Raw genomic sequence first — 56,588 nt, 5'->3', positions numbered from 1 at the left:
AGGCCAATGATGGTCATCGCCTCACCAACCTCCTGAGTGATATAGGGCGTGATCCCCGCCTTGGCCAGCAGCGACAAAATTTCGTCATGCAGCGCGGTTCCCACCTCACGCGAGAAAAACACAAAGGGTTCTTCCGCCAGATGCTGGAAACGCAAGGTACCGGAAGCCACCTGGGTTAGCGGATGCCCTTCCGGCACCACCGCCACCAGGGGCTCACATAGCAGAAGCTGATGTTTCAACACGTCCGGCAAGCGGGTGTTACGCATCACGCCCAGATCGAGCTCGCCATTGAGCAAGGGTTCGATCTGCTGCTTGGTGTTCACTTCTCGCATCTTGATGTGCACCTGCGGGTGTTGCTGACGGAAAGCCCGCAGACTGCGCGACACTACGCTGATAAAGGGTGCCGAAGAGGTGAAACCAATGGTCAGTTCGCCAAGTTCGCCGCGTTCCAATCGCGCTGCCTTTTCCGCCGCACGACTGACCTGATCGAGCACCTGATAGGCTTCTTTCAGGAATATCTCCCCCGCCTGAGTCAGGCTGACATTGCGGTTATTCCGCGCCAAAAGGCGAGCGCCAACCATTTCCTCCAGCGCCTGGATTTGTTGGCTGAGCGGCGGTTGTGAAATACGCAGCCGCTCCGCTGCACGGCCAAAATGCAACTCTTCCGCCACGGCGATAAAATAACGCAGATGCCTCAACTCAATATTCATACTTTAAACGTCTTAATATTAATTATTAATATATTAGACAAAAAACTGCCCTCTCCCTATCATTTTGTTAACTCATCAAGTGCTGTGTAAGGAAAGACTGTGACAACCCCTGTGCGTTCTGCGGCCGGTATGCCGTCGACGCTGGCCGCTAACGACGACGCGGCTGCTGCGCCAAAAACCCAACGTTCCACTCTTAACAAACTTCCCTACATCGAGCGCGGTACGCCGCAGTTTATGCGCGTGACCCTGGCGCTGTTTTCCGCCGGACTGGCTACCTTCGCCTTGCTGTATTGCGTGCAACCGATTCTGCCGGTTTTGTCGCAAGACTTTGGCATATCCCCGGCGGAAAGCAGCCTGTCGCTGTCGGTGTCTACCGGATTGCTGGCCCTGGGCCTGATGTTTACCGGCCCGCTGTCTGACGCCATCGGCCGTAAACCGGTGATGGTTGTGGCGCTGCTGTTGGCGGCAATTTGTACCCTGATTTGCGCCTTTATGACCAGTTGGCAAGGCATTTTGCTAATGCGTGCGCTGATCGGGCTTTCCCTGAGCGGAGTCGCCGCCGTTGGCATGACCTATTTGAGCGAAGAGATCCACCCCAGTTTTGTCGCTTTTTCCATGGGGCTGTATATCAGCGGGAATTCCATCGGCGGCATGAGCGGCCGATTGGTGACCGGGGTTCTGACCGACTTCTTCTCCTGGCGCGTGTCACTGGCGGTGATCGGGCTATTCGCTCTGGCCGCCGCCTGCATGTTCTGGCGTATTTTGCCCGCTTCAAAACATTTTCGCGCCAGTTCGTTGCGCCCACGTACCCTGCTGATCAACTTCCGTCTGCACTGGCACGATAAAGGCCTGCCGCTGCTGTTTGCCGAAGGTTTTCTGCTGATGGGCAGCTTTGTCACCATGTTCAACTATATTGGTTACCGCCTGCTGGCTGATCCTTACCACCTGAGCCAGGCGATTGTCGGCCTGTTGTCGGTGGTCTATCTGACCGGTTCATACAGTTCGCCGAAGGCCGGTGCCATGACGTCCCGCTTCGGCCGCGGGTCAGTGTTATTGGCTTCGACCCTGATTATGCTGATCGGGATACTGATTACTGCCCTGGCCCCGGTCGCGGTGATTTTTATCGGCATGATGCTGTTCACCGCCGGTTTCTTTGCCGCCCATTCGGTTGCCAGCAGTTGGATCGGACGTCGCGCCCGCCGCGCCAAAGGACAAGCATCCTCGCTGTATTTATTCTGCTATTACGTTGGTTCCAGCGTCGCCGGGACCCTCGGCGGTGTTTTCTGGCACAGCTTCGGTTGGAATGGCGTCGTGGCATTTATCAGCGTGATGTTGCTACTCGCCCTGCTGGTCGTGCATTACCTGAAAAAACTGCCGGAAGCAGCTCGCGTTTAACCCTCCCCCCTGTACCCACGGGTGCGGGGGGCCTTAACCCCTCTGGTTAGCCTGGACCACTCGGTGTCTCATTCCTCACCTTAGCCGAAGCTGCCCTTCCGTTTGTCGTCCCCTTAATGTATGTTGTAACTAAAATGAGAGGTGCCAGATGGATAAATACGATTTAATTGGCAGGATGAATGGTTGTTTTAACCAACTGGAACAGGCGCTGACAGCCTTCCACCAGCAGGTATTACCGTTACGTTTGTTAGCCGGCAGGGTGTTCAGCCTACCGGAAATCGAGAAAGGCAAAGAGCATGCGACGATAGAACAGATTGCCGTCGAGCAGCATGTCGGCCAGGCCGCTCGCGACCTGGCGCTGGAGCATTATCAGCGGTTATTTATCCATCACAATAAACACAACGTCAGCAGCAAGGCTGCGGTACGCCTGCCCGGCGTTATTTGCCTGGCGGTAGAGCAGCCGGAATACCTGCAGATCCAGACGCAAATTGGCCTGATAAACCGGCTGAAAGCCGAGCTGGAACAGATTATTACCGTCGATTCCGGCCTGGCGCCGGAGCAACGCTTTGACTTCGTTCATACTCATCTGCACGGCCTGATTACTCTTAGCGCCTACCGTAGTTTGACCGTTGTGACGGATCCGGACTCGGTGCGGTTCGGTTGGGCCAACAAGCATATTATCAAGAACGTAAAGCGCGACGATATTCTGGCGCAACTGGAAAAGAGCCTGAAAGCCGGCCGAGCGGTACCGCCACATAACCGTGAACAGTGGGCAGAACTGGTCAGCCGTGAAATCGATGATGTCAGTCGCCTGCCCCAGCAGGCGGCGCTAAAAATCAAGCGGCCAGTGAAAGTTCAACCCATTGCCCGGGTATGGTATCAGCCGCAGCAAAAACAGGTACAGCACCCCTGCCCGCTGCCGCTGATTGCGCTATGCCAGGTGGAAAATGGCGCCCAGGTGCCGAAGATTGGCGAGTTGCTCAATTACGACGCGGCGACGGTCAAACATAAATATAAGCCGGACGCCAAGCCGTTGAGGTTGCTGATCAAACGGCTCCACCTGTATACCGACGCCCCTACTCGCTGAGGCTGTAAACCCGCAGACGGTGGCCGTCAGGATCGGTGGCGACGAAGCTATGACCGAAGTCCAGCGTCACCGGCGGCTGAATGATATTCAGCCCCCGATCGCGCCACTGCTGATAAAGCGCGTCCACCTGCTGCGGCAATTCGCACAGAAAACCGAGTTCACCACCGCCACCGGTCACCGTCGCGCCAGGCTGCACGGTATGCTTCGACCACATCGCCAATTTGAGGCCGTTACTCAACACAAACAGCGCAAAAGTGGGCGAAAGCTCCACCGGCTCCTGCCCCAGTAACTGACGGTAGAAGATGGCGCTTTTTTCTGGGTTATCGACATAGAGAAGGGTCATATTTGGGGTTGTCATCGCATTAACCTTTGGGTGAGGGAACCGGCTGGCTCCCGAGACCTTAAGACTAAGCGCCCCTACTGACAGTTTTTGGCAGCAGTGTGGGATTACTGCGTAGGGATGCCCTGCGATTGATGCCACTCTTTCATCAGCAGGCGGCGTCCTCGTGGATAGCGTTGCGCCAGCGGCGTAGCCAGCCGGATACGATCGAGACGAAAATGGCGGAATGACTGACGCAGTTCGCACCAGGCCACCAGCATCCTCGCCTGCTCAAAGTAACCGAGGGCAAAAGGCCAGAGGATACGCTCGCTTTCATTGCCGTTGTTATCGCAGTAATGCACCTCGAGCTTGCGTTCCTTGCGAATGACTTCGCGGATCAACACCAGGGTTTCGTCCGCCACCTTGATCAAATCCAAGGGACCAATCAATAACGTGCTGGCCTCTAGCTCGTCGCGTAATGCTGCAGGCAGCACGTCGGCAATTTTTACCAGGGCATTATTGGCCGCTTCGGCTAACTGACTGTCACCCCGGCGGCCTACCCAGCGCATGCCCAACACCAGTGCTTCAATTTCCTGCTGTGAGAACATCATCGGCGGCAGCATAAACCCCGGCCGCAGCACATATCCCACGCCCGCTTCCCCAACAATCTCGGCTCCCTGCTGCTGCAAGGTGGCAATATCGCGATACAGCGTGCGCATGCTGATATTCATTTCCTGCGCCAACGCGTGGCCGGCGACCGGGTAGCGATGCCGTCGCAAGATTTGCATCAGCTCGAGTAGACGCTCGGTGCGTGACATGCATTTTCTCCATAAAAAAGGCTTACCTCAGTAAGCCTTTTACAAGCCGAGCAATCAATTACTTCTTCATACTGCCAACCATGTCTTCCGGACGTACCCACAGGTCGAACTGCTCTTCGGTCAGGTAGCCCAGCTTCAGCGCGGAAGCTTTCAGCGTCAGGCCTTCCTTATGCGCTTTCTTGGCAATTTCGGCCGCCTTGTCATAGCCGATATGCGTGTTCAGCGCGGTAACCAGCATCAGCGACTCATTCAGCAACTGGCTGATGCGATCGCGATTAGGTTCAATGCCCACAGCACAATGCTCATTAAAGCCCTGCATGCCGTCAGCCAGCAGGCGGATCGACTGCAGATAGTTGTGGATCACCATAGGCCGGAACACGTTTAGCTCAAAGTTACCGGAGGCGCCGCCAATATTGACCGCCACATCATTACCCAGCACCTGAGCACACAGCATGGTCATCGCTTCACACTGGGTCGGGTTGACCTTGCCCGGCATAATGGAGCTGCCCGGCTCGTTTTCGGGGATCGCGATCTCGCCAATGCCGCAACGTGGGCCGGAAGATAGCCAGCGCACGTCATTGGCAATTTTCATCAGCGAAGCCGCCAGCCCTTTCAACGCGCCGTGGCCGTGCACCAGTGCATCGCAGGTAGCCAGCGCTTCAAATTTGTTAGGGGCGGTGACAAACGGCTGCCGGGTCAGATCAGCCAGGGCCTTGGCTACGCGAACCGCGTATTCCGGATGAGTATTCAAGCCGGTGCCCACAGCGGTGCCGCCCAGCGCCAGTTCGCAAATATGTGGAATGCTGGCTTCAATATGCTGCAGGTTGTGCGCCAACATCGCCGCCCAGCCGGAAATCTCCTGCCCCAGGGTCAGCGGCGTGGCATCCTGTAAATGGGTGCGGCCAATTTTGACGATATCGCGATAGGCTTCCGCTTTGTCGCAAAGCGTTTTATGCAGCACTTTCAGTTCGGGAATCAGGTGTTCACGCACGGCGATCACCGCCGCCACGTGCATCGCCGTCGGAAACACGTCGTTGGAGCTTTGGCTCTTGTTAACGTCGTCGTTCGGATGGACTCGGCGCTCTTCCCCACGCACGCCACCCAACAGTTCACTGGCGCGGTTGGCCAGCACTTCATTCATATTCATGTTGGTCTGGGTGCCGGAGCCGGTTTGCCAGATAGACAGCGGGAACTCGTTCGTATGCTGGTCCGCCAGCACTTCATCGGCGGCGCTGATAATGGCGTTGGCCCGCTCCGCAGGCAGCAGCCCCAGGTCCATGTTCACGCTGGCAGCGGCGCGTTTGGTCAATGCCAGCGCATGAATCAACGCGGTCGGCATCTTTTCGGAAGAAATGCGGAAGTGCTCCAGGGAACGCTGCGTTTGTGCGCCCCATAGCCGGTCGGCCGGCACTTCGATGGGTCCCATAGAGTCTTTTTCAATACGAACGGCTGCCATCACTATCTCCTTAGTACAATTCCTAAAAATGTACGATTACGCCAGCGCGCGCGAGGCCGCGGGCACACCCATCCAGTATAGTGACATAATAACTATTCGCATTAAGAGAGTTGCCTCACAGCATTTTTCCTCCATTGTCATGGTTATTGTGCGGGTTTTATTTTCTGGCAACACGTCCTTGCCGTTTTCATCGGCCAATTGAATATCGACAATAGAAAAAGCGCCGTCTGGCGCTCTCTTTATTAATTTCTGACGAAGGAATTAATGGTGATGTTGATTATAAGCATTAATTCTTTGGTCCTGCAGATGGTTGATTTCATCGTAGGCATCCTGGCGTTCATTATGGCGGTAAACGCCCATCCCCACCGCACCGGCCGCGGCGGCAACCGGGTGGGCGACCGGTGCGGCAGTCACCACTGGCGCCGTTGTCACCACCACCGGAGCCGGCGCAACAACCACCGGGCGCGGTACGACTACCACCGGGCGAGGTGCGACGACAACCGGGCGGACACCGTAGCCGTAAGCATGGGTCACCACCACGGCCGCATTGGCACCGGAAGTACACATCAGCAGAACCAGCAAAATTTTTTTCATTAGCGCCTCGGCGTTAGGAATAATCGGAGAATCATTTTATTGGCCTGCACTGTATAGCGGTGCTACAGGTTAATTTAAGCCATTTGTGTGGTTGGCAATTTAAACGGAGTCATTATGGTGATAGAGATATTCAGCAGGTAATAATTTGCGTCAAAAAACACAGCTTGAAATATAACGAACAAATAAAGCCAAAAATAACATTTATTTTTGCGCTCACGCCGTCTGAAATTTTGTTATTGCCACCGTCAACTTGCCCACAAACGAAAATGGCGTTTTTTAAGCCGTTCAGGCCAATGTTCAGTGATATCTGGAGGGTGACAGAGGTCGTTATCTCGTTATACTTTACCCACCCTGAGCTGCGGCCCGGCGCGAATACCTTATACCGCCGACCACTGCGCCACTTGTTTGATCGCGCACCATTTTGTCACCCTCTTTCGGGTGTAGGATAAGACGCACAAAATTTGTTTGTTTTACAGTCAGCCAATTACCGTCACCTGGCGGCGAATGCAAAGGACGTTTATCAAAATGCAAAAAATGACCAACGCAGTGCAAAACTATGCATGGGGCAGCCACGACGCGTTAACCCAGCTGTATGGCATTGCCAACCCACAAGGACTGCCGATGGCGGAACTGTGGATGGGGGCTCACCCGAAGAGCAGCTCTCGCGTAGCCGGTACCGACGGTAATTTGCGTTCGCTGCGCGATGTTATTGATGAAGATCAGCCTAAGCAGCTGGGTGCCGAAGTCGCACGTCGTTTCGGCGAGCTGCCGTTCTTGTTCAAAGTGCTGTGCGCCGATCAGCCGTTGTCGATTCAGGTGCATCCAAGCAAATCCGCCGCCGTAGCGGGCTTCGCCAAAGAGAACGCGGCCGGCATTCCGTTGGATGCTGCCGAGCGTAATTACAAGGATCCCAATCATAAGCCGGAACTTGTATTTGCCCTGACGCCTTTCCTGGCGATGAATGGCTTCCGCGAACTGTCCGACATTGTTTCCCTGCTGCAGCCGATCGCCGGTGCACACCACGATATCGCCGCCTTCCTGCAGCAACCGGATGTCAGCCATCTGTCCGCTCTGTTTGCCAGCCTGCTGGCGATGAGCGGCGAGCAGAAATCGCTGGCGCTGGGGGTGTTGAAAGCCGCGCTGAATAACCAACAGGGGGAAACCTGGGACACGGTGCGCTTCATTGCCGGTTTCTATCCGGATGACAGCGGTCTGTTCTCGCCGCTGCTGCTGAACGTGGTGCAGTTGCAACCTGGCGAAGCGATGTTCCTGTATGCCGAAACGCCACACGCTTACCTGAAAGGGGTGGCGCTGGAAGTGATGGCCAACTCGGACAACGTGCTGCGCGCCGGTCTGACGCCAAAATTCATCGATATCCCAGAACTGCTGGCCAACCTGCAGTTCCGCCCGCAACCAGCCTCAGGGCTGCTGACCCAGCCGCAAAAGCGCGGTGACGAACTGTTCTTCCCGATCCCGGTAGAGGACTTCGCCTTCTCGCTGCACGATCTTTCCGCTGCTCCACAGGCATTGGCGCAAGATAGCGCGGCCATTGTTTTCTGCGTTGAGGGTGAAGCGGTACTGAGTAAACAGGATCAGCAACTGGTGCTTAAGCCCGGTGAATCCTGCTTTATCGGCGCTTTCGAATCGCCGGTCAGCGTTAGCGGCACCGGTCGAATCGCGCGTGTTTATAATCTGTTGACGTAAACACTCGGTAAATTTCCGCAAATTAGTTGCTGAAAGAGTAGCTTACCTTCACAATTAAACGCCTGCGGGCGTTTTTTTGTTGGCCCAAATTTGCCCATCCATCTGCGAGAGACAGATGGCTCAATAAGGATGAACAGAACTATGAAAAAATCGTTAGTCGCTGTTAGCGTCATTGTGGTTCTTGGCGCGGCATGGACCGGGGCTTCCTGGTACACCGGCAAACTGATCGAACAACGGATGGGTGAAGTGGTTGAGAACGCCAACAGCCAGCTGAAAGCCTACCTGCCGAAAGCCGGCGTTAAACTGGGTTATGAGAATTACCAACGCGGTATTTTCAGCAGTAAAATTCGCTATGTGCTGCGTGCCGACGGCAGCGTCACTACCGACGACGCTCCGCTGAAGCCGGGTGACGAAGTGGCGTTCCAGGAAACCATCGACCATGGTCCGTTCCCGTTTGCCCAGTTGAAGAAATTCAACCTGCTGCCAAGCATGGCATCGGTGCACACCGAGCTCGAAAACACCGCAGCGACCAAAGGCCTGTTTGATATCACCAAGGGCAAGTCTCTGTTTACCGCGGAGTCGCGTATTTCCTACAGTGGCGACACCTCCTCCGCCATTGACGTGATCCCGCTGGATTACCAAAAGGGCAAGTCGGCGCTGAAGTTTAGCGGTGCGACCATCAATGCCGATGTGTCACGCGACATGAAAGCCATCACCCTGGACGCCAACAGCGACAGCGCGGTGATCAGCGGCCCGAACCAGTTTGGTCAGACCGAGCAGGTTCAGTTGCTGGGTGTATCACTGAAGAGCCAGACCCATGCCGGGCAGTTCGATCTCAGCCTGGGTAATCAGAACCTGGTGTTGAAACAGATTAAGGTTGCCGTTGACGGTAAAGACACCCTGTTGTTGGACGGCTTTAAGCTGGCGAGCCAATTTGGCGAAAAAGACAGCAACCTGAACGGTCAAATTGATTACACCATCGATTCGCTGAAGGTGCAGAACAGCGACTTCGGCTCCGGCAAGCTGTTGCTGAAAATCGACAAACTGGATGCCAAATCACTGAAAGAGTTCGCCGACCGGTACAACCAGCAGGCGATGGCCATGCTGCAACAGGCGCAAACTATGGATCCGGTGGCTTACCAACAGCAGACCACCGACATCCTGCTGCAGAACCTGCCGCTGTTGTTGAAGGGCAATCCGTCCATCAGCATCGCGCCACTGAGCTGGAAAAACAGCAAGGGTGAAAGCACCTTTACGCTGAATCTGGATCTGACCGATCCAGCGCAGGCCGGCTCCCCGGCAGAATCTCCGGACCAGTTGATTGCTCGCTCGGTGAAAAAGATCGACGCCAACCTGAGTATTCCGGTGGCGATGGCGACGGAAACCACTTCGCAAACGGCCTTACTGCAAGGCTACAGTGCCGAAGAGTCGCAAAAACTGGCGGAACAACAGGTGCAAGGGTTAGCAGCCATGGGCCAGATGTTCAAACTGACCACCCTGAAAGAGGGTGTGATCGGCAGTAGCTTCCACTACGCTGATAACCAGGTTGATCTGAACGGCAACAAAATGTCGCTGCAGGAATTCATCGGCATGTTTGGCCTGTTGGGCGCCCCGGCCGAAGACAGCGCACCGGCACAGGACGCGGTACCCGCCCCTGCACAGTAAAAGCTAATTCACGCTCAAGAGGCCCGACGTTCGGGCCTCTTTTTTATCCCCCGCCCGCTCTTTCCTGCTTTGCCTTTTTTCCTGCCAGGCGTTAATCGTCATCATGGTCAGGCCATATCGTTTTATACACGCTCAGCGCTGGTCGATCGCGCCAAAGCCGCAACCTTCCTTCATAGGCTTAAGCAGGAGATGCTTAGCGAGTGGGTGCGTTTGTCCCGTAGACGGCATCGCGGATTTGTTGCGGATAAAGTCCGCTCATGCCTTCAAAGGCCGTATTGGTCAAGGCTACCACGCTGATCGCCGCTTGCGGATCGTAAAACCAGCTGTGGCCATAGACACCGCCCCACTGCAAAGTGCCGTTATGCTGAGGCGTTGCCGCCAACTGCGCGTCCTCCAGTACCGCCCCGCCGAAACCAAACCCCCAGCCGGGCCCCTGAGTCTCGGCGTGCGACCCGACATGCGCTTGACGCATCAGCGCTGCGGTGGCCGGCTGTAAAATGCCTTCCTTGCCAGTGCGCAAGGTTTCCACCAACTGCAACACATCGTCTGCATCGCCGACCATGCCAGCGCCGCCAGAAGGATAGGCCTGAGCGTCCAGCGCACGCGAGGGTGCCATTTCAATCTCGAAGCCGAACCCTTCCGGCAGGGTCAGCAACATGCCATCTCGTATAGGTTCCGGCTGCGCGGCAGTGTCGTGATACGCCGTTGCCAGATTATCGGCATCGGCGGTGTAAAAACCGGTATTACGCAACCCCAAAGGTTGGGCAACCCAATGGTTGAACACCTGCGGCAAGGGCTCGCCCGCCACCTGTTCCAGCACAGCCCCCAGCACATCGATTGCCAGTGAATAGCGAAACTCGCTGCCCGGCTCGGCCAACAGATCGGCCTGCGCCAACAGGCGCAGATTCTGCTCCAGCGTTAACGACGACAGTTCCATACCGTCTTTAATGCCGAGTCGATGATACGGTCCTTCCGCAGGCTGACTCAGACCATAATCCAGCCCGGCAGTATGGCTCAGCAAATGACGGATTTTAATTGGCGGGCGAACCCCATCGGCCAGCGCCGGAGTAAACCACGGCAACCAACGGCTGACGGTATCATCCAGCCCCAGCTTTTGCTGTTCGACCATGCGCATGGCCGCCAGCGTAATGTAAGGCTTGGACACCGACGACAGCCGAAATTGGGTCCCACGCCTCATAGGCTTCTTCTGTTCACGATCGGCATAGCCGCTGGCATTGGCGTAAACTACACGACCGTGCCGAGCGACCAGCACCACGCTGCCAACGATACGCCCTTCATCAATCGCCCGTTGGCTAACGCCCTGCACTCTTTTTGCTAATGACTGATCCGCTATCGACATGTTTTGTTGCTCTCTGAGGATGATGAAATCAGTCTAAAGCGATTATTATAAAATTAAATGCCGCATTTCTTAACGGATCATTAAGCAGGAATTACTGATAGATGAGCTCACTGTTGCAGCTGCTGCCGTTTTTCGAAGCCGTCGCCCGATTGGGCAGTTTTACTCAGGCAGCCAATCAATTGGGCGTCACGCCTCCGGCTGTCTCGCAAAACATTCAGGCGTTGGAAACCCGCCTGGGCGTACGGCTGTTCAACCGCACCAGCCGCTCCGTGCGGCTAAGCGATGAAGGCCGCTTGTTTTATCAACGGGTGGCTCCGGCTATGGGTCAGATTGACGTGGCGGCCGAAGATCTGCGAACTTTACGCGGCCGCCCTTCCGGGCTGTTACGCATCACTCTGCCACAGCTGGCGGCTTCGCTGCTGGTTATCCCGCATTTGGCCGAGTTTCAGGCGCGTTACCCCGAGATCCAACTTGAACTGTTTACCGACGACCATTTCTCCGATCTGGTGCTGGACAGTTTTGATGCCGGTATCCGCATGCACGCCATGCTGCAAAAAGACATGATTGCGATCCCCATCGACAACGGTCAGAAACGGGTGGTGATCGCCGCCCCCGGCTATTTGGCGCAGCACGGCACGCCGCAAACACCGCAAGCGCTGAACGATCACGACTGTCTGCGCTACCGTTTTCCCGGCAGCGGTAAATTCGAACCCTGGTACTTCAAGCAGGATGGCGCGCAGCTGACGCTGGAGGTCGGCGGCAGCCTGATATTTAATGAAGACAGACTGATTAAAGATGCCGCGCTGGCGGGATTGGGCATCACCCAGCGGTTTAGCGGCACGGTACACCGAGAACTGAGCAGTGGGCAACTGGTGGAAGTTCTGGCCGATTACGGCAGCGATGCTCCCGGATTTTTCCTCTATTTTCCCGCCAGTCGGCATATGCCGCTCAAGCTGCGCGTGTTTATTGATTTTATGCGCGAAAAACGAGCGCAACAGTCTCCTTTCGAAAACAGCCTTAGCGCGCCCTGAGTCTTTTTTGGCTGCACCGTGACCGGAAACATCGTAATTAACTGATAAATATAAATATATTTTATTAGACCATTCGATAAATAACCGAGGGGAAATTATTTGACTGATCGTTCCACAATCAATACTATACGGCCTCAACTCATTTAAAGCCCCCCAATCCGCCATGAGTGCTGAAAAACCTATCTATCCAGGTCGTCCGAGACAGTTCGAAGATGAGGATGTCATTGATGCCGCCGTGGCCGTTTTTAGCGTCAATGGCTATGCAGGCACCTCTGCGCAAGATTTATGCAACGGTACCGGGTTGGGGAGAGGAAGCCTATATAATGCCTTTGGTAGCAAGCAAGCTCTGTACGAGCAAGCGTTGTTGCGCAGCCATGAACACACCATGTCGGCGCAATTAGCCATTCTCACCCAGCCTGGCCTGGTGAAGGAACGACTACGTACCCTGCTGCTGTGGGGAATTGCCGAAGATCTCTCGCAACCCGAGCAACATGACGCCATGGTCTTGTTCTCGGCACTGGAGCGAGGCAGCAAAGACCAGGCGGTCGCCAGTCTGAATCAGGAATATCGGCAACGTTTAGAACAAACCCTGGTCGCGGTGTTTACCGAAGGCCAACAAACAGGAGAACTCGGTAGCAAAGCATCCGCGATGGAAATGGCCAGAGGCTTTTTAGCCGGTTATTACGGTTTGCGCGTGCTGAATAAAAACATTTCAGATAGAAACACCCTCGAAGACGTCGTCGCAGGTCTGTTAATCAACTTATAAAACAAAGAAAAAATCTCACGCAGAGTATTAAATATTTTTGTAACGATCATTCAAAATCCAGGAGAGCAGTAAAGCTATGCCGTTAGCAGTGTATATATTGGGGTTGGCCATTTTTTCAATTGGCACAGCTGAATTAATGGTGGCGGGCATGATGTCTACTTTGTCCGAAGCCTTTAGCATCACCGTCGGGGAAGTTGGCCATTTAATTTCTTATTATGCCTTTGGCGTAATGTTGGGTGGCCCGGTATTAACCTATTTTTTCTTAAAATTTAAAGCCCCCTACCGAACCACCTTATTGTGGCTATTAGCTCTGTATGTGGTGGTACAAGGTTTGAGTGCCTTTATTTCCGACTATTCTATTCTGGTTGCTATCCGAATTGTGACGGGCATTTTATGCGCTGGGTGTTTGAGCCTCTCGCTGGCGACCAGCATGGCGCTGGTTCCGATACAACACCGCCCGCGCGCCGCTTCAATAGTCATCGGCGGTTTCATGGTCTCTAACGTATTCGGCGTCCCTCTTGCGACTATCATCGATCAACACTGGGGCTGGCGCATCACCTTCGGTCTGGTCGCCGTGTTGGTCTTTATCTGTTTGCTTGCGCTGGTTCGCCTGTTACCCGCTATCGCCGCAGGCAGGACGCTCAAAATGGCAGAGGAAATCAAGGCGTTTAAAAACAAGGCCTATTGGAAAGCCTGCACCACCAGCTGCTTAATTCTGGGTGCCAGCTTCGCAGCCTTCAGCTATTTCGTTCCCGTTTTGGTCGACGTCAGCGGCTTTAGCATGCAGGCCGTGCCGTTTATTTTGATGCTTTACGGCCTGGCCAATATTGTCGGTAACATGATCACCGGGCGCTTGGCCTATCGCCACAGTCTAGCGATTATGGTGGTGGGGCTGTCTATTCTCAGCCTGTCGTTGTTCGGCATGGCGTTATTTGCCGAATACCCGTTAATCGCCATTTGCGCGGTAATACTGATTGGCCTATCCGGTGTGCCAATGAACCCTGCCATGATGGCGAGAATTGTTAGCGTGGCGCATCCAGGGCCTATGGTTAATGCGGTTCATACCTCAGTGATTAATATTGGTTTAGGTGGCGGTTCTTATTTGGGGGGAATGGCGATCGCCTCCGGTTATGGCTTGCGTTCGGCGTTGTGGATCGGGATGGCATTGGCAGTATTGGCGCTGTTGTCAATTTTACCCTATTTGCGTCGCGGTCAGCAGGGCTGGCGTTAATTTATAACGAGTGAAGTCAGGGGCGCCGCAGCGCCCCTATTGGTATCAGCGTTTGTCCAGCGCCTGAACAATACGGTAAGTGGCTGCAACCCGGTCATCGTTCGGGAACCATTTATTGGCCAGCATCACCACCGCAATTTTTTGCGATGGAATAAATACCGCATAGGTGGAGAAGCCGCCGGTCGAACCGGTTTTGTTGTACCAGGCCGCGCCCTGATCCTGCTTCGGCGGCGTTATCGCCGTGGCCGGCGCCCCGTTCATGATCATCCCGGCATTGTTGCCTTCCGTCAGCGTCGCCAACTTCTCTGGATACGCATAGCTTTCCCACATCAGATCCTGAGTAAACACCCCGGTGCGGTAATAACCAGTATGGGTGGCCGCCAGCGCCTTGCGCCACGGATCCCCGACCTTGACCACCTGCATGTTGGCGTCGAGGTAGCGGATCAGATCCTGGGCGTTGGATTTGATGCCGTAGGCTTCGGCATCCAATGGCCCCGGCGTGACGCGCACCGGTTGGTCTTTTTTATTGTAACCCTGGGCGTAATTCGCCATTTCTTCGGCCGGCACCTTAATATAAGTGTGATTCATCCCCAGAGCCGGCAGCAGCTGTTTTTCCATCGCCTGGGTAAAGGGCTGGTTCAGGCTCTTGGCGGTAATCATCCCCAGCATACCGATGCCCAGGTTGGAATAAACGCGGTAGCTGCCCACCGCATGCGGCGGCTGCCATTGTTGGTAATAGGCCATCAACTGCGCATCGTTGGTCACGTCGTCCGGGACAAACAGCGGCAAACCGGAGGTGTGGGTCGCCAGATTCAACAAGGTGACATGGTCAAAGGCACTGCCGCGCAACGCCGGCAAATATCGACTGGCCGGATCGGCAAACGACATTTTGCCTTCACTGACCGCGTAGGTCGCCAAGGTCGCAGTGAAGGTTTTGCTCAATGAACCAATTTCAAACAGCGTCTGGTTGGTGATTGGTTTGCCGGTCTGCCTGGACGCCACGCCATAGTGATAAAACTGCTGTTTCCCCTCTACCGATACCGCAATTGCCATGCCTGGAACGGCATATTTCTGCATCAGCGGCTGAATAATGGCGTCAATGTCGGCTTTGTCGGCGGCATGGCCTGCCGGCAGGATCAGTGCGGCGAACAACGCGGCCGCCAAGCGATTTATTTTCGTCATAATGAAGCTCTTGAGTTTTAGGGTATCGGCCGAGGCTAAAAGATTTTGTTGTCATTCGACACAAAGACATCCCTGGTTGATGAAGGTATTCCTTTTCTGACTGCGTGATATCCGCACCAGCTGCGCAAAATATCGGGGTTTAGACATAGATTGACAAGCGATAATAATTTCAGCCAGCATAAAGAAAAACTTATGGCTTAGCTTATGCGCAATCGACTTCCTCTGAATGCTCTGCGGGCGTTTGAATCCTCCGCCCGCCACCTGAATTTTACCCGCGCCGGATTGGAACTGAGCGTTACCCAGGCCGCCGTCAGCCAACAGGTGCGAACGCTCGAACAACAGTTGGGTATTCAACTGTTCCGGCGGCTGCCGCGTGGTCTGGATCTTACCGAAGAAGGACAGGCGTTGCTGCCGATATTGACCGACGCCTTCGACCGCATTGAATCGGTGCTACAGCAGTTCGAAGGCGGGCATTTCCATGAGGTGCTGACGGTGGCGGTGGTTGGTACCTTTGCCGTTGGGTGGCTAATGCCGCGTCTGGCGGCCTTCAGAGCATCGCATCCGTTTATCGATCTGCGTGTCTTGACCAACAATAACCTGGTTAACCTGTCCGCCGACGGAATGGATTTTGCTATCCGCTTCGGCGAAGGACGCTGGCCCGCTACCCACAACCTTAAATTGTTTGACGCCCCGCTGACGGTGCTGTGCCCGCCGGAAATCGCCCAACGCCTGCGCACGCCGCAGGATCTACAATACGAACTTCTGATGCGCAGCTATCGCAAAGACGAATGGGAGCGTTGGTTCACCGCTGCACAGGTCACGCCATGGCGGATAAACGGCCCGGTATTCGACTCTTCGCGGCTGATGGTGGAAGGTGCCATTCACAGCGGCGGCGTCGCCCTGGCACCGGCCCGCATGTTTGCTCGCGAATTACGCGAGGGGGTATTGCAGCGCCCCTTTGCCGCCGAAGCCAATCTTGGTGCTTACTGGCTCACCCACCTGAAATCACGCGATATGACACCCGCGATGAAGGTGTTTGTCGGGTGGATACAGCAACAGGCCAATGAAGAGTCGGCGTAAATTCAGGCAGAACCGCGTTTAATCAACATTGGTGGCAGGATAACGTTTTGCGGCGGCAACCCGGTATCAGCAATCCGCTGTAGCAAGCGTGAGGCCGCGCTGCGGCCCACTTCACGCGCAGAACTGGAAACCAGCGTCAAGGGCGGCTCGAACAGTTCGGCTTCCGGAACGTCGCCAAAACCGATCAGGGCCACCTGCTGACCGTAATAGGTATCCACGCCTTCCGAGCCAATACTGCGCCCACTACGTACGATGCCAAAATAAGCCCCCAGCGCCACCGACGCCTTGTGGCACACCAGTGCGCTGATGTTCGGATACTGGCGCAGCAGATTTTCTGCCGCTTCCGCCGCCGCCCGTTGCTGACAGTCGCACTCGACAATCCATTCGGTGCGAAAAGGCAGGCCGTACTGTACCAACGTGGCGCAAAAGCCCCCCAGGCGCTCGGCGCGGGTCAACGAGCTGCTTTGCCCGCCGAGATAGGCGATTTGGCTGTGACCGCGTTTGATCAGAAATTCAGTGGCCAGTTTGGCGGCCTGCATATTGTCCGGCCGCACCACGTCTACCCCGTCCAAACCGTTGGAACGTGCCGCACAGACTAACGGAACCCCCTGCTCTGCGGCTTTTTCCTTCAGCCCCTCGGCCATACGCACGCCGCCCGCCAGCACCATGCCGTCAACGCCGTGCTCCAGCAGGGTATCAAAACAACGCATCAGCCCTTTGCCATCGCGACCGCTTTGGGTCAGGAACAGCACTTTGCCGTGTTCCTCCAGCACTTCACTCAGCCCGGCGGTCATTTCCGCATAAAACGGTTCGCAAATATCACGCAGGATCAGCCCAATCACGCCCGACTCTCCGCCACGCAGCGTCGCCGCCTGACGGTTACGCACGTAGCCCAGGCTTTCAATCGCCTGATTCACCCGCGTTACGGTGGTCGATGAAATGCGCCCTTTGCCACTCAGCACCAGCGAAACCGTGGTGACGGAGACGCCGGCCTGCTGCGCAACATCAGTGATGGTGATCTTTTTGATGGTCATGACCTCGGCGAGCCCGATCCTGGGCATTCTGTCCCCTGGCCAGTCAAGGGTAGCAAGCCAGGGGGATGTCTCTTGAAGCAAATGGTATACCGAATCTGTTTGATCAGTAAAACGTTTTACTGGCTGATTCATTCTCACCGCAAAGCAGGCTTTGAAATTGTGATTAGCGGCGCATTTTTGCTAGGTAAAACGTTTTATCTTATTTTTACCTAACAGGGGTACACACCACTTTTGCACGCTTTTTCGCCAGGAGCCGCCGGTTATGCCAGCACCTAAAAAACAAAAAATTACGCTCTGGGAGTTTTTCCAAAGCCTGGGCAAAACATTCATGCTGCCCGTCGCCCTGCTGTCGTTCTGCGGCATCATGCTGGGGATCGGCAGTTCGCTAAGCAGCCGCGACGTCATCACCCTGATGCCGTTTATCGGCCACCCTGCCTTCCAGTTGTTGTTCACCTGGATGAGCAAGATTGGCTCATTCGCCTTCAGCTTCCTGCCGGTGATGTTTGCCATCGCCATTCCGCTGGGCATGGCGCGTGAAAACAAGGGTGTCGCCGCGTTCTCGGGCTTTGTCGGCTTTGCGGTGCTGAACCTTGCCACCAACTTCTATCTGACCACCGCCGGCATTTTGCCCACCACCGATCCGCTGGTGTTGAAAGCCAATAACATCCAGAACATCCTCGGCATTCAGTCGATCGATACCGGCATTCTGGGGGCGGTGATCGTCGGCATTATCGTTTACCTGCTGCATGAGCGTTTTAATACCATTCGACTGCCGGATGCGCTGGCGTTCTTTGGCGGCACCCGCTTCGTACCGATCGTCACTACCCTGGTACTGGGCCTGTGTGGGCTGGTGATTCCTCTGATCTGGCCGTGGTTTGCCGCCGGCATCAACGGGCTGGGCTGGGTGATTAATGGTGCCGGTGCCTTTGGGCCGATGATTTTCGGTACCGGCGAACGCCTGCTGTTGCCGTTCGGCCTGCACCATATTCTGGTGGCGCTAATTCGCTTTACCGAGGCGGGCGGCACGCTGGACGTATGCGGCCATAGCGTCAGCGGCGCACTGACCATCTTCCAGGCTCAACTCTCCTGCCCGACCACCACCGGCTTTGCCGAAAGCGCCACCCGCTTCCTGTCACAGGGTAAAATGCCGGCATTCCTCGGCGGTCTGCCGGGAGCGGCGTTGGCAATGTATCACTGCGCCAAACCGGAAAACCGCCATAAGATTAAGGGCCTGCTGATCTCCGGCGTAGTGGCCTGCGTGGTCGGCGGGACTACCGAACCGATCGAGTTCCTGTTCCTGTTCGTCGCGCCTTTCCTGTACTTCATTCATGCCATCCTGACCGGGCTGGGCTTCACCGTGATGGCGCTGCTGGGTGTAACCATCGGCAACACCGACGGCAACATCATCGACTTCGTGGTGTTCGGCATCCTGCACGGCACCGCCACCAAGTGGTATCTGGTGCCGATCGTTGCCGCCATCTGGTTCGCGGCCTACTACGCTATTTTCCGTTTCTCCATTCAGCGCTTTAATATCAAAACGCCGGGCCGTGAAAGCGAGACTGCCGGCAGCCAAAGCGCCCCTGTCGGTGCGGTAGGCAAATCCGGTTATAACGTGCCGGCAATCCTGGCGGCGCTGGGCGGTAGCGAGAACATCGTCTCTTTGGATAACTGCATCACCCGTTTACGCTTGTCCGTTGATGATATGAGCAAAGTGGACGATGCCGCGCTGAAAGCCAACCGCGCGATTGGCGTGGTGCACCTTAACGAGCATAACCTGCAGGTGGTGATCGGCCCGCAGGTGCAATCGGTGAAAGATGAATTAGACTCACTGATAGCCGCCGCGCAACCTGCTGCGGCCCTGCAGGGAGCGTCTCATGTTTGATTTTTCTACCCCGGTCGATCGGCACGGTACCTGGTGCACGCAGTGGGATTACATTGCCGATCGCTTTGGCCATGACGATTTATTGCCTTTTACCATCTCCGATATGGATTTCGCCACCGCCCCCTGCATCCTCGAGGCGCTGCAACAGCGCCTGCAGCATGGCGTACTGGGTTACAGCCGCTGGCAGCATGAAGATTTTCTCGGTGCGGTACGCCACTGGTATCAACAGCGCTTTGCGACCGCCGTCGACACCAACATGGCCGTGTATGGCCCGTCGGTAATTTATATGGTGGCGCAACTGATTCGCCAGTGGTCGGCACCGGGTGAATACGTGGTCACCCATACCCCGGCCTATGACGCCTTTTATAAGGTGATCCTCGGTAATCAGCGCCAACTGTTGGCCTGCCCGCTGCATAAGCAGAGTAACGACTGGTTGTGCGATATGGCGCACCTGGAAGCCTTGCTGGCACGGCCACAGACCAAAATTCTGTTGCTGTGCAGCCCGCAGAACCCGACCGGCAAGGTATGGCGCGCAGAAGAATTACAGCAGATGGCCGAGCTGTGCGAACGCCACGACGTACGGGTGATCAGCGATGAGATCCACATGGATATGGTCTGGGGGGAAAACCGCCACACGCCGTGGAGTCAGGTCGCCACCACGCCCTGGGCACTGCTGACTTCAGGTTCGAAAACCTTCAATATCCCGGCGTTGACCGGCGCCTACGGTTTTATCAGTGACGATGCCAGTCGCGAGGCTTATTTCCAGCAGTTGAAAGCGCGCGACGGCTTATCTTCCCCGGCGGTGCTGGCGGTGGCGGCGCATATTGCCGCTTATCGCCATGGCGAACCCTGGTTGGATGCGCTGCGTGATTACCTGCAGGACAACCTGACGTACGTTGCCGAGCGGCTGAATCAGGCCTTTCCCGCCCTGGCCTGGCAGCCGCCGCAGTCTACCTATCTGGCCTGGATCGATCTGCGCCCACTGGGCATAGACGATCGCCAGCTACAGCAGGTTCTGATCGAACGCGAAAAGGTAGCGATTATGCCCGGTTTCACCTACGGCGAAGAAGGCCGTGGCTTCCTGCGGCTGAACGTAGGTTGCCCGCGCAGCAAGCTTGAGGCGGGCATGGACAAGCTGATAAATGGGTTGAAGTTTGTGTTGGACGAGGTTTGAACTGAGGGGCTGGAAGGCAGGCGAAAGCCTGCCTTTTTTCATTCTTACGGTGTCAACTGCGGGATATCATCCAGACGATAATACACCGGTATTCCCCACTCATTAGCCAGGCGCACGTCGTTATCCGCGCCGGCCGACGCCCCTTCGATGCGATAAATAGCCTGGCACTGGGCTATCAGTCGGTGGGCCACCGGATAGAGAAACGCTTCACTCACCGCATCCCCCAACTGGGTCGAACCGGCCGCCGCTGCCAGGGGCAGCGCCAACCATTCGCCGATCACCGGCACATGCCCACGCTGATAGACCGCCAGCGCGGCCTGCTCCAACCGGTGCAAGTTGTCGGCAATGCGCTGTGTATCGCCATCGGTGCCGCTACGGTACGGGCCGGCAATCAGGATCAGTTGGGCGCTCATATACGTTTCTCCAGAGTGTGGTTTAGGGCAACAAACTGCAGCAGCATGATGGTTTTGGCATCGACAATGGTGCCCTGGCTGACAGCGCGCAGTGCGTCTGCCAACGGCAGTTCCAGCACTTCGAGATCTTCACCTTCCGCTTCCACCCCACCGCCATTGCTGACCCGCTCATCGGCCCGGTATTCGCCGACAAAAAAGTGCAGTTTCTCCGTCACCGAACCGGGGCTCATGTAAGCTTCAAACACCTTTTGCACGTTTTGCACGATATAGCCGGTTTCTTCTTCCGCTTCGGCCCGGATGCGTTCTTCCGGCGACGCATTGTCCAGCAACCCGGCGGCAGCCTCTATCAGCATGCCGTCGTGCCCATTGACGAACGCCGGGAAGCGGAACTGACGCGTCAGCACTACCTTTTGCCTTTGCCGGTTAAAGAGCAAAATGGTGGCTCCATCGCCGCGGTCGTAGGTTTCACGGCTTTGTCGCTGCCATACGCCATCGCGACGCAAAAAATCAAAGGTGGTTTTTTTCAGCAAATACCAGTCATCAGACAATACCCGGGTTTCGACAATGCGAACCCGATCTTGGGTAGCGATCATGGTGCTCAACTCCACAAGCAGGAAAGGAAATTGATACTATCGTGCATTTTCGTGTATGATCAAGATATTTCGTGCAGTGCAAATTTAACGGGAAAACGCCATGCTCACCAGCCAACGTAAAAAAATCATTCTGGAAAAACTGGCTCAGGACGGACAGGTTCTGGCCAAACAGCTCAGCGAGATGTTCGGGTTGTCCGAAGATACCCTGCGGCGCGATCTGCGCGAATTGGACAGTGAAGGCCTATTGCAACGAGTGCACGGCGGTGCGCTGCCGGTTTCCCCGGCCATTGCCACCTTTGCCGAAAGAAACGGGCAGGAATCAGCCGCCAAACGTGCGATTGCCAAAGCCGCGGCGGCAATGATTACCCCTGGGCAAGTGGTAATTCTGGATGGCGGCACGACTTCTGCCGAATTGGTCAGGCAGCTCCCGCCCACGCTGGAAGCCACCGTCGTCACCCACAGCCCCAGCGTGGCTGTCGGTCTGGTAGACCACCCGAAAGTCGAAGTGATCCTGATCGGCGGGCGTTTATATAAACATTCGATCGTCAGCGTTGGCGCAGCCGCAGTGGAAGCCATGTCTCATATTCGCGCCGATATTTATTTTATGGGCGTGACTGGCGTGCACCCTACCGCCGGCCTGAGCACCGGCGATCTCGAAGAGGCTTACATCAAGCGGGCACTGGCCGCACGGGCGGCAGAAACCGTGGTATTGGCCTCGGCCGCCAAGCTCAATGCCGCCTCGCAATATGCCATTGGCGATATTTCCATGGCGCAGAGTATTATCGTCGAGCGCTCCACCGATGCTGCACTGACGGGCCCGCTGGAACAGGCCGGTTTGACCGTGGTTAGAGCCTGAATAACCTCAATCATTAAATAACTTAATAAATACGTGGCTATTTCTTTTATCCGCGTATTTATTAACGTCACACTCAGCGTATCGAATAAAAATGCGAGAGTTATCACACTTCATTAAACTTATTTCTATGCTCCTCCTCATTGATGGCGGTAAAACCGGCCTTAACGCGACGTAAACGCAACTCGTTGATTATTAATAATCATCATCTAAAAATCTCGAAGCCGCCAAAAATAAAATGAGATCTCCTTCGCAAAATTAATCCTGCCGGCAAGCCTGTCAAGGTCATCTATAAAAATATTTGTGATAGTTTTGTGATGTCGCCTGCAAATTTTACCGATGCCAAAAATGACAATGAGCTCCACGGAATTGGCTGGAGACAGGTATATGAAGATTGGCGTAGTAATAAGCGGCGGCGATGTCACCGGGATCAATAACTTTATTTTCCAGGTCGCCAGGTTGGCGCAGGCAGATATCATTCTGTTTAACGGCGGCATCCCCGGATTATTGGCTAATCAGCACCATCCTATTGCCCAACGCGATTTGGTTGATTTCTCCATTTCATCAATGCCGATAATCTCTTCCGGTCGCACGGCCAAGAAATTGACGGCTGGAGAATATGAAACCATCAGCAAACAGCTTAAGGCCTTGCACATAGACGTGCTTATTATGGCCGGTGGTGACGGGTCGCTGCAGTTTTTAAATACGCTCAGTGAATTCGGTATTAACTGTTTTGGCGTGGGGATGACTATCGACAATGACGTTTTCGGCAGTCATTACAGCATTGGCTTTTCCACCGCCTGCGAACAGGTGATAAAAGAAGTTTCAAAACTGAGAAACACCGGACGCGCCCTGCCCGGACGCGTGTTCATGATTGAGCTGCTGGGCGGTTACTGCGGGGAGTTGACGCTGCAATCGGCCATCAAATCCAATGCGGATTTTGCCCTGATCCCGGAATGCCAATATGCCTTGAATCAGCTGGCAGAGAAAATAACTCAACGACTTGAGCAGCAAAATAGCGTGATTATTTTGTGCTCAGAGGGTTATACCAAAGAATACTCGCCCGGTTTTCAAGGCGCTATCGACACCATGATAAAACAATTGGAGCCAAAAATTGGCGTGCGTATTCGTAAAACGATTATGGGCTACGGTCTGCGCAATGGTGAACCGACCGGCGAAGAGATTTATCAGGGGACCATTATGGCCAGCGAAGTGGTTCGCTGTATTTATTCAGGAATGAAGAACAAGGCAATCATTATTAATGCCGGCAACCAACCTATTCCCATCGATTTAATCAGCATGCAGAAACGTTTGGTTGATACCGAAGGACACCATTACAAACTCGCCAGGCAATTAAATATAATCTGAGGAGATACCCATGCTTAAAATACTGTGCGTATGTGGCTGTGGCCTCGGCTCCAGCTTTGCCATCGAAATGAGCGCAAGAGCGGTGCTGAAGAAATTAGAGATTGAGGCAGATATTGATCACACTACTATCTCTGAGGCCAGCGCCTTTAAATCAGATATTATTCTTACCCAGAAAACCTTCGCCGATATTTTAAATGCCGACGCCAGCGAAGAGGAAAAGAAGCGGGTCATTATTCTGCATCGGCTTACCGATAAAGTGGAAATTGAGCAAAAGATCGTGGCCTTCCTGAAAGAACGTGACATGAAGGAAACCCGCCATGAATAGCCTGATTGACTTTATCGTCAAAGATCTGTTGGGCCAGGCTTCCATTCTGGTCGCTTTTATCGCCATGCTGGGGCTATTGCTACAGAAGAAATCGATCGGCAAAGTGGCCGAAGGCACCTTCAAAACCCTGCTGGGTTTCCTGATCATGATGGCGGGCATCAACATTATTGTCGGTGCCTTGACCTATCTGAACAGTATATTCACCCAAGGGTTCGGCATGACCGGTTATATCACCGACGTTGCCGCCATCGCCGGCTTGGCCAACCGCGAGTTGGGTTCAGAAGTGGCGCTGACCCTGATGGTAATTTTCGCGGTGAATATCATCATTGCGCGCATTACTCCGTTCAAATACATCTTCCTGACCGGCCAGGCATTGCTGTGGATGGCCACCATAGGGGCGGTGATCGGCTATAAGGCCGGGCTGACCGGCATGCCGCTGATTCTGACCGGCGGCATATTCGGCGGCGTGATGGCGGTCTTGATGCCTGCGCTGGCCCAGCCGGTGGTGCGCAAAATTACCGGTTCGGACGATGTGGCCCTGGGGCACTTCTGCACCATCGGTTATCTGGTACAGGCTGCCGTCGCCAAGGTGGTCGGTAAGGGCTCCCGCTCCACCGAAGACCTGGAGCTGCCCGATAACTTCAAGTTCCTGCAGGACACCTACCTGTCGATGGCGGTGGTGATGATCCCGATGTATCTGATCCCGGCGCTGGCTGCCGGTCCGCAGTACATCGCCCAGTATGCCGGCGGCATGAACTACCTGATGTATTCCTTTATGCAGGCCATCCAGTTTGTCGCCGGCGTATTTATCCTCTACAGCGGCGTACGCCTGCTGCTCAATGAGCTGGTACCCGCCTTCCGCGGTATCGCCCTGCGCGTCGTGCCGGATGCCAAACCGGCGCTGGACTGCCCGGTGCTGTTCCCTTACGCCCCCAACGCGGTGATCGTCGGCTTCCTCGCCACCACCCTTGGCTCAATCATCGGCATGATCGTTTTCCCAATGTTCGGTCTGGCGATGATCCTGCCCGGTCTGCTGACCAACTTCTTCGCCGGCGGCACCGCAGGCATCTTCGGTAATGCGCTCGGTGGCCGTCGCGGCGCCATGATTGGTGGGGTGGTTCATGGCCTGTTTATCACCTTCCTGCCGGCCATTCTGGTACCGATGCTGGAAAGTTACGGCTTTGTCGGGGTGACCTTCAGCGACTCCGACGTCATCAGCAGTGGGCTGGTGATGGGACATGCTTTCCAGGGCAACTGGCTGTTCATCGCCCTGTTCATCGCCTTCGTCACGCTGATTGCGTGGTTTGTTAACGGTAAATCAACCAAGCACCATGAGGAAAAAGTCCATGAAACTCTATAATTTCAACGAGCTGTTGTCAGTGGCCAAAGCCCGAGATTTCAAGGCGATAGGTTCATTCAATCTCCACTGTCTGGAAATGTTACCGGCCTTTTTCAAAGCGGCCAAAAGTATGCACAGCCCGTTGATGATCCAGATTTCGACCGGTACTGCCGAATATTTGGGTTACAGGCTGCTGGTTGATTCGGTGCGTTCTCTGGCCCAAAGCGAGGATGTTCCCACCTGCCTGCATTTGGATCACTGCTCTGACATTGCCTCCATCGAGACGGCGATTGACGCAGGCTTCAGTTCGGTAATGTATGACGGTTCGCACCTGGAAATGGATGAGAACATCGCCAATACCCGTCGAGTGATCGACATTGCTCGCCAACATAACGTGTCGGTAGAAGCCGAATTGGGTGCCATCGGCGGCTCCGAAGACGGTAAGGCGGTGGCAGAAGAGGATATCTGCTTTACCACGGTGGAAGATGCCAAACGCTTTGTCGATGAAACCGGGGTCGATATGCTGGCGGTGTCGGTAGGCACCGTCCACGGGCTCTATACCGGCAAGGCGCATATCCAGCACCAGCGTCTGGCGGAAATCACCGCCGCCACAGGTACCCCGCTGGTGCTGCATGGCGGTACCGGCGTCAGCGATGAAGATATGCGCCTCGCGGTAGCCGGTGGCATCGAGAAAGTGAACGTGGGCACCGAGATGAACGTGCAATGGGTAGACCGATGCAAACAAACCTTTGAAAAGGGCAAGGTCAATGACAGCGTGCGCAAATTCCTGATCCCCGCCAACAATGCCGTTACCCAGGTATTAACGGAAAAGATCGGCCTGTTTAAATAATCACTGCCCTATTTTCTTTTTTATAAAATCCTCAACCCTGGTGCCCCGGCGCCCGTCGGGGCTGGAAAGTTCACGCTTAATTTGTGGAGAAGGTCATGTTTAATTTTATGAAAAGTACGCGAAACAAAGAACTTGATCACGGCCTACAGAATGCCGAAGCCAATGAAATATCAGCCGAAATTAATGTATTAGAACAGCAGTTGGCCACAGTACCGGCGGATAGCGAAATTCATAAGGCTTTAATGCTGGCTTATAATCGCGCATTAAAGATTTATGCCAAAAATAAAAGCTATCGTCAGCAGATCGATGGAATTTTTATTAAAATGGATGAGCTGCGCAATATTATCAGGAAGTCTCTGTGAGGGAATATGATGACGATTAAACAACTGCTGATAGAAGCCGGTGCGATACAGGTCGGCGTGCAGGAAACCGACTGGAAGAAGGTGATTGAGCTGGCAGCCCGGCCCCTGGTCGAAAACGGTTATATTCACGCATCCTATTATCAGGCGGTGATCAGCAATACGCTGGCCCATGGGGCTTATTACGTGTTCGACGAAGGCATTGCCATTCCCCATGCGCGCCCGGAATGCGGCGTGATCAAAAACTGTTTCAGCATGGTGCTGCTGGAGCAGCCGATCGCCTTCGAAGACAGTGAAGAGGCCGACATCGTGATCCTGTTCGGGGCGACCGACAGTAACAGCCACATTGAGGAAGGCATCCGCGCGATTGTGGATTTGCTGGATAACAAGCCGCGGCTCGAGCGGTTACGCGCCGCAAAACTCTGGCAAGAGGTGGTGGAAATATTATGACTTCGACAGATAGCGACGGTAAAACCGTTATTTTGGTCAATGGCGTTCCGGCTTCCGGTAAAAGCACCGTTGCCCGCGCGCTGGCGCACCATTTTGATCTGCCTTATCTCTCCCTCGACGGTATCAAAGAACCTTTTATGGCACGCCTGGATAACATAAACCGCGAACTGAACCGTCAGTTGGGTTATGCCGCATACCAGGCTATCTGGTCAATGGTGGCGCAGGCGCCCCTGCGCTGCATCTATGTCATCGACGCCTGGTTTGGCTTTCAGTCCAGAGAACAGCTACGCCAGTACCTGCGCGAGGCGGGCGTGACGCAAGTTTTGGAGGTGTGGAACCAAATATCCGGTGAACTGGCCGCAGAACGCTACGCCGCCCGTACCGGCCAGCGTCCCAAAGGCCACCCCGGCGCGGAGTACTTGCCCGAACTGCGGGCGCTGGCCGATCGCGCCATGCCGATGGCCCTGGGCCCGGTGTTGCGTATCGAGCAGGCACAACCGCTGGACATCGACAGGGTTAACCACTGGCTGGTGCAGCACGGCGTCGGCGATATCCAGGAAAAAAACATCGCAAAACTGAGGGTCGGATAAGCTCTGTTACCGACATCAATGCGGGAGTGGCGCGCTCCCGCTTTGGCGCATAAATGCAGCAACCAGCAACATTAATGTGATTGTCGTCACTTTTTTATGCAACACAATGGCAATTTTCATCATTTTGTTTTTATACTGATCTGCACTTTACCTACAACAAAATAACGAGTGCACATCATGATTGACCCACGCCTCCCCTTGACCGACATCCACCGCCATCTTGACGGCAATATCCGTGCGCAAACCATTCTTGACCTGGGCCGTCAGTTTAACCTTGCCCTGCCCGCCAACGAACTGGAGGCGCTGCGTCCGCACGTGCAAATCACTCACGCCGAACCGGATCTGGTCAGCTTTCTGCAGAAGCTGGACTGGGGCGTAGCGGTGCTGGGCGATCTGGACGCCTGCCGCCGGGTCGCCTACGAAAACGTGGAGGATGCGGCCAATGCCGGTCTGCACTATGCCGAACTGCGCTTCTCGCCGTATTACATGGCGATGAAACATCAGTTGCCGGTGGCTGGGGTGGTGGAAGCCGTGATTGACGGCGTTCGTTCCGGTTCGCGCGATTTGGGTATCGACGTACGCCTGATCGGCATCATGAGCCGTACCTTCGGCGAAGCGGCCTGTTTACAAGAGTTGGAAGGCCTGCTGGCGCACCGCGACGGTATTACCGCACTGGATCTGGCCGGCGACGAACTCGGCTTCCCTGGCAGCCTGTTCCTCAACCACTTTAACCGCGCCCGCGACGCCGGCCTGCGCATCACCGTACACGCAGGTGAAGCCGCGGGTCCGGAAAGCATCTGGCAGGCGATCCGCGAACTGGGTGCCGAACGTATTGGCCATGGCGTGAAAGCGATTGAGGATCCGGCACTGATGGACTTCCTCGCCGAGCATGGCATCGGTATCGAATCTTGTCTGACGTCCAACATTCAGACCAGCACCGTGCCTTCTCTGGCGCAGCATCCGCTGGCGAAGTTCCTGCGCCACGGCGTTATGGCGTCGATCAATACCGATGACCCGGCCGTACAGGGCATTGAAATTGAACACGAATACCGCGTGGCGGCACCGCAAGCCGGCCTGACGCCAGCTGAAATCCGCACCGCCCAGGAAAACGGCCTGAAAATGGCGTTCCTCAGCGAACAGGAAAAACAGGCGCTGCGCGATAAAGTGCAGGGCTAAGTGAAAATGGGCGCGCCAAGCGCCCTTTTTATTTATTTCATTTCGTGGTCAACGCGCCTGCTTCTGCGCGCTGCTTGGCCGTTTTACGCGCGTAACGCTGAGCCAGTACGGCACAAACCATTAACTGCACCTGATGGAAAATCATCAACGGCAGCACCATGGCACCCACCGCCGCCGCCGGGAACAGCACGTTGGCCATCGGGATGCCGTTCGCCAGGCTCTTTTTCGAACCACAGAACACGATGGTGATCTCGTCGGCAGTATTGAACCCCAGCCAGCGCGCGGCATAGGTGTTGATAATCAGCACCACCGTCAGCAACACCAGCGACATCACTAAAATGGTCAACAGCGACCAGCCGTCAATCTTGTGCCAAATCCCTTCCACCACCGCAGCGCTAAAAGCGGTATACACCACCAGCAGAATCGATGAACGGTCAGTGAGATTGATCAGCTTGCGATGACGATCGACCCATTTGCCGATTAACGGCCGGGCCAAATGCCCAACCACAAAGGGCACCATCAGTTTCAAAATGATCGAACCTATGGCGTGCAACACATCGGTATTACCGCCCTGAGTATGCATCAGCGCCCCGACCAGCAGCGGCGAGAGGAAAACACCGAGAATGCTGGATGCCGAAGCACTGCACACCGCGGCCGCCACGTTACCACCCGCCGCCGAAGTAAAGGCAATCGCCGACTGAACGGTCGCCGGCAGTGCGCACAGGTACAGGAAGCCCAGATAAACCGTCGGTGTCATCAAACCCGGCACCATCAGGTTCATCGCCAGCCCCAGCAGCGGGAACAGCGCAAAGGTGCTGAGAAACACCACCAAATGCAGCTTCCAGTGCCCCATGCCGGCGATAATCGCCTCACGAGACAGCTTGGCACCGTGCATAAAGAACAACAGCGCGATAGCCGCGGTGGTCAGATGATCAAAAAAGGTTGCCCATCTGCCTTCGCAGGGGAAAACCGAAGCGACAATCACCACCAGAATCAATACCAGCAAAAATTTATCAATGCGCAGACGCTGCAACCAGGACATGGGTCAGGATCCCTCGAGGAGTAAGACGGGTTCGGCACGCCGAACCCTGAGAATAAAACGCCGCGGTCAGACTACCGGCAACGCCTTTTGTTGTTTCGCAGATTCAATCCCCAGCTCGATCATTTCCATCACTTTGATGGCGTCAGCAGCCGTGACCGGATTTTCACCCTCACCGTTAATCGCATCGCGGACAGCCGCGTAATAGGCTGGGTAATTGCCTGGAATGCTGAGCAAAGGTTTTTCAGCCAGCACCCCATCACGTGACAATGTCACTACACCATCACGCATGTCGTAACCCCAGTCGGCCTGCGGCAGACGCTCGCCCGCTTTGAGGCGGTCTTCCTGCGGATCCAGCCCAAACTTGATAAAGCTACCCTGAGTCCCGTGCACGATATAACGTGCGGTTTCCGCCGCGGCCAGCACGGTACCATGCAGAACGACCCGGCGTTTGCCGTAGTTCAATATCGCGTGGAAATAGTCCACCGATTGTGCACCCGGACGCAGTTCACCCAGATCGACAAACAGCGTTTCCGGTTTGCCGAACAGTTGCAGTGCCTGATCGATCAGATGCGGCCCCAAATCGTACCAGATGCCGCTACCGGCACCGCCCAGCTCGCGCCAGCGCTGACGCACTTCCGGGCGGAAACGATCGAAATGAGACTCGAAATAAACCACCTCACCAAGCGCGCCTTCTTTCAACAATGCCTTGAGCGTCAGAAAATCGCTGTCCCAGCGGCGATTGTGGAACACCGACAGCAGCTTGCCGCTCTGCTGCGCTTGCTGCTCCAGCTGCTGCGCCTGTGACAACGTCACGGTGAAAGGCTTGTCCACCACCACGTGCTTGCCGGCCGCCATTGCCTGCTGCGCCAGAGGGAAATGGGTATCGTTGGGTGTAGGAATGACGATCAGATCGATAGAGGGGTCGTTAAACAGCGCCTGCGGATCGCTGACTACCGTCATCGATGGCCAGTCTGCGTGCACTTTGCCGGCATCGCTGCTGGAAACCGCAGCCAGCTCTACGCCTGGGGTGCCGACAATCAGCGGCGCATGAAAGGTTTTGCTGGCATAGCCGTAACCGACCAGCCCAACCCGAATTTTTTCTGCCATGGTGTTTCCTCTTACTGGCTCGCAATAGACCAGTCAGATTTGACACCATGACGCAGGCGGGAACAAGAAGTAAATGTAATGTTAATTTGTAGCCACAGCATAAGGCGTCTCACGCTGATTCCTGGCCGGATAGTTTATCTCCAGGCTACGGCGGCGAAAATCGCTCGGGCTGACCCCGACCCGTTTGCGGAATACGCGGGAAAAATAGAGCTGATCGTCATAACCCACCACCCGGCCGATGGTGGCAATCGACTCCTGGGTGGTCTGCAGCAGCAGCTTGGCGCGGATCACCCGCTGATCTTCGCGCCAGCGCAGAATATTGATACCCACCTGCTCACGGAACAGATGCGCCAGCCGCGAAGGCGACAGGCAGACGTGGCGCGCCACTTCGTCGATGCGCAACTCACCGGCCAGATTACCGGTAATAAACTGGCAGGCCTCTATCACCCGGGGATCCATGATTTTCTGTGGGCTGAGCGGATCTTCTTCCATCGCGCGCAGCAGCAAGCGCTCCAGCAGGTTCATCCCCAACTCTTCGGCGAAACGCCGGCCGGAACGCTGCGTTTGCTCGATATTGGCGAACAGCCGATCGAACTCCAGCAGTAAATTATTGTTCGGTAAAGTTAACCGCCCGACCTCATGGGTTTTGCTGTGCCATTCCAGCCAGTCGGCCCAGTAGGCTCGCGGTCGGAAATACACCCAGCGGTGATACCAGCAGTCGCTGTCCGGCGAACGCCCATAGTAGTGCGCCGCCTTGGGGGGAAACAGCAGCAGATCGCCAGGATTGCAGTAAAGGGTGTCTTCGCCGTCGAACACCTTGCCCTGGCCCTTGATGGTCAGGTTGAGAATATAGCCCTTCATGCCGCCGGGGCGGTCGATAAAGAAATCCAGCGGGCCGTCCGCCATGATGGGCGTTAATCCCGCCACCAGATAGGCGTTAAAGGTATAACCCGGCAACAGCGGGTTCGGCTGCGGTTCCTGTGCCATGCGATGGTACATCTGTCCTCCCGGAACGGCTGATAGAACTATCCTGAACAAGTGTATCGGCCCGGCAGAGAACTGCCTGAGCCGATAACAGAACTGTGAACGCGGTTGCCGATTTTCTAAATCCGACGTTTGGCCTGCTGCTTGTAACGGTCAAAAATCACCGCCGCCAGCAAGATCACGCCGCGCACCACATACTGCGAGAACGGTGAGATGTTCAGCAGGTTCATGGCGTTTTCCACCGTGCCGAGGATCAAGATGCCGGCGATGACGTAGGAGATTTTACCGATACCACCTTTCAACGAAACCCCACCCAGTACGCAGGCGGAGATCACGATCAGCTCATAGCCGATCGAGGTCATTGGCTGGCCGCTGGTCATACGCGAAGCCAGAATGATGCCGGCAGCGGCGGAAACCAGCCCGGACAGCATAAAGATCACAATCTTGGTGCGTACCACCGGCACCCCGGCCAGTCTGGCCGCCTCCTCGTTACCGCCAATCGCCAGCGTATTGCGGCCAAAGGTGGTTTTATTGAGCAGGAAGCCGAACAGGATCAGACAGGCTACGGTGATCCAAATGGGCGCAGGCAACCCCAGCCAGTTGGCATAACCCAACGTAAAGAAGCGCTCGTCTTCAATGCCTACCGCTTTCCCGTCGGAAATGATGTATGCCAACCCGCGGAATATCTGCATGGTGGCCAGGGTGGTGATCAGCGCGTTGATTTTCAGCCGGGCGATAACAAAACCGTTGATCAACCCGGAGACCATTCCCAGCAGCAAACCGGCGCCTACGCCGATCCACAGGCTTTCGGTCATATTGATCACCACCGCGGTAGTAACCCCGGCGCAGGCGATCACCGACGCAACTGACAGATCAAAGTCGCCGGAGGCCAGACAAAACAGCATGCCGCAGGCCACCATGCCGGACATGGATATCGCCAACCCCAGCCCTTTCATATTGATAAATGAGCCAAAATTAGGCACAAACAGCACGCAGGCGATAAACAGTACCGCGAACACCACCAGCATGCCGTAGCTGTCCCAAATCCGCGCCAGCCCCTGGCCGCTGCGGTTTTTCACAGAATCGGTCGTTATGGTCGACATCTCTTTCTCCTTCACTTTCAGGCCACCGCCGCAGCGGTATCGGGGGCAATCTCGGGGGTGCGCAGCATCGCCAGGCTGAGGGCTTTTTCCTCGCTGGCGTCATCATGGAGTAACTCACCGGACAGGGCCCCTTCCCGCATCACCAGGATACGGTCCGCCAGCCCCAGGACTTCGGGCAGATCGCTGGAAGCGAACAGCACCGCGATGCCGCGCTGCGCCAGTTGGTAAATGACGTTATAAATCTCGTGTTTAGCGCCAACGTCGATGCCGCGTGTCGGTTCATCCAGCAGGATCACCTTCATGTCTTCCGACAACCAACGCCCCAGAATCGCCTTCTGCTGGTTGCCGCCGGAAAGATTCATAATTAGCTGCTCGGCGCTTGGGGTTTTGATATTCAACGCACGTATATGATGCTCAGCGTTGCTGGCCTCCCAACCGTTGTCGATCAGACAACCCGCGCGGACACTGTTCCGCCGCGCGCTGATGTTGATATTGTCGCGTACCGAATGCACCGGGATAATACCGTCCGCCTTGCGGTCTTCCGGACACAGCATGATGCCGGCACGAATAGCGTCTATTGGCGAGCGAATGGCGAGCACCTGCCCATCCAGCATCAGTTGCCCGGCACTGACCCTCGTGGCGCCAAAGATCCCCTTCATCAGCTCGCTGCGGCCGGCGCCGACCAGACCGAACAACCCGACGATCTCCCCGGCACGCACGCTCAGATCGATCGGCGTTTTCACGCCGGGCGCTTGCAACCCCTGGAGCGCCAAACGCACCGGCCCCAGTTCACGCGGTTGATAGCCGTAGACGTCACCGAGATCGCGCCCCACCATCGCCTGCACCAACTGGGCATTATCAACCTGACGCATATCGTCAAAGGTGCGCACATAGCGGCCATCTTTGAACACCGTGATGGCGTCGCTGAGGGCAAAAATCTCCTCCATGCGGTGTGAGACATACAGGATCACACGCCCTTCAGCGCGCAATTCGCGGATCACCCGGAACAGCTGTTCGATCTCCCGGGCGGACAGCGAACTGGTGGGCTCGTCAAACGCGATTACCTTGGCGTTGCGCGCCAGCGCTTTGGCGATTTCCACCATTTGCCACTGGCCGATCGACAGGTATTTCAATGGCGTATCCGGATCGATATCCAGCCCGAGATGCTCCAGTTGAAGCCGGGACTCGTAACGCAGCAGTTTGCGATCCACCAGCCCGCGCCTGGTCGGCAGTTGACCGAGATAAATGTTCTCCGCCACGGTCATTTCCGGCACCAGATGCAGCTCCTGGTAGATGATTGCCACCCCAGCATCCAGCGCGTCGGTAGTGTTGGCGAAGGTGACCGAACGCCCCTGCAGCTGAATTTCTCCCTGAGTAGGCGAATAGTTGCCGCTGAGGATTTTCAGCAGCGTGGATTTCCCGGCACCGTTTTCCCCCATCAGCGCGTGGATCTGCCCGGCCTGACAGCTGAAACTGATGTCATCCAGCGCCTTCACCCCTGGGAAAGTTTTACCTATGCCTTTAAACGCCAGATACGGCAGCGCGGTAGTCATAGTGTTTTCCTCCTGCAGTTAAAAATGCCGCCCGACAGCATGCTGTGGGCGGCGCGGTAATTACATCAGGCCTTTCTTCTGCAGTTCGGTTTTAAAGTTGTCGCGCGTGATCAGCACCACGTCGGTCACTTCGGTGAATTTTTGCGGTTCTACCCCTTTTTCGACCCAGTCATGCAACATCTGGATGCTCTTGTAACCGTGAATGTCCGGGCTCGGCAGCAGCGAACCGTAGAAGCCGGTGGCCTGCGCCTTGGACAGCTCACTGACCGCATCCACCCCGTTGATCCCGATGCCAATCACGTTCGGCGCCTTAAACCCCTGGCCTTCGGTAGCGCGCACGCCGCCGAGCACGGTGTTGTCGTTCATGCCGACAATCAGCCAGTTTTTCACTTCAGGATGCTGCACCAGCATTGAGTTGGCGGCGTCGAACGCTCCTGGGATATCATTGGATTTGGTCGGTACCCGGTAAATCTGCTTTTCCGGGAAACCGGCGGCTTTCAACGCGGCAATAGAACCGCCGGTGCGGCGACGGGCCGTGTCCAGTTCATCGGCGGTAATGGCCATCACCGCGGTATCCGGCAGCTTCCAGCCGCGCTTGTTCAGCTCTTTCCACAGCTCTTCCCCCTGGCGTTCGCCGATTTTGGTGGCGGCCATCATCACCAGCGGCACGCTGTCCATAGGCTTGCCTTTGGCGGTAACGAACTGGTCGTCCACCGCGATCACTTTCAGATTGTAACTGCGCGCCTTGGCGACGATCGCCGAGCCCAATTTCGGATCCGGCGTGCAGATGACAAACCCTTTGGCCCCGCTGGCCGCCAGGCTGTCGATGGCGTTCAGGGTCTTCTCGCCGTCCGGCACCGCGATTTTAATCACCTCAAAACCGAGATCCTTACCGGCCTTATCGGCAAATTTCCATTCGGTCTGGAACCAGGGTTCTTCCGGCTGCTTGACCAAAAAACCCAGCTTCATGGTCTCGGCGATAGCCGAATGTGACATAACGGCCGCCAGCCCCAGTGTCGCCAGCGCCTTAGTGAATTTATGCATGATGCTCTCCGCTATTTTGTTCTCTGTGGCGACGAAACCCGCTCGCGGTGAAAACGTTATCATTAGAGTAATGGCTGTAGGTGTAGCGCTTATCTCGCGGCATTGCCTTACAGCCGGGGTAAGACGGCTTAAGTTTTAGCGGGTATTTGTTGCTGAAATGTAGAGCGCTATCACATCCGTGGAATACAGCAGATATGTGCATATATTTAGCGAATTTCGCCAAGCGTTAACTTATGACAGCCGTCACAAAACCACTGTGGGAAGCAGAAAAGTGCATACTTCCAGCCAATGGCTCCTCACCCGCACAGCGCTTCGGCTCCTATGGTTGTCACAGCGTATTAACACATCAGGAGTCAACATCATGACGGCAGGTGCTATTGCCCTGGGATTGGACTTCGGCAGCGACTCGGTGCGGGCGTTGGCGGTCGACTGCCAAAACGGTGCGGAGCTGGATACCGAAGTGGTTTATTACCCTCGCTGGCTGCGCGGTGAGTTTTGCAATGCGTCGGAGAATCGCTTTCGTCATCATCCGCTCGACTATATTGAAGCCATGGAACAGGCGATGGTCAGTCTGGTGCAGCGCATGACCCCGGCGCAACGGCTGCAGGTCGTGGGTATCGGCGTCGACTCAACCGGCTCCACCCCTGCGCCGATCGACCAGCAGGGCCAGGTGTTGGCGCTGCGGCCAGAATTTGCCGACAACCCAAACGCCATGTTTGTGCTGTGGAAAGATCACACGGCTCTTGAAGAAGCGGATGCCATCAATCGGCTCTGCCGCAGCGGCGAATTCCCCGATTATTCCCGCTATATCGGCGGCGTTTACTCTTCCGAATGGTTCTGGGCCAAAATTCTGCACGTCACGCGACGGGACGCAGAGGTACGTCAGGCGGCGGCTTCCTGGGTAGAGCTGTGCGATTGGGTGCCGGCGTTACTGTCCGGGACCACCACCCCACAGCAGTTGAAACGCGGGCGTTGTAGCGTAGGCCACAAAACCTTGTGGCACCCCGACTGGGGCGGCCTGCCGCCAAAACCCTTTTTTGCCGCACTCGATCCCTTACTGGTTGAGCATTTGCCCTACCCGCTGTTTGACGACTGCCACACCGCCGAGCTGCCGGTCGGTACACTGAGTGCCGAATGGGCCGCACGCCTCGGATTGCCAACCACGGTGGTGCTGTCAGGCGGCGCCTTCGACTGCCATATGGGCGCAGTGGGGGCCGGAGCCCAGCCTTATACCCTGGTGAAGGTGATTGGCACCTCTACCTGCGACATCCTGATCGCCGATCGCCAGCGGGTGGACGGGCGCACCATCGAGGGCATTTGCGGCCAGGTTGACGGCAGCGTGGTGCCGGGATTAATCGGCATGGAAGCAGGACAGTCCGCCTTTGGCGATATGTACGCCTGGTTCGGTCGCCTGCTGAGCTGGCCGCTGCGCGAAGCGGCAAAAAGCCAACCGCAGCTGCAGCCGCAATTGCAACAGATAGAAGCCGGCATGCTGGCCGCGCTGACCGAGGCCTGGGCCGATAAACCGTCACTGGATCATCTGCCGGTGGTGCTGGACTGGTTTAACGGCCGCCGCACGCCCTATGCCAATCAACGTCTGAAAGGCGTGATCGCCGATCTGAACCTCGGCACCGATGCGCCGACACTGTTCGGTGGCTTTATCGCCGCTACCGCCTTCGGTGCCCGCGCCATCATGGAGTGTTTTGAGCAGCAGTCTATTCCGGTGGACAACGTACTGGCGCTGGGGGGGATTGCGCGTAAATCATCGGCGATCATGCAGGTCTGCGCCGACGTGATGAACCGACCGCTGCAGATCGTGGCTTCAGACCAATGTTGCGCGCTGGGGGCGGCTATCTTCGCCGCGGTGGCGGCCGGTCATTTCCGCAGCGTGCCCGAAGCGCAACGCCACATGGCCTGCGGCATCGAACGCACTCTCCAGCCGGATCCGCAGCGCGTCGCCCGCTACCAACAGCTTTATCAACGCTATCAGCAATGGTGCCAGGCCGCCGAGCCGCGCTATGCCCCTAACGCCGGTTCAGCCTGCTGAACCCCCATTTCGACATGACAATTCAGGAGTCTCCATGGACGCATTCAAGCAGCGCGAAGTCTGGTTCGCCATCGGCAGCCAGCACCTGTACGGCCCGCACACCTTGCAACAGGTCAAGGCACACGCCGAGCAGGTGGTGGAAAACCTCAACCGTGAGGCCGGGTTGCCGGTAAAACTGGTGCTGAAACCGCTGGTGACCACGCCGGATGAAATCACCGCCCTGTGCCGCGACGCCAACTATCAGCCACAGTGCATCGGCATCATGGCCTGGCTGCACACCTTTTCGCCGGCCAAAATGTGGATCGCCGGACTGTCGATCCTCCACAAGCCGCTGTTGCAATTCCATACCCAGTTCAACGCTCAGATCCCGTGGGACAGCATGGACATGGACTTTATGAACCTCAATCAGACCGCACACGGTGGCCGCGAATTTGGCTTTATTGGCGCCCGTATGCGTCAGCAGCACAGCGTGATAGCCGGCCATTGGCAAGACCCGGAAGCGCACCGGCGCATTGCGCAGTGGATGCGTGCAGCCAACGCCAAACAGGCCAGCCAGCAGTTGAAGGTGGCCCGCTTCGGCGACAACATGCGTGAGGTCGCCGTGACCGAAGGTGACAAAGTCGGGGCGCAGATCCAATTCGGCTATTCGGTGAATGCCTATGGCATCGGTGATTTGGTCAGCGTGATCAATGAGGTCAGCCGTGGCGATGTGGATACGCTGATTGAAGAATACGAAACCCGTTACGTCTTGAGCGATGCGGCGCAAATCAACGGGGAAAAGCGTGAAAACCTGCTCGACGCGGCGCGAATCGAATTAGGCATGAGGCGCTTCCTCGAACAGGGTAACTTCCAGGCCTTCACCACCAATTTTGAAGACTTGCATGGCATGAAGCAGTTACCGGGGCTGGCGGTACAACGCCTGATGCAGCAGGGTTACGGCTTCGGCGGCGAAGGCGACTGGAAAACCGCCGCGCTGTTGCGCATCCTGAAAGTGATGGCGCAGGGACTGGAAGGCGGTACCTCATTCATGGAGGATTACACCTACCATTTCCAATCCGGCAACGATTTGGTGGTCGGTTCGCACATGCTGGAGGTTTGCCCATCGATCGCCAAAGAACAAAAACCGCTGTTGGATATACAACCGCTGGGTATCGGCGGCAAGGCGGATCCGGCACGGCTGATTTTCTCCACGCCGGCCGGTGCGGCGATCAATGCCAGCCTGATCGACCTGGGCGACCGATTCCGCCTGCTGGTCAATCAGGTGGACACCGTGGAACAACCGCATCCGTTGCCCAAACTGCCGGTGGCGCGCGCCATCTGGCGGGCTCAGCCAACGCTTGCCACCGCTGCCGAAGCCTGGATCCTGGCGGGTGGTGCACACCATACCGTGTTCTCACAGGCGTTGGATGCCGACCTGCTGCGACTTTACGCCGAGATGCATAACATCGAGTTTGTGACGATCGACCACAATACCAGCCTGCCGGCGTTCAAAAATGAGCTGCGCTGGAACGAAGCCTACTATCAGCTTAATCGCCGTTAATCGGCCTGCTACCGGCGGCTTATCATGCCGTCGGTAGCCAAACGTGCTGCACCGGCCTCCTGGCGCCGACCATCCGCTTGATATTGATGACGAAGCCCGCATTACCCGCTAAGCTATGCGGCTGTCACATTGAATCATGTCTTACCCAGGAAGCCGTTTATGTCTCAAGCTGATTACAACCGTATTGGCGGTTGGTTGCTGGCCCCGATGTCCTATCTGATCGTCACCCTGCTTAGCGCCAGCCTGATGCTGCTTCTGTATGCCATGGCGATTTTCATGCCGGAATCGCGCGAATACCTGCTGACCAACGCTCAGGCGTTTAGCCTACAGTGGTATTTTTCAGTGCTGACCACGATGGCAATGTGGTGCTTTACGCTGTGGCTGCTGTGGCTGTTCTGCCATCGTTCGCAACGCTTCCCCAAGTTTTTCCTGCTGTGGTTGCTGATTACCGTGCTGCTGGCGGTGAAAGCCTTTGCCTTTGCGCCGGTGCCGGATGAGCTGGCCGTACGCAGCCTGGGTTGGCCCCTGCTGATGGCGGCATTGTTAGTGCCTTATATGAAACGTTCCAAGCGGGTCAAAGGGACCTTTACCGAGCGCTAGGCGCGTTGTGGCACGTTTTGTGCGTATGATTGTGTAAATTTTCGCCAAAAAAGGGCGAAAATAGCAATAACCTTGCTATCACTGTGTTGTGGTCAGGCCGCCAATTCCCGATAATAGGCGGCTTTTATTTTTTTAGGCATCGCAATGACCGAATACCTGCTCCTGTTTGTCGGCACCGTACTGGTGAACAACTTCGTCCTGGTGAAGTTCCTCGGCCTGTGCCCGTTCCTCGGCGTTTCCAAGAAACTGGAAAGCGCCATCGGCATGGGCATGGCTACTACCTTTGTCATGACGCTGGCCTCCGTCAGCGCCTGGGTGATCAACACCTTTATCCTGGTTCCGTTGGATCTGGTGTATCTGCGCACCCTGTCATTTATTTTGGTGATCGCCGTCGTGGTGCAATTTACCGAGATGGTGGTACGCAAAACCAGCCCGGCACTGTATCGCTTGCTGGGTATCTTCCTGCCGCTGATCACCACCAACTGCGCGGTGCTTGGCGTTGCGTTGCTTAACGTTAACCTCGGCTACAACTTCCTGCAGTCTGCGGTTTATGGCTTCAGCGCCGCCGCCGGCTTCTCGCTGGTGATGGTGCTGTTCGCCGCGATCCGTGAGCGTCTGGCGGTTGCCGACGTGCCTGCGCCATTTCGTGGTTCTTCCATCGCGTTGATCACTGCCGGGTTGATGTCTCTGGCCTTTATGGGCTTTACCGGGCTGGTGAAATTCTAATGACCGCGTTATGGATTGCGATTGCTGCGCTCAGCGCCCTCGGCCTGTTGTTCGGGCTGGTGCTGGGCTTCGCCGCGCGCCGCTTTGAAGTGGAAGAAGATCCGGTGGCCGAGCAGGTCGACGAGATCCTGCCGCAGAGCCAATGCGGCCAGTGCGGTTACCCCGGTTGCCGTCCTTACGCCGAGGCGGTGGCCAACGGTGAGATGATCAACAAATGCGCCCCCGGCGGCGAGCAAGTGATGCTGAAATTGGCCGAACTGCTCAACGTCGAGCCGCAGCCGCTGGGCAGCGAAGCCGCCGCCGAGCCGGTGCGTCAGGTCGCTTATATCGATGAAGCCAACTGCATCGGCTGCACCAAGTGCATTCAGGCCTGTCCGGTGGACGCAATAGTGGGTGCCACGCGCGCCATGCACACCGTGATTACCGATCTTTGTACCGGCTGCGACCTGTGCGTCGCGCCGTGCCCTACCGATTGTATTGAAATGAAACCGGTCGCCACCACTACCGCCAACTGGAAGTGGGATATGAAGACGATCCCGGTGCAAGTGATCCACGTGGAGCAACATGCTTAATTTGTTCGCCGCCTTCAAAAAAGACCGGATTTGGGATTTCGACGGCGGGATCCATCCCCCGGAAATGAAAACCCAGTCCAGCGGCGTACCGCTGCGTACCGCCCCGCTGCCCGACATCTTTGTCATCCCCTTGCAACAGCATTTGGGACCGGAAGGCGAATTGTGCGTCAACGTCGGCGAGCACGTGCTGAAAGGCCAGCCGCTGACCGTCGGCCGTGGCCGTACCGTACCGGTGCATGCGCCGACCTCCGGCACCATCAGCGCCATCAAACCGCATATCACCGCTCACCCTTCAGGGCTGGCAGAGCTGTGCGTTATTATTCAGCCGGATGGCGAAGACCGTTGGTGCGAACGCGCACCGGTGGCGGATTACCGTCAACTGCCTACCGGTGAACTGATCCAGCGGATTCATCAGGCCGGCATCGCCGGGTTGGGTGGCGCAGGTTTCCCTACCGCCAGCAAGCTGCAGGGTGGCATGAACGGGGTAGAAACGCTGATCCTCAATGCCGCGGAATGCGAGCCTTATATCACCGCCGATGACCGTTTGATGCAGGAGCATGCCGACCAAGTGATCGAAGGCACGCAGATCCTGCGCCACCTGCTGCAGCCGAAAGTGACGCTGATCGGCATCGAGGACAATAAACCCGAAGCGATCGAAGCGTTAAAACTGGCGTTGCGCGATCAACCGGGCATCTCGCTGCGGGTGATCCCAACCAAATATCCTTCCGGCGGCGCCAAGCAGCTCACCAAGATCCTGATCGGCAAGGAAGTGCCGCACGGCAAACACTCCTCCGCTATCGGCGTGCTGATGCAAAACGTCGGGACTGCCTTTGCCATTAAGCGCGCCATTGTCGACGGCGAACCCTTGATCGAACGCGTGGTCACCCTTACCGGTGAAGCGCTCAGCCAACCGGGTAATCTGTGGGCGCGCATCGGCACCCCGGTGCAGCACCTGCTGAACTTTGCCGGTTTCCAGCCGCAGGCCCAACAAATGGTGGTCATGGGCGGCCCGCTGATGGGCTTCACCCTGCCCGCGCTGAACGTGCCGATCGTTAAGATCAGCAACTGTATTCTGGCCCCTTCCGTCAGTGAAATGGCGCCACAAGAACCTGAACAGTCTTGTATTCGCTGCGGTTTATGCGTTGATGCCTGCCCGGCGGGCCTGTTGCCACAGCAGCTTTACTGGTTCAGCCGTGGCGAAGAACACGAAAAAGCCCGCAAGCATAACCTGTTCGACTGCATTGAGTGCGGTGCCTGCGCCTTTGTATGCCCCAGCAATATTCCGCTGGTGCAGTACTACCGCCAGGAAAAGGCCGAAATCAAAGCCATCGATCAGGAAGCCGCGCGCACCGCCGAAGCCAAGGCCCGTTACGAAGCCAAATTGGCCCGTCTGGAACGTGAAAAACTGGCGCGCGAAGAGCGTCACAAGAAAGCGGCCGTCAAATTGACCGACGGCGATCAGGATGCGGTACAAGCCGCCTTGGCCCGCGTGCGCAGTAAAAATGCCGTGCCGGCAACCGGCACCATCAGCGGCGAGACACCGGACAATAGCGAGATGATCGCCGCCCGCGAAGCCCGCAAAGCGCAGGCGCGTGAACGTCGTGCTCAGCAAGACGCGGCTGCCACCCCAGCGACGTCTCCTGCTGTCGAGGGCGAAGATCCGCGTAAGGCTGCAGTTGCTGCTGCGTTAGCCCGGGTTAAAGCCAAGAAAGAAGCTCAGCAAGCCGACGCAGTTGGAACGCCTGCTGAACCGGTAGCTGTGGCGCAGGAAGAAGATCCGCGCAAGGCAGCCGTGGCCGCTGCATTGGCACGGGTCAAAGCCAAGAAAGCTGCGCAGCAGGCCGAAACCGTTCAATCGTCGACGGAACCAGCCACTGCCGTACCGGAAGAAGATCCACGCAAGGCGGCGGTTGCTGCGGCCATTGCTCGCGCTAAAGCCAAGAAAGCCGCGCAGCAGGCCGAACCCATTGAATCGCCTACGGAACCAGCAGCTGCCGAGCAGGAAGAAGATCCACGCAAGGCGGCGGTTGCGGCGGCCATCGCTCGCGCTAAAGCCAAGAAAGCCGCGCAGCAGGCCGAAACCGTTGAATCGCCGGTAGAACCGGTAGCTGCCGCGCAGGAAGAAGATCCGCGCAAGGCGGCGGTTGCGGCGGCTATTGCACGCGTCAAAGCTAAAAAGGCCGAGCAAAACCTGGCGACGGCGGAAAACGATAAAGAGTAGCGGAAGTGGCGCCTTGCAAAACGCAAGGCGGCCCTGGCTGTTTCACTCGATAATGCGTGAGCGCCGCTGGCGACCACTTGAGCACGCAGCAAGGCGTGAGATGTGAGGGTTGGTGGACCAAACAGGTGGTTCGTAATACAGGGCGCGTTCCAATGGCCCCAGCCCTTGGGGTCACGCCCTAATCAATAGAGATCAGATAGGTATAATCAACGTCAATCTGGCGCATCTTCGAATCCTGATTCCGCTCCTTGGTTTGAATTATTTCCATCTCCACGCTCCCTTTCACTTCATTACGCAGCCCCGGCATCACGTGGGTGATCAGATAGGCAAAGAACTGCGAACACTCTTTCGCCGAGCCCAGATGGTTAATAGAAATATATTCACGCCCGGCGATCGGGATAGTGTCGATCTGGTAGCCCGACAAAATATCCTGTTTGTTCTCAGGATCCACTGCCATGATGTGGGTAGCCGAATACGCGTCATCATCTCGATTTCGCACGGAATGAATGCTGTAAACCCGATGACAATCCACACTCAGCCCACGGAAGAAATCGGTGAAGATTTCGTCCTTCATCGCCATACAAGACGAATGTTCGATCTCCGCTTCCGAGGCAAAATCCAACTGGCGCGAAAAACCCACCAGCTGCATATCCGGCAACGTCAGGCGTTTCACTTCTGGGTAATAATCGGCCGCGAAATTGGCATCGAAACTAAAACGCGGCATCAAGTTTTTCACATCCCAGGTGTCCATCGAACGATAACGATTGGGCGTGGTGTCGAAACGCTGTTTGAACATGCGGGTAAAGGTTTGTTGGGAATCAAAGCCCAGTTCGTCTGAAATATCGATGATAGAACGGTGGGTGATACGTAACGCCACCGCTGCACGCGTCAGAATACGTGAACGGATATAGGTGGCGAGCTGAATGCCGGTGATGCGTTTAAACTTGCGTTGCAGATGCCACTTGGAATAGCCGGAAATACGCGCGACTTCGTCCAGATTAGGCCGTTTTTCCAGATGTATCTCAACCCACTCAATCAGTTCTTCAATAAAAAATACATCTTCATTTGTCATTAATGTACATTCACTAACTTAATAATACACGGGATAATAACCCACATAGATTATGCAAAAGTTGTTATTTTGTGCGAAAAAAAGGCCCTAAAATACCCTGCAAATCCAGTGGTTATCGCCTGTTGTCGGCCAGTGATGCCGACGATTTTTGTTTTGACTGACCAAACTACCCCGCTTTTCTCGGCAAAAAAAATCTAATCGCGCCATTAGAAATTTCCCCCTCGCGTACACCCCGTGCTAAAAGCCGAATACCCGCACAATTAAGACGTATTACCCTCGCAGTGATTCAGGTAGAATGCAGCGCTATAATTTTTCCTGCGGCTCCTCTGAGAGGCGCGTTGAACCTGCCGATGCACGGCAAAGATAGGTGTAGTTATTCTATGAAGTTCAGGCCGGTACAACAAACAGCCGCCAAAGGCTTGCACATCGCCAGTTCTCCTTTCACCCATAACCAGCAAAGCACCAGCCGTATTATGCTGTGGGTCATGCTGGCTTGTATTCCCGGTGTCGCGGCGCAGGTGTGCTTCTTTGGCTACGGTACTCTGATTCAAACCGCCCTGGCGATGCTGGTCGCCCTGCTGGCGGAAGGCGCTATCCTCGCCTTGCGCAAGCTGCCGGTTCGCACGCGTCTGGCAGATAATTCTGCCCTGCTGACCGCCTTGCTGTTGGGCATCAGCCTGCCGCCACTGGCCCCCTGGTGGATGATTGTCATCGGCACTTTCTTTGCCATCGTCATCGCCAAGCAGCTGTACGGCGGCCTCGGGCAAAACCCGTTCAACCCGGCGATGGTCGGCTATGTGGTGCTGCTGATCGCCTTCCCGGTACAAATGACCAGTTGGCTGCCGCCGGATGAACTGCGAGCCACCGCGCTTTCATTCCAGGATACCCTGCTGGCGATCTTCAGCGGCCATACCGCGCAGGGCGCCACCATTCACGAATTGCAGATGGGGATTGACGGTATCAGCCAGGCCACCCCGCTGGACGGTTTCAAAACCGGGTTGCGCAGTGGCCATAGCGTCGAACAAGTGTTGCAACAGCCGCTGTTTGGTGGCGCTCTGGCCGGTATCGGTTGGCAATGGGTCAACCTCGGTTTCCTGGCCGGCGGACTGTTTATGCTGGCTCGCCGCCTGATCCACTGGCAGATCCCGTTCAGCATGCTGGCAGCTATCGCCGTGTGCTCCGGGCTGGCCTGGTGGCTTGACCCGCTGCAGCAGGCATCGCCGCTGATCCACCTGTTCTCCGGGGCCAGCATGTTGGGGGCGTTCTTTATTGCTACCGACCCGGTCAGCGCTTCCACCACGCCAAAAGGCCGCCTGATTTATGGCGCATTGATTGGCGTGCTGGTGTGGCTTATCCGTGTTTATGGCGGCTACCCCGACGGCGTTGCCTTCGCCGTTCTGCTGGCCAACATTACCGTACCGCTCATCGACCACTACACGCAGCCTCGCGTGTACGGCCATCGCTAAGGAGCCATGATGCTGAATTCAATGAGAAAGCATGGCACCACGCTGGCGGTGTTTGCCGCAGTGACTACCGGTCTGACCGCGGTGGTGCATAGCCTGACGCAAAAAACCATCGCCCACCAGGCGGCATTGCAGCAAAAAGCCCTGCTTGACCAAGTGGTGCCCCCGGAACACTACGACAACGACATGCAGACCGAGTGCTTCCTGGTAAGCGATCCGGCGCTAGGCAACGGTGCCCCTCACCGCCTGTATCTGGCGCGTAAAAACGGTCAACCTACGGCAGCCGCGGTAGAAACCACCGCACCGGACGGCTATTCCGGCGCCATTCAGCTGCTGGTCGGCGCTGATTTCAGCGGCACCGTGCTGGGTACCCGCGTGGTCGAACACCATGAAACGCCTGGATTGGGCGATAAAATTGAGCTGCGTATCTCGAACTGGATTTCGTTCTTCAGCGGCAAGAAAATTGAAGGCCCGGACGATAAACGCTGGGCGGTGAAGAAAGACGGCGGTATGTTCGATCAATTCACCGGCGCCACCATCACACCGCGTGCGGTGGTCAACGCCGTTCGGCGCACGGCATTGTATATGGAAACGCTGCCGCCTAAACTTGATAGCTTACCTGTGTGTGGAGCCAGCGAATGAGTGAAGCCAAAGATCTGATTGTCCAGGGGTTGTGGAAGAACAACTCCGCACTGGTACAGCTGCTGGGGATGTGCCCGCTGCTGGCAGTGACGTCCACCGTGACCAACGCCCTCGGGCTTGGGCTGGCGACCACCTTGGTATTGACGCTGACCAACGGCTCCATTTCCGCGGTGCGCCGCTGGGTGCCGAATGAAGTGCGTATTCCCATTTACGTCATGATCATCGCGGCGGCGGTCAGCATCGTGCAAATGTTGATCAATGCCTATGCCTTTGGCCTGTATCAATCGCTGGGGATCTTTATTCCCCTGATCGTCACCAACTGTATCGTGGTGGGCCGCGCCGAAGCGGTAGCCTCTAAAAAACCCATCGGTTTGTCGGCGCTGGACGGCCTGGCAATCGGCCTGGGCGCTACCGGCGTAATGGTGACGCTTGGCGCGATGCGTGAGTTGCTGGGCAACGGCACCCTGTTCGACGGCGCCGATATGCTGCTTGGCAGCTGGGCCAAAGTATTGCGCATCGAAGTGGTTCACTTTGACAGCCCGTTCCTGCTGGCCATGCTGCCACCGGGGGCCTTTATCGGCCTGGGCCTGCTGTTGGCATTGAAATACCTGATTGATGAACGGATGAAAGCGCGTACGGCCAAAGCCTTGCTGGCTGAACCGACGCTGGGACAAGGACAGACAGAGAAAGCCTGATGAATAAGCAAAAACGGCTGGAAATTCTTACCCGGCTGCGCGACAACAACCCGCAGCCGACCACGGAACTGGTGTACAGCACGCCGTTTGAACTGCTGATCTCCGTACTGCTCTCCGCACAGGCGACCGACGTCAGCGTCAATAAGGCCACCGCCAAGCTTTATCCGGTGGCCAACACCCCGGCCGCCCTGCTGGCTCTGGGCGTCGACGGCGTCAAAGACTACATCAAGACTATCGGTCTGTTTAACAGCAAAGCCGAAAACGTGATCAAAACCTGTCGCATGCTGTTAGAACTGCACGGCGGCGAGGTACCGGAAGATCGTGCCGCGCTGGAGGCCCTGCCCGGCGTTGGTCGCAAGACCGCCAACGTGGTGCTCAATACCGCCTTTGGCTGGCCGACCATTGCCGTAGATACCCACATCTTCCGCGTTTGCAATCGCACCCGTTTCGCTCCGGGCAAAAATGTCGATCTGGTTGAAGAGAAGCTGCTCAAGGTGGTGCCGGCCGAGTTCAAGGTCGATTGCCACCACTGGTTTATCCTGCACGGCCGTTATACCTGCATCGCGCGTAAACCGCGCTGCGGTTCCTGCATCATTGAAGATCTTTGCGAGTTTAACGAGAAGGTTTATCCCGACGCCTGATCGCTGCCACCGGGCGCAACGCGCGCCCGTCTCTTCCTCATATCCCATTGAGCTATTTTTTATCGGAAATGTGATATCAAGCAGCAGTAACCTTGGTGTTCTCGCGGATTTCAGTAGAAAACCCAATTCCCGCTTATTTTCAAGCGAAAAATTAGTTAAAAATTGCGGTAAACCTCACGTTTTAAAGATCACATTACCGTCACAAGCGCCAGTCCCGTTTTCTTAAATTTCTATAATTTTACAAAATGCGTCATATGCACAACAATCCAATGGATTAATCACCCCACCTATTGATATGGACTAATAAAACTCCATTCAGCAGAATATATCACTTTTTAAATTCCGTATAGCTTTTAATCAAAACAAAAACTCGGCAAAGCAAATAAAGACGAACGTTAATGCTGCATAACATTTGCAACATGGTTGTTTCACTCCGCGAGCGTTATATGTAACAGGATATGACAAACGCCTTGCCTCGTTGACAAAGATAGTGAACATTAACCGCCGTCATCCCATCCTATAACAACGCAGAAGGATGCAGTCCTGCATCACCTTTTGCAATTTCTCGTCTCTCTGGGACGGGGCAGTGAAAAATCAGAGGTACCAGTGTCAACAGCAAACAACAACAGCGAACAACCTGAAAGCGTGAGTCTTAACGCCTTCAAACAACCCAAGGCGTTTTACCTGATCTTCTCTATCGAGCTGTGGGAACGTTTTGGCTATTACGGCCTGCAAGGCATCATGGCGGTTTATCTGGTCAAAATGCTTGGCCTGAGCGAAGCCGACTCGATTACCCTGTTCTCTTCCTTCAGCGCACTGGTGTACGGCTTTGTCGCCATCGGTGGCTGGCTCGGAGATAAAGTGCTGGGCTCCAAGCGCGTGATCGTGCTGGGCGCGCTGGTGCTGGCCGTCGGCTACGCCATGGTGGCCTACTCCGGCCATGAAATCTTCTGGGTGTACCTGGGTATGGCGACCATCGCCGTGGGTAGCGGCCTGTTCAAGGCTAACCCATCCTCCCTGCTGTCAACCTGCTATGAGAAAGACGATCCGCGTTTGGACGGTGCATTCACCATGTACTATATGTCCGTCAATATCGGTTCTTTCCTTTCCATGTTGGCCACACCGTGGCTGGCGGCGAAATACGGTTGGAGCGTCGCGTTCTCACTGAGCGTGGTGGGCATGCTGATCACCCTGGTCAACTTTATGGTGTGCCACAAGTGGGTTAAACAGCACGGTTCCAAGCCTGACTTCAAACCTCTGCAGGTGAAAAAGCTGCTGATGGTCCTGGTGGGCGTAGTCGCTCTGGTAGCCATTTCCAGCTGGTTGCTGCACAACCAGGTGATTGCCCGCTGGGCACTGGCGATTATCTCCATCGGTATCGTGATTGTGTTCGCCAAAGAAACCTTTGCGCTGCACGGTGCCGCGCGCCGCAAGATGATCGTCGCCTTCCTGTTGATGCTGGAAGCGGTCGTCTTCTTTGTGCTCTACAGCCAGATGCCAACCTCGCTGAACTTCTTCGCTATCCACAACGTGGAACACAGCATCCTCGGTATTGGTTTCGAACCCGAGCAATATCAGGCGCTGAACCCGTTCTGGATCATGCTGGCCAGCCCTATTCTGGCGGCGCTGTATAACAAGATGGGTGACCGTCTGCCGATGCCGCACAAGTTCGCTTTCGGTATGATCCTGTGTTCCGGTGCCTTCCTGGTGCTGCCGTGGGGTGCCAGCTTTGCCAACGAACAGGGTATCGTTTCGGTTAACTGGCTGATCCTGAGCTACGCGCTGCAGAGTATCGGCGAGCTGATGATCTCCGGTCTGGGCCTGGCTATGGTGGCGCAACTGGTACCACAACGCCTGATGGGCTTTATCATGGGTTCCTGGTTCCTGACCACCGCCGCTGCCGCGCTGATTGCCGGTAAGGTCGCCGGTCTGACCGCCGTGCCTAGCAACGTTAACGACGCGCACGCTTCGCTGGCTATCTACAGCCACGTGTTTATGCAAATCGGTATCGCTACTGCCGTGATCGCCATCCTGATGATGCTGACCGCGCCGAAGCTGTACCGCATGACGCTGGACACCGCTGAAGATACCAACAAGAAAGCACAGGCGGCCGCTGCGGCCAACTGATCGCCGTCGAGGTTTTCATCGCAATAAAAAGCCGGGGCAATCATTTGCCCCGGCTTTTTTATCTCTCGTCCTGCGAGATTCAGACCTTCGGTTTAGCGCTCAGGTTAGTCCACATGAACTCGCTGACCAACGCACCGTGGAACGCGGCCTGTTGTTTGTCTGCCGCCGCACTGTGCCCACCCTCGGTATTCTCATAGAAATAGGCCTGCTGGTAGCCCATCTGCTGCATCCGCGCCGCCATTTTACGCGCGTGCGACGGGTTGACCCGGTCATCACTGGTGGCGGTGTAAAACAGCACCGGCGGATAAGGTACATCGGCTTTGATGTTGTGATACGGCGAGAAAGTCTTGATGTACGCCCACTCTTCCGCTTTGCTCGGGTCGCCGTATTCGGCAATCCATGAAGCCCCGGCGGAAAGCTGGGTATAACGTTGCATATCCAGCAACGGCACTTCACAGACGATGCAACCGAACAGCTGCGGGTACAGCGTCAGCATGTTGCCTACCAGTAAGCCACCGTTGCTGCCGCCGCGGGCTCCCAGATGTTGTGACAATGTCACTTTTCGCGCAATCAGATCCTCCGCCACTGCGGCAAAGTCCTCATAGGCACGATGACGGTTTTGCTTAAGCGCCGCCTGGTGCCAGGCTGGACCATACTCACCACCGCCGCGAATATTGGCCACGACGTACACCCCGCCACGCTCCAGCCAGGCCGGCGCCTTGGCTCCCATGTAACCCGGCGTGAGCGACACCTCAAACCCGCCATAACCGTACAGCAGCGTAGGGTTGCTGCCGTCCAGCTTGATGTCCTTGGCCGATATTTGGAAATACGGCACCCGCGTCCCGTCTTTTGAGGTAGCAAAATGCTGGCTGACCTGATAACCACTGGCGTCAAAATCCTGCGGCCCTTGCTTAAGCAGTTCCGGCTCCCCGCCGTCCAGATTGCCCATGTACAAAGAGGTCGGCTGCAGGAAGCCGCTGAGAGTCAGGAAGTAATCGTTGGTCTCTTCATCAATGCCGCCGGCGGACAGAGTGCTGATTGCCCCCGGTTTGCCCAGCGGCTTGCGCTGCCAGCCATTCTCTTGCGGCGTCAGCACTTCCAACCGGTTTACCACGTTGTCCATGATGCTGAGGATCAGGTGATCGCGCGTGGCGCTGTAGCCACTTAACGCCACCTGCGCGGTCGGGGTGAATAACACCGTAAATTCACGCTTGCCAGCCAGAAAATCGTCAAAATGGGTCGCCAATAATGCACCAGAAGGATAGCGCGTCTCCCCCACCTGCCAGTCGCTGCTCGGCTTAACCAATAGCCACTCGCGGTGGGTGCTGAACTCGGCGTCGGCGGGAATATCAATTTTGATTTTCTGATCTTGTGCGGTCAGCAGATAGGTTTCGCGACGATAGAAATCCAGGCTGCGGCCCACGTAGTTTCGCTCAAAGCCTGGCGTATGGTCATGATAGGCATACACCACCATATCCTGCGGTTGCGCTTCATACAGCGTTTGAGCCGCGCTCAACGGCGTGCCGCGCCGCCAGCGTTTGGCAATGCGCGCATAACCTGATTGAGTCATGGATCCCGCGCCAAAATCCGTGGCGACAAACAGCGTATCCTTATCAATCCACGAGGCCTGACTTTTCGCCACCGGCAGCACAAAGCCGTCTTTAACAAACTGCTTGGTCACCAGATCGAATTCACGGATTTCGGTGGCGTCACCGCCGTCCGGCGACAGCTCCAGCAGGCAATAGCGGTATTCGGGAGCCAGCGACTGCGAGCCATGGAACACCCAATCTTTGCCTTCGGCCTTGCCCAACGCGCCAATATCCAGCACCGTTTCCCAGTTCGGTTGATCCTTGCGATATTCCTGCAAGGTGGTCCGTCGCCACAGGCCGCGTGGATTGGCTTGGTCCTGCCAAAAGTTGTAATAGTACTCACCCCGCTTGGTGACCCACGGAATTTGGCTCTCTTTATTCAGAATGGCCAGCACCTGCTTTTCCACCTGACGAAAACCTTCGCCCTGGGCAAAACGCGCGGTGGTGCGTTGGTTTTCCTGCTTGATCCATGCCTGTGCGGCTTTGCCCTGCAGCTCTTCCAGCCACAAGAATTGGTCGGCGGCGCTGGTGCCCCCTTCTGCCGCCATCGCCAGGCGGATACTGTTGGGTAATGAAGTCATCGCGAATACGGCTCCTGCGGTTTGTGCGCTGAGTTTAATAAACTGGCGTCGGTTGGTGACTGGCAAGTTCAATCTCCCTTTGAAAGTTAATAAGACTCATTTTCAACAAGGTAGGCGTTTGGCGGCGCAGAGTCAAAGCCTGCGCCCACGCCGTTGAATCAAAATTTAGGGTAATGGATCAGATCGTGAATGCGTACCGTCTGTTGGCTGGCATTGCGGTAAGCATGTGGCCGATCGGCCTGAAAGCGCATCGCCTCGCCGCTGCTCAGGTGATACCACTGCCCGTCGACGGCCAGCTCCAGCTCGCCGCTGATGACAATCACATGCTCGATCACCCCCGGCTCATGTGCAGAAGACTCGCTGAGCGCCCCTGGAGCCAGATCGATGACAAACATGTCGAACCCCAGTTGGCGATCAAAGGGAAACAACGGGACGACACGCATATCGGCGTTGTATTGATTAAACACTGGCGCATCGCCATAGCGGTGCAGCGTGGCCTGCTGTTGCAGCGGTGAGATCTCGAGAAACGCAGAGAACGCCACGTTAAACCCGGTAGCAATTTTCCACAGCGTTGCCACCGTTGGGCTGGATTCTCCGCGTTCGATCTGCCCCAGCATGGCCTTGCTGACGCCGGTATTTTCCGCCGCCTGATTCAGGCTCCAACCGCGCTGCACGCGCAAAGAACGAAGCGTTTGTGCCAGATGACCGGACAATTCCTGCATGTTTTTCTCCCTTGCTTTTCGGCTGATTATAGCCACTTGTGCGCTATAACGCACGGTGCTATGCTGCCGCTTCACTGTGCGTTATAACGCACGACCGTTGCCGGAGTCAGCCATGCGCCCAGCCCTCTCTTTGCGTCATCTGTCCCTGCCCGCCGTGATGGCCGGGTTCGTTGCGGTATTGGTCGGTTACACCAGTTCTGCCGCCATTATCTTTCAGGCGGCCGCGGCCGCCGGTGCGACACCAATGCAGATTGGCGGCTGGCTGACCATGTTGGGGCTGGGGATGGGCATCACCTCCCTGGGACTGTCCCTGTATTACCGCACGCCGATCCTGACCGCATGGTCGACGCCCGGCGCCGCGCTGCTGGTCACCAGTCTGCCAGGAACCCCACTCAACGAAGCGATTGGCGTTTTCATCTTTGCCTCCGGGCTGATCCTGCTGTGCGGCGTGACCGGGCTGTTTGCCCGGTTGATGGATTACATCCCTCAGGCAATTTCGGCGGCGATGCTGGCGGGGATCCTGCTGCGCTTTGGCCTGGATGCCTTCGCTTCGCTACAGGTGAATTTCGTACTCAGTGCCGGGATGGGGCTGGTGTACTTGATAACTCGCCGTTATCTGGCCCGCTACGCGATCGTCCTGACATTGTTGACCGGCCTGGCGATTGCGGCGCTGCAGGGTAACATCCATCTTGCGCAGCAACCGTTGGCGTTCGCCATGCCGGAGTTTATTGCGCCACACTTTAGTGCGTCTACGCTGTTAGGGATTGGCGTGCCTTTCTTCGTCGTCACTATGGCGTCACAAAATGCCCCCGGCATCGCCACCCTCAAGGCCGCCGGCTACAGCGTCCCCACCTCGCCGTTGATTAGCTGGACGGCGCTGACCGCACTGTTGCTGGCGCCGTTCGGCGGGTTTTCGGTTTGTATCGCCGCTATTACCGCCGCGATCTGCATGGGGCCTGACGTGCATCCGAATCCGCAGCGCCGCTATATGGCCGCCGCTGCCGCCGGGGTATTTTACCTGCTGGCCGGTGCCTTCGGCGGCGTTATCGGCATGTTGTTCAGCGCATTGCCCGCCGCCTTGATCCACACCATTGCCGGGCTGGCGCTGCTGGGCACCATTGCCGGGAGTCTGCAACGCGCATTGCAAGATGAAAAGCAACGTGATGCCGCGCTGATCGCTTTCCTGATCACCGCGTCCGGCGTGACGCTGCTCGGCGTCGGCTCGGCATTTTGGGGGATTATTGGGGGGGCTATCGCTCATATCATCCTTTCACTGCCACACCGCGCGAACCGCAGCGAGAATTAAGTCCGCAGGTTGAAAGGTGCTTTAGTCCCTCCGTCAATGTTCCCCCTTTAGCGATCTTCTGCTTAACTGATGGGGAACCATCGACGGTTTTTCTACTGCCATCGTCAATCACTAAGTGACATTGTCACGAGGATGTTTATGAATGAGCATTCCACGCTGTTAGCCCAGCGTCTGATCCGTAATTTCGACCAGGTCGAGAAATCACACGACAGCCGTCCACCGCTGTATGACAGCATCGGCGCCCGTTTGGGCACCGGTACCGCAGCCAAAAAACTGGGTGCTTCTATCGACGTGGTAGCCCCGGGCATGCGTTCATGCCCTTATCACTTCCACTATGCGCAGGAGGAGATGTTCATCGTGCTGGAGGGGATCGGCACCTTACGGGTTGCCGGGGAGCGGCTGCCGATCAAAAGCGGGGACGTTATTTTCATTCCGCCGGGCCCGGAATACCCGCATCAGATCATCAACACGTCGGATGCGCCGCTGAAATATCTGTCTGTCAGCACCCGCGAGCAGCCCGAACTGGTGGAATATCCTGACTCAGGCAAATTTCAGGCGATGGCCGTGGACCAAAATGGTGAAACGGTACGCTATTTACAGCGCCCTTCAGCGTCGCTCGATTATTGGCAGGATGAACCCTGAATCCCCTTCCGGTAACGACAGGCCCAGTGCGAGCGCCGCCTGCTCGGCGACACGGAAATCGATATCCGCCGCTTCGCCGTCCTCCATGAACCAGGCGGCGGACAGCCCTGCCCAGGCAAGGATCCACTGCAGCAGACGCTGGCGCTCCAGCCCGGCCAGTTGACAGATCTGCACGACTCGCCGCTGAAAAATGTCTGGGTCAGTAGCAATACCGTAGTTGGGGTTGCAGAAGATGTTGGCGTAGTCGAAGGCGCGTTCGCCATAAAGGCGTTTAGGGTCGATCACCAGCCAGCCACGCTCACCGAAATCCAGCACGTTGTCATGATGTATATCTCCGTGCAACACGGTCTGTTCACGCGGGCTGGTCAGCAATTCTGCGGCCACCCTGGCGCTGAGGCGCAGCATGCCACCGTGTGCCTGCGCCGCCGGCCACAGTGAGTTAAACCATTGGTGCAAAGGAATGAGTTCCGGTAAGGGTTCGGCACGTGGTGCATGCAGGCGGGCAACAACCTGGCAAAGAATTTCCGTCGCCTGACGATCGTCGCCATCGCGCACCATTTGCGGCAACGAGCGGCTGCCTTGCGCACGCTCCAGCAAGATCCCATCCTCATGCCAGGCCAGCACCCGCGCAGCACCTTCGCCCTGCCACCAGCACATCAATAAACCGCCGAACTTTTCTTCCTGTTCGCGGGCTATTTTCAACATGGCGGCGGCCCCCCGATAGCGAACGGGCATCAGCAGGCTGCTGTGAGTTTCAAACGCCTGGCCGTCGGGCTGTAGCTGCCAGCGTTGCATGTAAGGAATTAAGGCCGAATTCATTACCCTGAAACGTCCTTCACAGTTATAAATGAATGGTAGTGATATTATTAAAAATCAATACATCTCAGCGTACTTCCGATGTTCATCGCACTATCCTAACCAAGTTTGTTTACTTTTTTAATTAATCTCTCGGGGTTTTTACCATGACATCATTAAAGCGCATTAATTATCCGCATCTGCCTACGCCAGGGGGGCCTTATGTCCATGCCGTACGCCACGGGGATACGCTGTATGTTTCCGGCCTGACGGCATTTGCCACTGAGGCTCAGGGGCAAACGACCCAGCAACAGACACAGGCGGTTCTGGAGCAACTGGCAACCATCGCCGCCACAGAGGGTACGAATCTCAAAGCGCTGATTAAAATAACCGTGTTTCTAACCGATATCGGCGATTTACCGGCCATCCGGCCGGTGCTGTTTGACTATTGCGACGGCGCACTTCCGGCCTGCTCACTGGTCGCGGTCAGCGCCTTGTTCTCGCCACAGGTCAGCGTTGAGATCGAAGCCGTTCTGGCGCTGTGAACGTAAGGTGCCCGTAGGCATCGCGTGCGTTACCCTTTGCCGCCATTGGGACTATTCTGCTAATTTACAGCTAGGAACTTTATTACCGCCGAGACGTTAATGCAGCAAAAGCCGGTTATGCACGAAGCCAGACAATTAAAGCGCCTCAACGCCGCCACGCGTCGGCAATCCCACATGTATAAGTGGATTGCCTTTATCGCGGCGCTGGACGCCATACTGGTATTTTTTTATGACCGGGATATGCGCAACATTACCTTTTCAGGCGCCGTTGCGCTGGTGTGCGGATATTTGTGGATCCGCGATCGCAACAAAGCGCGCGGTTATCGGCGGGAGTACGATCGCAAATTTGGCAAGCACAGCGGCCTTTAGTCCTGCATTGCTTCCAGCACTTTTGCGCTGTCGACGATTTGCACGAACTTAACGAT

General features: G+C 56.2%; 55 protein-coding genes (2 of these 55 only partly in view). 34 read left to right on the top strand and 21 right to left on the bottom strand.

Features of this window, described 5'->3' with window-relative positions:
* Nucleotides 1–710: the 5' portion of a LysR family transcriptional regulator gene (locus M2407_RS06790; RefSeq protein ID WP_259217266.1), read on the bottom strand. 181 nt of this gene lie to the left of the window's left edge; only the first 710 of its 891 coding nucleotides appear in the window; the start codon lies at nt 708–710; its stop codon lies beyond the left edge, outside the window.
* Between the two features lie 129 nt (nt 711–839).
* Here M2407_RS06790 and M2407_RS06785 point away from each other — a divergent pair, with 129 nt between their 5' ends.
* Nucleotides 840–2,105, top strand: coding sequence for an MFS transporter (locus M2407_RS06785; RefSeq protein WP_259217340.1), 1,266 nt, complete (start codon nt 840–842; stop codon nt 2,103–2,105).
* 148 nt (nt 2,106–2,253) lie between these two features.
* Nucleotides 2,254–3,192 carry a DNA replication terminus site-binding protein gene (gene tus, locus M2407_RS06780; protein ID WP_259217264.1) on the top strand — a complete coding sequence of 313 codons (939 nt, stop codon included), beginning with the start codon at nt 2,254–2,256 and terminating at the stop codon, nt 3,190–3,192.
* Here tus and M2407_RS06775 read toward each other — a convergent pair.
* From M2407_RS06775 to M2407_RS06760, 4 genes are all read right to left on the bottom strand, one after another.
* Complete coding sequence (locus tag M2407_RS06775) at nt 3,182–3,550, bottom strand: VOC family protein (RefSeq protein WP_130015679.1); 369 nt, start codon at nt 3,548–3,550, stop codon at nt 3,182–3,184. The two genes, tus and M2407_RS06775, sit on opposite strands and share 11 nt — an antisense overlap.
* An 89-nt stretch (nt 3,551–3,639) precedes the next feature.
* Nucleotides 3,640–4,329 (bottom strand): YafY family protein, encoded by a 690-nt coding sequence (locus M2407_RS06770; RefSeq protein ID WP_259217258.1) that lies wholly within the window; start codon nt 4,327–4,329, stop codon nt 3,640–3,642.
* A 58-nt stretch (nt 4,330–4,387) separates the two neighbouring features.
* On the bottom strand, nt 4,388–5,785 hold the full coding sequence (gene fumC / locus M2407_RS06765; RefSeq protein WP_259217256.1) for a class II fumarate hydratase: 1,398 nt from the start codon (nt 5,783–5,785) through the stop codon (nt 4,388–4,390).
* 261 nt (nt 5,786–6,046) lie between these two features.
* Nucleotides 6,047–6,379, bottom strand: a complete 333-nt coding sequence (locus M2407_RS06760) for a hypothetical protein (protein ID WP_259217254.1) — start codon at nt 6,377–6,379, stop codon at nt 6,047–6,049.
* A gap of 525 nt (nt 6,380–6,904) precedes the next feature.
* Between M2407_RS06760 and manA the strand changes: the two genes are divergently transcribed.
* Entirely contained in the window at nt 6,905–8,083 is a 1,179-nt protein-coding gene (gene manA / locus M2407_RS06755; RefSeq protein ID WP_259217253.1) for a mannose-6-phosphate isomerase, read from the top strand.
* 141 nt (nt 8,084–8,224) lie between these two features.
* Nucleotides 8,225–9,748: a YdgA family protein gene (locus M2407_RS06750; protein ID WP_259217250.1), complete on the top strand. Its 1,524-nt coding sequence runs from the start codon at nt 8,225–8,227 to the stop codon at nt 9,746–9,748.
* A 193-nt stretch (nt 9,749–9,941) separates the two neighbouring features.
* On the opposite strand, the gene M2407_RS06745 is transcribed toward M2407_RS06750, so the two are convergent.
* Nucleotides 9,942–11,108: a serine hydrolase gene (locus tag M2407_RS06745; RefSeq protein WP_259217248.1), complete on the bottom strand. Its 1,167-nt coding sequence runs from the start codon at nt 11,106–11,108 to the stop codon at nt 9,942–9,944.
* Between the two features lie 101 nt (nt 11,109–11,209).
* Between M2407_RS06745 and M2407_RS06740 the strand changes: the two genes are divergently transcribed.
* The 3 genes from M2407_RS06740 to M2407_RS06730 all read left to right on the top strand — a co-directional run bounded on the left by M2407_RS06740 (nt 11,210) and on the right by M2407_RS06730 (nt 14,136).
* Nucleotides 11,210–12,139: a LysR family transcriptional regulator gene (locus M2407_RS06740; RefSeq protein WP_187962818.1), complete on the top strand. Its 930-nt coding sequence runs from the start codon at nt 11,210–11,212 to the stop codon at nt 12,137–12,139.
* A 163-nt stretch (nt 12,140–12,302) separates the two neighbouring features.
* Complete coding sequence (locus M2407_RS06735) at nt 12,303–12,905, top strand: TetR/AcrR family transcriptional regulator (RefSeq protein ID WP_122079193.1); 603 nt, start codon at nt 12,303–12,305, stop codon at nt 12,903–12,905.
* An 88-nt stretch (nt 12,906–12,993) separates the two neighbouring features.
* Nucleotides 12,994–14,136 carry an MFS transporter gene (locus M2407_RS06730; RefSeq protein WP_259217339.1) on the top strand — a complete coding sequence of 381 codons (1,143 nt, stop codon included), beginning with the start codon at nt 12,994–12,996 and terminating at the stop codon, nt 14,134–14,136.
* A 45-nt stretch (nt 14,137–14,181) separates the two neighbouring features.
* Here M2407_RS06730 and ampC read toward each other — a convergent pair whose 3' ends face one another.
* Entirely contained in the window at nt 14,182–15,318 is a 1,137-nt protein-coding gene (gene ampC / locus M2407_RS06725) for a cephalosporin-hydrolyzing class C beta-lactamase (RefSeq protein WP_130015675.1), read from the bottom strand.
* Nucleotides 15,319–15,522: 204 nt separating this feature from the next.
* On the opposite strand from ampC, the gene M2407_RS06720 reads away from it, so the two are divergent.
* Nucleotides 15,523–16,398: a LysR family transcriptional regulator gene (locus M2407_RS06720; RefSeq protein WP_201895309.1), complete on the top strand. Its 876-nt coding sequence runs from the start codon at nt 15,523–15,525 to the stop codon at nt 16,396–16,398.
* A gap of 2 nt (nt 16,399–16,400) precedes the next feature.
* On the opposite strand, the gene M2407_RS06715 is transcribed toward M2407_RS06720, so the two are convergent.
* Nucleotides 16,401–17,432, bottom strand: coding sequence for a Mal regulon transcriptional regulator MalI (locus tag M2407_RS06715; RefSeq protein ID WP_259217338.1), 1,032 nt, complete (start codon nt 17,430–17,432; stop codon nt 16,401–16,403).
* 262 nt (nt 17,433–17,694) lie between these two features.
* On the opposite strand from M2407_RS06715, the gene malX reads away from it, so the two are divergent.
* A complete protein-coding gene (gene malX, locus M2407_RS06710; protein ID WP_048760927.1) occupies nt 17,695–19,314 on the top strand; it encodes a maltose/glucose-specific PTS transporter subunit IIBC in 1,620 nt (539 codons plus the stop codon).
* The gene (locus M2407_RS06705; protein WP_259217238.1) at nt 19,307–20,488 is read left to right on the top strand and encodes a MalY/PatB family protein; all 1,182 of its coding nucleotides are present in this window, start codon (nt 19,307–19,309) and stop codon (nt 20,486–20,488) included. Before malX ends, M2407_RS06705 begins: the two co-directional genes overlap by 8 nt.
* A 44-nt stretch (nt 20,489–20,532) precedes the next feature.
* On the opposite strand, the gene M2407_RS06700 is transcribed toward M2407_RS06705, so the two are convergent.
* Together M2407_RS06700 and M2407_RS06695 are read right to left on the bottom strand one after the other, a co-directional pair.
* Complete coding sequence (locus tag M2407_RS06700; RefSeq protein ID WP_122079186.1) at nt 20,533–20,901, bottom strand: NUDIX hydrolase; 369 nt, start codon at nt 20,899–20,901, stop codon at nt 20,533–20,535.
* Nucleotides 20,898–21,494 carry an NUDIX domain-containing protein gene (locus M2407_RS06695; protein WP_122079183.1) on the bottom strand — a complete coding sequence of 199 codons (597 nt, stop codon included), beginning with the start codon at nt 21,492–21,494 and terminating at the stop codon, nt 20,898–20,900. Before M2407_RS06695 ends, M2407_RS06700 begins: the two co-directional genes overlap by 4 nt.
* Before the next feature lie 100 nt (nt 21,495–21,594).
* Here M2407_RS06695 and M2407_RS06690 point away from each other — a divergent pair, with 100 nt between their 5' ends.
* From M2407_RS06690 to add, 9 genes are all read left to right on the top strand, one after another.
* Nucleotides 21,595–22,350, top strand: a complete 756-nt coding sequence (locus M2407_RS06690; protein ID WP_044550769.1) for a DeoR/GlpR family DNA-binding transcription regulator — start codon at nt 21,595–21,597, stop codon at nt 22,348–22,350.
* A 384-nt stretch (nt 22,351–22,734) separates the two neighbouring features.
* Complete coding sequence (locus M2407_RS06685; RefSeq protein ID WP_048760914.1) at nt 22,735–23,715, top strand: 6-phosphofructokinase; 981 nt, start codon at nt 22,735–22,737, stop codon at nt 23,713–23,715.
* Between the two features lie 10 nt (nt 23,716–23,725).
* Nucleotides 23,726–24,040, top strand: coding sequence for a PTS sugar transporter subunit IIB (locus tag M2407_RS06680; RefSeq protein ID WP_020826731.1), 315 nt, complete (start codon nt 23,726–23,728; stop codon nt 24,038–24,040).
* Nucleotides 24,033–25,400: a PTS sugar transporter subunit IIC gene (locus M2407_RS06675; RefSeq protein WP_020826730.1), complete on the top strand. Its 1,368-nt coding sequence runs from the start codon at nt 24,033–24,035 to the stop codon at nt 25,398–25,400. Before M2407_RS06680 ends, M2407_RS06675 begins: the two co-directional genes overlap by 8 nt.
* Nucleotides 25,387–26,229, top strand: a complete 843-nt coding sequence (locus M2407_RS06670; protein WP_048760913.1) for a class II fructose-bisphosphate aldolase — start codon at nt 25,387–25,389, stop codon at nt 26,227–26,229. The genes M2407_RS06675 and M2407_RS06670 overlap by 14 nt, the downstream gene beginning before the upstream one ends.
* Nucleotides 26,230–26,324: 95 nt before the next feature.
* A complete protein-coding gene (locus M2407_RS06665) occupies nt 26,325–26,591 on the top strand; it encodes a hypothetical protein (protein WP_259217232.1) in 267 nt (88 codons plus the stop codon).
* 9 nt (nt 26,592–26,600) lie between these two features.
* Nucleotides 26,601–27,038 (top strand): PTS sugar transporter subunit IIA, encoded by a 438-nt coding sequence (locus tag M2407_RS06660; RefSeq protein WP_041415363.1) that lies wholly within the window; start codon nt 26,601–26,603, stop codon nt 27,036–27,038.
* A complete protein-coding gene (locus M2407_RS06655; protein WP_115058918.1) occupies nt 27,035–27,628 on the top strand; it encodes an AAA family ATPase in 594 nt (197 codons plus the stop codon). The genes M2407_RS06660 and M2407_RS06655 overlap by 4 nt, the downstream gene beginning before the upstream one ends.
* Nucleotides 27,629–27,805: 177 nt before the next feature.
* The gene (gene add, locus M2407_RS06650) at nt 27,806–28,804 is read left to right on the top strand and encodes an adenosine deaminase (protein ID WP_130015670.1); all 999 of its coding nucleotides are present in this window, start codon (nt 27,806–27,808) and stop codon (nt 28,802–28,804) included.
* Between the two features lie 37 nt (nt 28,805–28,841).
* Here add and M2407_RS06645 read toward each other — a convergent pair whose 3' ends face one another.
* The 6 genes from M2407_RS06645 to M2407_RS06620 all read right to left on the bottom strand — a co-directional run bounded on the left by M2407_RS06645 (nt 28,842) and on the right by M2407_RS06620 (nt 35,637).
* Complete coding sequence (locus M2407_RS06645) at nt 28,842–29,846, bottom strand: bile acid:sodium symporter family protein (RefSeq protein ID WP_130015669.1); 1,005 nt, start codon at nt 29,844–29,846, stop codon at nt 28,842–28,844.
* Between the two features lie 66 nt (nt 29,847–29,912).
* The gene (locus M2407_RS06640; RefSeq protein WP_048760903.1) at nt 29,913–30,953 is read right to left on the bottom strand and encodes an oxidoreductase; all 1,041 of its coding nucleotides are present in this window, start codon (nt 30,951–30,953) and stop codon (nt 29,913–29,915) included.
* 81 nt (nt 30,954–31,034) lie between these two features.
* Complete coding sequence (araC, locus tag M2407_RS06635; RefSeq protein ID WP_020826722.1) at nt 31,035–31,952, bottom strand: arabinose operon transcriptional regulator AraC; 918 nt, start codon at nt 31,950–31,952, stop codon at nt 31,035–31,037.
* A 104-nt stretch (nt 31,953–32,056) separates the two neighbouring features.
* The gene (gene araH / locus M2407_RS06630; RefSeq protein WP_020826721.1) at nt 32,057–33,040 is read right to left on the bottom strand and encodes an L-arabinose ABC transporter permease AraH; all 984 of its coding nucleotides are present in this window, start codon (nt 33,038–33,040) and stop codon (nt 32,057–32,059) included.
* A gap of 17 nt (nt 33,041–33,057) precedes the next feature.
* Complete coding sequence (araG, locus tag M2407_RS06625) at nt 33,058–34,593, bottom strand: L-arabinose ABC transporter ATP-binding protein AraG (protein ID WP_128864970.1); 1,536 nt, start codon at nt 34,591–34,593, stop codon at nt 33,058–33,060.
* A 60-nt stretch (nt 34,594–34,653) separates the two neighbouring features.
* Nucleotides 34,654–35,637: an arabinose ABC transporter substrate-binding protein gene (locus tag M2407_RS06620; RefSeq protein ID WP_020826719.1), complete on the bottom strand. Its 984-nt coding sequence runs from the start codon at nt 35,635–35,637 to the stop codon at nt 34,654–34,656.
* A 361-nt stretch (nt 35,638–35,998) separates the two neighbouring features.
* On the opposite strand from M2407_RS06620, the gene M2407_RS06615 reads away from it, so the two are divergent.
* The 6 genes from M2407_RS06615 (at nt 35,999) to rsxC (ending at nt 43,343) form a co-directional block, all read left to right on the top strand.
* Nucleotides 35,999–37,684 (top strand): ribulokinase, encoded by a 1,686-nt coding sequence (locus M2407_RS06615; protein WP_259217212.1) that lies wholly within the window; start codon nt 35,999–36,001, stop codon nt 37,682–37,684.
* A gap of 34 nt (nt 37,685–37,718) precedes the next feature.
* Nucleotides 37,719–39,224, top strand: a complete 1,506-nt coding sequence (gene araA / locus M2407_RS06610) for an L-arabinose isomerase (RefSeq protein WP_259217210.1) — start codon at nt 37,719–37,721, stop codon at nt 39,222–39,224.
* 159 nt (nt 39,225–39,383) lie between these two features.
* Nucleotides 39,384–39,824, top strand: a complete 441-nt coding sequence (locus M2407_RS06605) for a DUF2569 domain-containing protein (RefSeq protein ID WP_020826716.1) — start codon at nt 39,384–39,386, stop codon at nt 39,822–39,824.
* Nucleotides 39,825–39,968: 144 nt separating this feature from the next.
* Entirely contained in the window at nt 39,969–40,550 is a 582-nt protein-coding gene (gene rsxA / locus M2407_RS06600) for an electron transport complex subunit RsxA (RefSeq protein ID WP_004938443.1), read from the top strand.
* Entirely contained in the window at nt 40,550–41,122 is a 573-nt protein-coding gene (rsxB, locus tag M2407_RS06595; RefSeq protein WP_004943888.1) for an electron transport complex subunit RsxB, read from the top strand. The genes rsxA and rsxB overlap by 1 nt, the downstream gene beginning before the upstream one ends.
* Complete coding sequence (gene rsxC / locus M2407_RS06590) at nt 41,115–43,343, top strand: electron transport complex subunit RsxC (protein WP_259217206.1); 2,229 nt, start codon at nt 41,115–41,117, stop codon at nt 43,341–43,343. The genes rsxB and rsxC overlap by 8 nt, the downstream gene beginning before the upstream one ends.
* A gap of 178 nt (nt 43,344–43,521) precedes the next feature.
* Here the strand turns inward: rsxC and M2407_RS06585 are convergent, their stop codons facing one another.
* On the bottom strand, nt 43,522–44,415 hold the full coding sequence (locus M2407_RS06585; protein ID WP_020826714.1) for a helix-turn-helix domain-containing protein: 894 nt from the start codon (nt 44,413–44,415) through the stop codon (nt 43,522–43,524).
* Between the two features lie 380 nt (nt 44,416–44,795).
* Between M2407_RS06585 and rsxD the strand changes: the two genes are divergently transcribed.
* The 5 genes from rsxD to dtpA all read left to right on the top strand — a co-directional run bounded on the left by rsxD (nt 44,796) and on the right by dtpA (nt 49,983).
* Nucleotides 44,796–45,881, top strand: coding sequence for an electron transport complex subunit RsxD (gene rsxD / locus M2407_RS06580; RefSeq protein ID WP_259217203.1), 1,086 nt, complete (start codon nt 44,796–44,798; stop codon nt 45,879–45,881).
* A 9-nt stretch (nt 45,882–45,890) separates the two neighbouring features.
* Nucleotides 45,891–46,520: an electron transport complex subunit RsxG gene (gene rsxG, locus M2407_RS06575; RefSeq protein ID WP_020826712.1), complete on the top strand. Its 630-nt coding sequence runs from the start codon at nt 45,891–45,893 to the stop codon at nt 46,518–46,520.
* Nucleotides 46,517–47,215, top strand: coding sequence for an electron transport complex subunit E (locus tag M2407_RS06570; protein WP_020826711.1), 699 nt, complete (start codon nt 46,517–46,519; stop codon nt 47,213–47,215). Before rsxG ends, M2407_RS06570 begins: the two co-directional genes overlap by 4 nt.
* A complete protein-coding gene (nth, locus tag M2407_RS06565; RefSeq protein WP_020826710.1) occupies nt 47,215–47,856 on the top strand; it encodes an endonuclease III in 642 nt (213 codons plus the stop codon). The genes M2407_RS06570 and nth overlap by 1 nt, the downstream gene beginning before the upstream one ends.
* 606 nt (nt 47,857–48,462) lie before the next feature.
* Nucleotides 48,463–49,983: a dipeptide/tripeptide permease DtpA gene (dtpA, locus tag M2407_RS06560; protein ID WP_046373676.1), complete on the top strand. Its 1,521-nt coding sequence runs from the start codon at nt 48,463–48,465 to the stop codon at nt 49,981–49,983.
* Between the two features lie 79 nt (nt 49,984–50,062).
* Here dtpA and M2407_RS06555 read toward each other — a convergent pair whose 3' ends face one another.
* Nucleotides 50,063–52,153: a prolyl oligopeptidase family protein gene (locus M2407_RS06555; RefSeq protein ID WP_259217195.1), complete on the bottom strand. Its 2,091-nt coding sequence runs from the start codon at nt 52,151–52,153 to the stop codon at nt 50,063–50,065.
* 158 nt (nt 52,154–52,311) lie between these two features.
* Nucleotides 52,312–52,875 (bottom strand): helix-turn-helix domain-containing protein, encoded by a 564-nt coding sequence (locus tag M2407_RS06550; protein WP_020826707.1) that lies wholly within the window; start codon nt 52,873–52,875, stop codon nt 52,312–52,314.
* A gap of 112 nt (nt 52,876–52,987) precedes the next feature.
* Here M2407_RS06550 and M2407_RS06545 point away from each other — a divergent pair, with 112 nt between their 5' ends.
* The gene (locus M2407_RS06545; RefSeq protein ID WP_122079156.1) at nt 52,988–54,181 is read left to right on the top strand and encodes a benzoate/H(+) symporter BenE family transporter; all 1,194 of its coding nucleotides are present in this window, start codon (nt 52,988–52,990) and stop codon (nt 54,179–54,181) included.
* A gap of 138 nt (nt 54,182–54,319) precedes the next feature.
* Nucleotides 54,320–54,823 (top strand): cupin domain-containing protein, encoded by a 504-nt coding sequence (locus M2407_RS06540; RefSeq protein WP_259217190.1) that lies wholly within the window; start codon nt 54,320–54,322, stop codon nt 54,821–54,823.
* Here the strand turns inward: M2407_RS06540 and M2407_RS06535 are convergent.
* Entirely contained in the window at nt 54,788–55,642 is an 855-nt protein-coding gene (locus tag M2407_RS06535) for an aminoglycoside phosphotransferase family protein (protein WP_115058930.1), read from the bottom strand. The two genes, M2407_RS06540 and M2407_RS06535, sit on opposite strands and share 36 nt — an antisense overlap.
* Nucleotides 55,643–55,785: 143 nt before the next feature.
* Here M2407_RS06535 and M2407_RS06530 point away from each other — a divergent pair, with 143 nt between their 5' ends.
* The gene (locus M2407_RS06530) at nt 55,786–56,163 is read left to right on the top strand and encodes a RidA family protein (protein ID WP_046373680.1); all 378 of its coding nucleotides are present in this window, start codon (nt 55,786–55,788) and stop codon (nt 56,161–56,163) included.
* Between the two features lie 99 nt (nt 56,164–56,262).
* Nucleotides 56,263–56,532 carry a hypothetical protein gene (locus M2407_RS06525; protein ID WP_044550680.1) on the top strand — a complete coding sequence of 90 codons (270 nt, stop codon included), beginning with the start codon at nt 56,263–56,265 and terminating at the stop codon, nt 56,530–56,532.
* Here the strand turns inward: M2407_RS06525 and M2407_RS06520 are convergent.
* On the bottom strand, nt 56,529–56,588 hold the final stretch of the coding sequence (locus M2407_RS06520; RefSeq protein WP_046373681.1) for a nuclear transport factor 2 family protein. The gene runs 336 nt beyond the window's last position; 60 of the gene's 396 nt are visible here — the last part of the coding sequence; its start codon lies off the right edge, out of view; it ends in the stop codon at nt 56,529–56,531. The genes M2407_RS06525 and M2407_RS06520 overlap by 4 nt on opposite strands.

The sequence above is a fragment of the Serratia sp. BIGb0234 genome (assembly GCF_024809915.1).
Taxonomy (GTDB): domain Bacteria; phylum Pseudomonadota; class Gammaproteobacteria; order Enterobacterales; family Enterobacteriaceae; genus Serratia; species Serratia liquefaciens.
This window is presented reverse-complemented; position numbering and strand designations above follow the sequence as displayed.

What these genes read in the sequence shown, in the direction of transcription:
- M2407_RS06785 (WP_259217340.1), top strand. Translation starts at nt 840, where the DNA reads ATGCCGTCGACGCTGGCCGCTAACGACGACGCGGCTGCTGCGCCAAAA.
- tus (WP_259217264.1), top strand. Translation starts at nt 2,254, where the DNA reads ATGGATAAATACGATTTAATTGGCAGGATGAATGGTTGTTTTAACCAA.
- M2407_RS06775 (WP_130015679.1), bottom strand. Translation starts at nt 3,550, where the DNA reads ATGACAACCCCAAATATGACCCTTCTCTATGTCGATAACCCAGAAAAA.
- M2407_RS06770 (WP_259217258.1), bottom strand. Translation starts at nt 4,329, where the DNA reads ATGTCACGCACCGAGCGTCTACTCGAGCTGATGCAAATCTTGCGACGG.
- fumC (WP_259217256.1), bottom strand. Translation starts at nt 5,785, where the DNA reads ATGGCAGCCGTTCGTATTGAAAAAGACTCTATGGGACCCATCGAAGTG.
- M2407_RS06760 (WP_259217254.1), bottom strand. Translation starts at nt 6,379, where the DNA reads ATGAAAAAAATTTTGCTGGTTCTGCTGATGTGTACTTCCGGTGCCAAT.
- manA (WP_259217253.1), top strand. Translation starts at nt 6,905, where the DNA reads ATGCAAAAAATGACCAACGCAGTGCAAAACTATGCATGGGGCAGCCAC.
- M2407_RS06750 (WP_259217250.1), top strand. Translation starts at nt 8,225, where the DNA reads ATGAAAAAATCGTTAGTCGCTGTTAGCGTCATTGTGGTTCTTGGCGCG.
- M2407_RS06745 (WP_259217248.1), bottom strand. Translation starts at nt 11,108, where the DNA reads ATGTCGATAGCGGATCAGTCATTAGCAAAAAGAGTGCAGGGCGTTAGC.
- M2407_RS06740 (WP_187962818.1), top strand. Translation starts at nt 11,210, where the DNA reads ATGAGCTCACTGTTGCAGCTGCTGCCGTTTTTCGAAGCCGTCGCCCGA.
- M2407_RS06735 (WP_122079193.1), top strand. Translation starts at nt 12,303, where the DNA reads ATGAGTGCTGAAAAACCTATCTATCCAGGTCGTCCGAGACAGTTCGAA.
- ampC (WP_130015675.1), bottom strand. Translation starts at nt 15,318, where the DNA reads ATGACGAAAATAAATCGCTTGGCGGCCGCGTTGTTCGCCGCACTGATC.
- M2407_RS06720 (WP_201895309.1), top strand. Translation starts at nt 15,523, where the DNA reads ATGCGCAATCGACTTCCTCTGAATGCTCTGCGGGCGTTTGAATCCTCC.
- M2407_RS06715 (WP_259217338.1), bottom strand. Translation starts at nt 17,432, where the DNA reads ATGACCATCAAAAAGATCACCATCACTGATGTTGCGCAGCAGGCCGGC.
- malX (WP_048760927.1), top strand. Translation starts at nt 17,695, where the DNA reads ATGCCAGCACCTAAAAAACAAAAAATTACGCTCTGGGAGTTTTTCCAA.
- M2407_RS06705 (WP_259217238.1), top strand. Translation starts at nt 19,307, where the DNA reads ATGTTTGATTTTTCTACCCCGGTCGATCGGCACGGTACCTGGTGCACG.
- M2407_RS06700 (WP_122079186.1), bottom strand. Translation starts at nt 20,901, where the DNA reads ATGAGCGCCCAACTGATCCTGATTGCCGGCCCGTACCGTAGCGGCACC.
- M2407_RS06695 (WP_122079183.1), bottom strand. Translation starts at nt 21,494, where the DNA reads ATGATCGCTACCCAAGATCGGGTTCGCATTGTCGAAACCCGGGTATTG.
- M2407_RS06690 (WP_044550769.1), top strand. Translation starts at nt 21,595, where the DNA reads ATGCTCACCAGCCAACGTAAAAAAATCATTCTGGAAAAACTGGCTCAG.
- M2407_RS06685 (WP_048760914.1), top strand. Translation starts at nt 22,735, where the DNA reads ATGAAGATTGGCGTAGTAATAAGCGGCGGCGATGTCACCGGGATCAAT.
- M2407_RS06680 (WP_020826731.1), top strand. Translation starts at nt 23,726, where the DNA reads ATGCTTAAAATACTGTGCGTATGTGGCTGTGGCCTCGGCTCCAGCTTT.
- M2407_RS06675 (WP_020826730.1), top strand. Translation starts at nt 24,033, where the DNA reads ATGAATAGCCTGATTGACTTTATCGTCAAAGATCTGTTGGGCCAGGCT.
- M2407_RS06670 (WP_048760913.1), top strand. Translation starts at nt 25,387, where the DNA reads ATGAAACTCTATAATTTCAACGAGCTGTTGTCAGTGGCCAAAGCCCGA.
- M2407_RS06665 (WP_259217232.1), top strand. Translation starts at nt 26,325, where the DNA reads ATGTTTAATTTTATGAAAAGTACGCGAAACAAAGAACTTGATCACGGC.
- M2407_RS06660 (WP_041415363.1), top strand. Translation starts at nt 26,601, where the DNA reads ATGACGATTAAACAACTGCTGATAGAAGCCGGTGCGATACAGGTCGGC.
- M2407_RS06655 (WP_115058918.1), top strand. Translation starts at nt 27,035, where the DNA reads ATGACTTCGACAGATAGCGACGGTAAAACCGTTATTTTGGTCAATGGC.
- add (WP_130015670.1), top strand. Translation starts at nt 27,806, where the DNA reads ATGATTGACCCACGCCTCCCCTTGACCGACATCCACCGCCATCTTGAC.
- M2407_RS06645 (WP_130015669.1), bottom strand. Translation starts at nt 29,846, where the DNA reads ATGTCCTGGTTGCAGCGTCTGCGCATTGATAAATTTTTGCTGGTATTG.
- M2407_RS06640 (WP_048760903.1), bottom strand. Translation starts at nt 30,953, where the DNA reads ATGGCAGAAAAAATTCGGGTTGGGCTGGTCGGTTACGGCTATGCCAGC.
- araC (WP_020826722.1), bottom strand. Translation starts at nt 31,952, where the DNA reads ATGTACCATCGCATGGCACAGGAACCGCAGCCGAACCCGCTGTTGCCG.
- araH (WP_020826721.1), bottom strand. Translation starts at nt 33,040, where the DNA reads ATGTCGACCATAACGACCGATTCTGTGAAAAACCGCAGCGGCCAGGGG.
- araG (WP_128864970.1), bottom strand. Translation starts at nt 34,593, where the DNA reads ATGACTACCGCGCTGCCGTATCTGGCGTTTAAAGGCATAGGTAAAACT.
- M2407_RS06620 (WP_020826719.1), bottom strand. Translation starts at nt 35,637, where the DNA reads ATGCATAAATTCACTAAGGCGCTGGCGACACTGGGGCTGGCGGCCGTT.
- M2407_RS06615 (WP_259217212.1), top strand. Translation starts at nt 35,999, where the DNA reads ATGACGGCAGGTGCTATTGCCCTGGGATTGGACTTCGGCAGCGACTCG.
- araA (WP_259217210.1), top strand. Translation starts at nt 37,719, where the DNA reads ATGGACGCATTCAAGCAGCGCGAAGTCTGGTTCGCCATCGGCAGCCAG.
- M2407_RS06605 (WP_020826716.1), top strand. Translation starts at nt 39,384, where the DNA reads ATGTCTCAAGCTGATTACAACCGTATTGGCGGTTGGTTGCTGGCCCCG.
- rsxA (WP_004938443.1), top strand. Translation starts at nt 39,969, where the DNA reads ATGACCGAATACCTGCTCCTGTTTGTCGGCACCGTACTGGTGAACAAC.
- rsxB (WP_004943888.1), top strand. Translation starts at nt 40,550, where the DNA reads ATGACCGCGTTATGGATTGCGATTGCTGCGCTCAGCGCCCTCGGCCTG.
- rsxC (WP_259217206.1), top strand. Translation starts at nt 41,115, where the DNA reads ATGCTTAATTTGTTCGCCGCCTTCAAAAAAGACCGGATTTGGGATTTC.
- M2407_RS06585 (WP_020826714.1), bottom strand. Translation starts at nt 44,415, where the DNA reads ATGACAAATGAAGATGTATTTTTTATTGAAGAACTGATTGAGTGGGTT.
- rsxD (WP_259217203.1), top strand. Translation starts at nt 44,796, where the DNA reads ATGAAGTTCAGGCCGGTACAACAAACAGCCGCCAAAGGCTTGCACATC.
- rsxG (WP_020826712.1), top strand. Translation starts at nt 45,891, where the DNA reads ATGCTGAATTCAATGAGAAAGCATGGCACCACGCTGGCGGTGTTTGCC.
- M2407_RS06570 (WP_020826711.1), top strand. Translation starts at nt 46,517, where the DNA reads ATGAGTGAAGCCAAAGATCTGATTGTCCAGGGGTTGTGGAAGAACAAC.
- nth (WP_020826710.1), top strand. Translation starts at nt 47,215, where the DNA reads ATGAATAAGCAAAAACGGCTGGAAATTCTTACCCGGCTGCGCGACAAC.
- M2407_RS06555 (WP_259217195.1), bottom strand. Translation starts at nt 52,153, where the DNA reads ATGACTTCATTACCCAACAGTATCCGCCTGGCGATGGCGGCAGAAGGG.
- M2407_RS06550 (WP_020826707.1), bottom strand. Translation starts at nt 52,875, where the DNA reads ATGCAGGAATTGTCCGGTCATCTGGCACAAACGCTTCGTTCTTTGCGC.
- M2407_RS06545 (WP_122079156.1), top strand. Translation starts at nt 52,988, where the DNA reads ATGCGCCCAGCCCTCTCTTTGCGTCATCTGTCCCTGCCCGCCGTGATG.
- M2407_RS06540 (WP_259217190.1), top strand. Translation starts at nt 54,320, where the DNA reads ATGAATGAGCATTCCACGCTGTTAGCCCAGCGTCTGATCCGTAATTTC.
- M2407_RS06535 (WP_115058930.1), bottom strand. Translation starts at nt 55,642, where the DNA reads ATGAATTCGGCCTTAATTCCTTACATGCAACGCTGGCAGCTACAGCCC.
- M2407_RS06530 (WP_046373680.1), top strand. Translation starts at nt 55,786, where the DNA reads ATGACATCATTAAAGCGCATTAATTATCCGCATCTGCCTACGCCAGGG.
- M2407_RS06525 (WP_044550680.1), top strand. Translation starts at nt 56,263, where the DNA reads ATGCAGCAAAAGCCGGTTATGCACGAAGCCAGACAATTAAAGCGCCTC.